General features: G+C 39.9%; 59 protein-coding genes and 2 pseudogenes (2 of these 61 cut by a window edge). 23 read left to right on the plus strand and 38 right to left on the minus strand.

Translation table 11 applies throughout. The features are described from left to right. Both ABLB96_RS13165 and ABLB96_RS13170 read right to left on the minus strand, forming a co-directional pair. Positions 1-351, minus strand: partial view of a chromate transporter gene (locus ABLB96_RS13165; protein ID WP_348897002.1) — the 5' portion only. The gene continues 171 nt to the left of window position 1, outside the view; only the first 351 of its 522 coding nucleotides appear in the window; the start codon lies at positions 349-351; its stop codon lies beyond the left edge, outside the window. Next, positions 351-911, minus strand: a complete 561-nt coding sequence (locus tag ABLB96_RS13170; protein WP_348897003.1) for a chromate transporter — start codon at positions 909-911, stop codon at positions 351-353. Before ABLB96_RS13170 ends, ABLB96_RS13165 begins: the two co-directional genes overlap by 1 nt. A 101-nt stretch (positions 912-1,012) precedes the next feature. Here ABLB96_RS13170 and ABLB96_RS13175 point away from each other — a divergent pair, with 101 nt between their 5' ends. Next, positions 1,013-1,915, plus strand: a complete 903-nt coding sequence (locus ABLB96_RS13175; RefSeq protein ID WP_348897004.1) for a LysR family transcriptional regulator — start codon at positions 1,013-1,015, stop codon at positions 1,913-1,915. 92 nt (positions 1,916-2,007) lie between these two features. Here the strand turns inward: ABLB96_RS13175 and arsB are convergent, their stop codons facing one another. Next, positions 2,008-3,042 (minus strand): ACR3 family arsenite efflux transporter, encoded by a 1,035-nt coding sequence (gene arsB / locus ABLB96_RS13180; RefSeq protein ID WP_348897005.1) that lies wholly within the window; start codon positions 3,040-3,042, stop codon positions 2,008-2,010. 104 nt (positions 3,043-3,146) lie between these two features. Continuing rightward, entirely contained in the window at positions 3,147-3,476 is a 330-nt protein-coding gene (locus ABLB96_RS13185; RefSeq protein ID WP_348897006.1) for a metalloregulator ArsR/SmtB family transcription factor, read from the minus strand. A gap of 84 nt (positions 3,477-3,560) precedes the next feature. On the opposite strand from ABLB96_RS13185, the gene arsC reads away from it, so the two are divergent. After that, the gene (arsC, locus tag ABLB96_RS13190) at positions 3,561-3,989 is read left to right on the plus strand and encodes an arsenate reductase (glutaredoxin) (protein WP_348897007.1); all 429 of its coding nucleotides are present in this window, start codon (positions 3,561-3,563) and stop codon (positions 3,987-3,989) included. A 69-nt stretch (positions 3,990-4,058) separates the two neighbouring features. Here the strand turns inward: arsC and ABLB96_RS13195 are convergent, their stop codons facing one another. The 3 genes from ABLB96_RS13195 to ABLB96_RS13205 all read right to left on the minus strand — a co-directional run bounded on the left by ABLB96_RS13195 (position 4,059) and on the right by ABLB96_RS13205 (position 7,168). After that, the gene (locus tag ABLB96_RS13195; RefSeq protein WP_000784879.1) at positions 4,059-4,220 is read right to left on the minus strand and encodes a DUF1427 family protein; all 162 of its coding nucleotides are present in this window, start codon (positions 4,218-4,220) and stop codon (positions 4,059-4,061) included. A gap of 57 nt (positions 4,221-4,277) precedes the next feature. Next, positions 4,278-6,152: an amidohydrolase gene (locus tag ABLB96_RS13200; RefSeq protein WP_348897008.1), complete on the minus strand. Its 1,875-nt coding sequence runs from the start codon at positions 6,150-6,152 to the stop codon at positions 4,278-4,280. Positions 6,153-6,481: 329 nt separating this feature from the next. Then, positions 6,482-7,168 carry a hydrolase gene (locus ABLB96_RS13205; protein ID WP_348897009.1) on the minus strand — a complete coding sequence of 229 codons (687 nt, stop codon included), beginning with the start codon at positions 7,166-7,168 and terminating at the stop codon, positions 6,482-6,484. Positions 7,169-7,366: 198 nt separating this feature from the next. Here ABLB96_RS13205 and ABLB96_RS13210 point away from each other — a divergent pair, with 198 nt between their 5' ends. Beyond that, complete coding sequence (locus ABLB96_RS13210) at positions 7,367-8,257, plus strand: LysR family transcriptional regulator (RefSeq protein ID WP_348897010.1); 891 nt, start codon at positions 7,367-7,369, stop codon at positions 8,255-8,257. A gap of 48 nt (positions 8,258-8,305) precedes the next feature. On the opposite strand, the gene ABLB96_RS13215 is transcribed toward ABLB96_RS13210, so the two are convergent. After that, entirely contained in the window at positions 8,306-9,031 is a 726-nt protein-coding gene (locus tag ABLB96_RS13215) for a GntR family transcriptional regulator (RefSeq protein ID WP_348897011.1), read from the minus strand. Positions 9,032-9,444: 413 nt separating this feature from the next. Here ABLB96_RS13215 and ABLB96_RS13220 point away from each other — a divergent pair. Together ABLB96_RS13220 and ABLB96_RS13225 are read left to right on the plus strand one after the other, a co-directional pair. Further along, positions 9,445-10,913, plus strand: a pseudogene (locus ABLB96_RS13220) (NCS1 family nucleobase:cation symporter-1). After that, complete coding sequence (locus tag ABLB96_RS13225) at positions 10,910-11,644, plus strand: aspartate/glutamate racemase family protein (protein ID WP_348897012.1); 735 nt, start codon at positions 10,910-10,912, stop codon at positions 11,642-11,644. Before ABLB96_RS13220 ends, ABLB96_RS13225 begins: the two are co-directional and overlap by 4 nt. A gap of 67 nt (positions 11,645-11,711) precedes the next feature. Here ABLB96_RS13225 and tauD read toward each other — a convergent pair whose 3' ends face one another. From tauD to tauA, 4 genes are read right to left on the minus strand one after another with little or no spacing between them, the layout of a single operon-like run. Then, on the minus strand, positions 11,712-12,593 hold the full coding sequence (gene tauD, locus ABLB96_RS13230; RefSeq protein WP_348897013.1) for a taurine dioxygenase: 882 nt from the start codon (positions 12,591-12,593) through the stop codon (positions 11,712-11,714). Between the two features lie 8 nt (positions 12,594-12,601). Further along, a complete protein-coding gene (tauC, locus tag ABLB96_RS13235; protein WP_348897014.1) occupies positions 12,602-13,471 on the minus strand; it encodes a taurine ABC transporter permease TauC in 870 nt (289 codons plus the stop codon). Beyond that, positions 13,468-14,262 (minus strand): ATP-binding cassette domain-containing protein, encoded by a 795-nt coding sequence (locus ABLB96_RS13240; protein ID WP_348897015.1) that lies wholly within the window; start codon positions 14,260-14,262, stop codon positions 13,468-13,470. The genes tauC and ABLB96_RS13240 overlap by 4 nt, the downstream gene beginning before the upstream one ends. Before the next feature lie 9 nt (positions 14,263-14,271). Then, on the minus strand, positions 14,272-15,312 hold the full coding sequence (tauA, locus tag ABLB96_RS13245) for a taurine ABC transporter substrate-binding protein (protein WP_348897016.1): 1,041 nt from the start codon (positions 15,310-15,312) through the stop codon (positions 14,272-14,274). A gap of 440 nt (positions 15,313-15,752) precedes the next feature. Here tauA and ABLB96_RS13250 point away from each other — a divergent pair, with 440 nt between their 5' ends. Then, complete coding sequence (locus ABLB96_RS13250) at positions 15,753-16,937, plus strand: hypothetical protein (protein ID WP_348897017.1); 1,185 nt, start codon at positions 15,753-15,755, stop codon at positions 16,935-16,937. 61 nt (positions 16,938-16,998) lie between these two features. Here ABLB96_RS13250 and ABLB96_RS13255 read toward each other — a convergent pair whose 3' ends face one another. From ABLB96_RS13255 to ABLB96_RS13270, 4 genes are all read right to left on the minus strand, one after another. Further along, positions 16,999-18,465, minus strand: a complete 1,467-nt coding sequence (locus tag ABLB96_RS13255) for an MFS transporter (RefSeq protein WP_348897018.1) — start codon at positions 18,463-18,465, stop codon at positions 16,999-17,001. A gap of 194 nt (positions 18,466-18,659) precedes the next feature. Beyond that, positions 18,660-20,051, minus strand: coding sequence for an LLM class flavin-dependent oxidoreductase (locus ABLB96_RS13260; protein ID WP_348897019.1), 1,392 nt, complete (start codon positions 20,049-20,051; stop codon positions 18,660-18,662). Between the two features lie 175 nt (positions 20,052-20,226). Further along, the gene (locus ABLB96_RS13265) at positions 20,227-21,522 is read right to left on the minus strand and encodes an acyl-CoA dehydrogenase family protein (protein WP_348897020.1); all 1,296 of its coding nucleotides are present in this window, start codon (positions 21,520-21,522) and stop codon (positions 20,227-20,229) included. Positions 21,523-21,639: 117 nt separating this feature from the next. Further along, positions 21,640-22,458, minus strand: a complete 819-nt coding sequence (locus ABLB96_RS13270) for a hypothetical protein (RefSeq protein WP_348897021.1) — start codon at positions 22,456-22,458, stop codon at positions 21,640-21,642. A 652-nt stretch (positions 22,459-23,110) separates the two neighbouring features. Between ABLB96_RS13270 and ABLB96_RS13275 the strand changes: the two genes are divergently transcribed. The 5 genes from ABLB96_RS13275 to ABLB96_RS13295 all read left to right on the plus strand — a co-directional run bounded on the left by ABLB96_RS13275 (position 23,111) and on the right by ABLB96_RS13295 (position 28,244). Then, entirely contained in the window at positions 23,111-24,556 is a 1,446-nt protein-coding gene (locus ABLB96_RS13275; protein WP_348897022.1) for a cytochrome ubiquinol oxidase subunit I, read from the plus strand. After that, complete coding sequence (cydB, locus tag ABLB96_RS13280; RefSeq protein WP_348897023.1) at positions 24,549-25,556, plus strand: cytochrome d ubiquinol oxidase subunit II; 1,008 nt, start codon at positions 24,549-24,551, stop codon at positions 25,554-25,556. The genes ABLB96_RS13275 and cydB overlap by 8 nt, the downstream gene beginning before the upstream one ends. Positions 25,557-25,570: 14 nt before the next feature. Beyond that, a complete protein-coding gene (locus ABLB96_RS13285; protein WP_348897024.1) occupies positions 25,571-25,705 on the plus strand; it encodes a DUF2474 domain-containing protein in 135 nt (44 codons plus the stop codon). A gap of 101 nt (positions 25,706-25,806) precedes the next feature. Then, on the plus strand, positions 25,807-27,225 hold the full coding sequence (locus ABLB96_RS13290; protein WP_348897025.1) for a PLP-dependent aminotransferase family protein: 1,419 nt from the start codon (positions 25,807-25,809) through the stop codon (positions 27,223-27,225). Positions 27,226-27,326: 101 nt separating this feature from the next. Then, positions 27,327-28,244, plus strand: coding sequence for a LysR family transcriptional regulator (locus tag ABLB96_RS13295; RefSeq protein ID WP_348897026.1), 918 nt, complete (start codon positions 27,327-27,329; stop codon positions 28,242-28,244). Positions 28,245-28,301: 57 nt separating this feature from the next. On the opposite strand, the gene madM is transcribed toward ABLB96_RS13295, so the two are convergent. From madM to mdcA, 9 genes are read right to left on the minus strand one after another with little or no spacing between them, the layout of a single operon-like run. Next, complete coding sequence (madM, locus tag ABLB96_RS13300) at positions 28,302-29,066, minus strand: malonate transporter subunit MadM (protein WP_348897027.1); 765 nt, start codon at positions 29,064-29,066, stop codon at positions 28,302-28,304. Beyond that, positions 29,059-29,475, minus strand: coding sequence for a malonate transporter subunit MadL (gene madL / locus ABLB96_RS13305; protein WP_348897028.1), 417 nt, complete (start codon positions 29,473-29,475; stop codon positions 29,059-29,061). The genes madM and madL overlap by 8 nt, the downstream gene beginning before the upstream one ends. A 56-nt stretch (positions 29,476-29,531) precedes the next feature. Beyond that, positions 29,532-30,461, minus strand: a complete 930-nt coding sequence (gene mdcH / locus ABLB96_RS13310; protein ID WP_348897029.1) for a malonate decarboxylase subunit epsilon — start codon at positions 30,459-30,461, stop codon at positions 29,532-29,534. A 12-nt stretch (positions 30,462-30,473) separates the two neighbouring features. Continuing rightward, complete coding sequence (locus tag ABLB96_RS13315; RefSeq protein ID WP_348897030.1) at positions 30,474-31,082, minus strand: malonate decarboxylase holo-ACP synthase; 609 nt, start codon at positions 31,080-31,082, stop codon at positions 30,474-30,476. Then, positions 31,073-31,900, minus strand: coding sequence for a biotin-independent malonate decarboxylase subunit gamma (gene mdcE / locus ABLB96_RS13320; protein WP_348897031.1), 828 nt, complete (start codon positions 31,898-31,900; stop codon positions 31,073-31,075). The genes ABLB96_RS13315 and mdcE overlap by 10 nt, the downstream gene beginning before the upstream one ends. After that, positions 31,897-32,748 (minus strand): biotin-independent malonate decarboxylase subunit beta, encoded by an 852-nt coding sequence (locus ABLB96_RS13325; RefSeq protein ID WP_348897032.1) that lies wholly within the window; start codon positions 32,746-32,748, stop codon positions 31,897-31,899. Before ABLB96_RS13325 ends, mdcE begins: the two co-directional genes overlap by 4 nt. Then, positions 32,741-33,040, minus strand: coding sequence for a malonate decarboxylase subunit delta (locus ABLB96_RS13330; protein ID WP_348897033.1), 300 nt, complete (start codon positions 33,038-33,040; stop codon positions 32,741-32,743). The genes ABLB96_RS13325 and ABLB96_RS13330 overlap by 8 nt, the downstream gene beginning before the upstream one ends. Positions 33,041-33,042: 2 nt before the next feature. Continuing rightward, positions 33,043-33,927 (minus strand): triphosphoribosyl-dephospho-CoA synthase, encoded by an 885-nt coding sequence (locus ABLB96_RS13335; protein ID WP_348897034.1) that lies wholly within the window; start codon positions 33,925-33,927, stop codon positions 33,043-33,045. Further along, positions 33,927-35,606, minus strand: coding sequence for a malonate decarboxylase subunit alpha (gene mdcA / locus ABLB96_RS13340; RefSeq protein ID WP_348897035.1), 1,680 nt, complete (start codon positions 35,604-35,606; stop codon positions 33,927-33,929). The genes ABLB96_RS13335 and mdcA overlap by 1 nt, the downstream gene beginning before the upstream one ends. Positions 35,607-36,009: 403 nt before the next feature. On the opposite strand from mdcA, the gene ABLB96_RS13345 reads away from it, so the two are divergent. Beyond that, positions 36,010-37,197 (plus strand): MFS transporter, encoded by a 1,188-nt coding sequence (locus ABLB96_RS13345; protein ID WP_348897037.1) that lies wholly within the window; start codon positions 36,010-36,012, stop codon positions 37,195-37,197. A gap of 7 nt (positions 37,198-37,204) precedes the next feature. On the opposite strand, the gene ABLB96_RS13350 is transcribed toward ABLB96_RS13345, so the two are convergent. Together ABLB96_RS13350 and ABLB96_RS13355 are read right to left on the minus strand one after the other, a co-directional pair. Further along, positions 37,205-37,798 carry a GNAT family protein gene (locus ABLB96_RS13350; RefSeq protein WP_348897038.1) on the minus strand — a complete coding sequence of 198 codons (594 nt, stop codon included), beginning with the start codon at positions 37,796-37,798 and terminating at the stop codon, positions 37,205-37,207. 42 nt (positions 37,799-37,840) lie between these two features. Further along, the gene (locus ABLB96_RS13355; protein WP_348897039.1) at positions 37,841-38,476 is read right to left on the minus strand and encodes an FMN-binding negative transcriptional regulator; all 636 of its coding nucleotides are present in this window, start codon (positions 38,474-38,476) and stop codon (positions 37,841-37,843) included. A 115-nt stretch (positions 38,477-38,591) separates the two neighbouring features. Between ABLB96_RS13355 and ABLB96_RS13360 the strand changes: the two genes are divergently transcribed. Beyond that, positions 38,592-40,085, plus strand: coding sequence for a PLP-dependent aminotransferase family protein (locus tag ABLB96_RS13360; protein WP_348897040.1), 1,494 nt, complete (start codon positions 38,592-38,594; stop codon positions 40,083-40,085). Positions 40,086-40,092: 7 nt separating this feature from the next. Here the strand turns inward: ABLB96_RS13360 and ABLB96_RS13365 are convergent, their stop codons facing one another. After that, positions 40,093-40,782, minus strand: coding sequence for an LrgB family protein (locus ABLB96_RS13365; RefSeq protein ID WP_174723440.1), 690 nt, complete (start codon positions 40,780-40,782; stop codon positions 40,093-40,095). A gap of 13 nt (positions 40,783-40,795) precedes the next feature. Then, complete coding sequence (locus ABLB96_RS13370) at positions 40,796-41,227, minus strand: CidA/LrgA family protein (protein WP_348897042.1); 432 nt, start codon at positions 41,225-41,227, stop codon at positions 40,796-40,798. 110 nt (positions 41,228-41,337) lie between these two features. Between ABLB96_RS13370 and ABLB96_RS13375 the strand changes: the two genes are divergently transcribed. From ABLB96_RS13375 to yghU, 3 genes are all read left to right on the plus strand, one after another. Further along, positions 41,338-42,243, plus strand: a complete 906-nt coding sequence (locus ABLB96_RS13375) for a LysR substrate-binding domain-containing protein (RefSeq protein ID WP_348897043.1) — start codon at positions 41,338-41,340, stop codon at positions 42,241-42,243. Positions 42,244-42,364: 121 nt separating this feature from the next. Continuing rightward, positions 42,365-42,991, plus strand: coding sequence for a glutathione transferase (gene yfcF, locus ABLB96_RS13380; protein ID WP_348897045.1), 627 nt, complete (start codon positions 42,365-42,367; stop codon positions 42,989-42,991). Between the two features lie 33 nt (positions 42,992-43,024). Beyond that, positions 43,025-43,873, plus strand: a complete 849-nt coding sequence (gene yghU / locus ABLB96_RS13385; RefSeq protein WP_348897046.1) for a glutathione-dependent disulfide-bond oxidoreductase — start codon at positions 43,025-43,027, stop codon at positions 43,871-43,873. Between the two features lie 67 nt (positions 43,874-43,940). On the opposite strand, the gene ABLB96_RS13390 is transcribed toward yghU, so the two are convergent. Beyond that, positions 43,941-44,348 carry a DUF2000 domain-containing protein gene (locus tag ABLB96_RS13390; RefSeq protein WP_348897047.1) on the minus strand — a complete coding sequence of 136 codons (408 nt, stop codon included), beginning with the start codon at positions 44,346-44,348 and terminating at the stop codon, positions 43,941-43,943. A 154-nt stretch (positions 44,349-44,502) separates the two neighbouring features. Here ABLB96_RS13390 and ABLB96_RS13395 point away from each other — a divergent pair, with 154 nt between their 5' ends. Then, positions 44,503-45,105: a LysE family translocator gene (locus ABLB96_RS13395; protein ID WP_348897049.1), complete on the plus strand. Its 603-nt coding sequence runs from the start codon at positions 44,503-44,505 to the stop codon at positions 45,103-45,105. Positions 45,106-45,154: 49 nt separating this feature from the next. Here ABLB96_RS13395 and ABLB96_RS13400 read toward each other — a convergent pair whose 3' ends face one another. Then, positions 45,155-45,973 carry an AraC family transcriptional regulator gene (locus tag ABLB96_RS13400; RefSeq protein ID WP_348897051.1) on the minus strand — a complete coding sequence of 273 codons (819 nt, stop codon included), beginning with the start codon at positions 45,971-45,973 and terminating at the stop codon, positions 45,155-45,157. A 60-nt stretch (positions 45,974-46,033) separates the two neighbouring features. Further along, entirely contained in the window at positions 46,034-46,936 is a 903-nt protein-coding gene (locus tag ABLB96_RS13405; RefSeq protein ID WP_348897053.1) for a LysR family transcriptional regulator, read from the minus strand. Positions 46,937-47,061: 125 nt separating this feature from the next. Here ABLB96_RS13405 and ABLB96_RS13410 point away from each other — a divergent pair, with 125 nt between their 5' ends. From ABLB96_RS13410 to ABLB96_RS13430, 5 genes are all read left to right on the plus strand, one after another. Then, entirely contained in the window at positions 47,062-47,799 is a 738-nt protein-coding gene (locus tag ABLB96_RS13410) for an SDR family oxidoreductase (RefSeq protein WP_348897054.1), read from the plus strand. Between the two features lie 237 nt (positions 47,800-48,036). Then, positions 48,037-48,546, plus strand: coding sequence for a rhodanese-like domain-containing protein (locus ABLB96_RS13415; RefSeq protein WP_348897055.1), 510 nt, complete (start codon positions 48,037-48,039; stop codon positions 48,544-48,546). Between the two features lie 18 nt (positions 48,547-48,564). Further along, positions 48,565-49,506, plus strand: a complete 942-nt coding sequence (gene epsC, locus ABLB96_RS13420) for a serine O-acetyltransferase EpsC (RefSeq protein ID WP_348897056.1) — start codon at positions 48,565-48,567, stop codon at positions 49,504-49,506. A gap of 236 nt (positions 49,507-49,742) precedes the next feature. After that, positions 49,743-50,675, plus strand: a complete 933-nt coding sequence (locus ABLB96_RS13425) for a family 2A encapsulin nanocompartment shell protein (protein ID WP_001107602.1) — start codon at positions 49,743-49,745, stop codon at positions 50,673-50,675. Further along, on the plus strand, positions 50,650-52,611 hold the full coding sequence (locus tag ABLB96_RS13430) for a family 2A encapsulin nanocompartment cargo protein cysteine desulfurase (RefSeq protein WP_348897057.1): 1,962 nt from the start codon (positions 50,650-50,652) through the stop codon (positions 52,609-52,611). Before ABLB96_RS13425 ends, ABLB96_RS13430 begins: the two co-directional genes overlap by 26 nt. A 392-nt stretch (positions 52,612-53,003) precedes the next feature. Here ABLB96_RS13430 and ABLB96_RS13435 read toward each other — a convergent pair. Both ABLB96_RS13435 and ABLB96_RS13440 read right to left on the minus strand, forming a co-directional pair. Beyond that, positions 53,004-53,124: pseudogene (locus ABLB96_RS13435) on the minus strand (hypothetical protein). Positions 53,125-53,246: 122 nt separating this feature from the next. Beyond that, positions 53,247-53,885: a LysE family translocator gene (locus ABLB96_RS13440; protein ID WP_348897058.1), complete on the minus strand. Its 639-nt coding sequence runs from the start codon at positions 53,883-53,885 to the stop codon at positions 53,247-53,249. A 90-nt stretch (positions 53,886-53,975) separates the two neighbouring features. Between ABLB96_RS13440 and ABLB96_RS13445 the strand changes: the two genes are divergently transcribed. Then, complete coding sequence (locus ABLB96_RS13445) at positions 53,976-54,905, plus strand: LysR family transcriptional regulator (protein ID WP_348897059.1); 930 nt, start codon at positions 53,976-53,978, stop codon at positions 54,903-54,905. A 61-nt stretch (positions 54,906-54,966) separates the two neighbouring features. Here the strand turns inward: ABLB96_RS13445 and ABLB96_RS13450 are convergent, their stop codons facing one another. The 4 genes from ABLB96_RS13450 to ABLB96_RS13465 form a co-directional block, all read right to left on the minus strand. After that, positions 54,967-55,833 carry a cysteine ABC transporter substrate-binding protein gene (locus tag ABLB96_RS13450; protein ID WP_000209985.1) on the minus strand — a complete coding sequence of 289 codons (867 nt, stop codon included), beginning with the start codon at positions 55,831-55,833 and terminating at the stop codon, positions 54,967-54,969. Positions 55,834-55,915: 82 nt separating this feature from the next. Then, on the minus strand, positions 55,916-56,776 hold the full coding sequence (locus ABLB96_RS13455) for a transporter substrate-binding domain-containing protein (RefSeq protein WP_348897061.1): 861 nt from the start codon (positions 56,774-56,776) through the stop codon (positions 55,916-55,918). Positions 56,777-56,806: 30 nt separating this feature from the next. Next, on the minus strand, positions 56,807-57,538 hold the full coding sequence (locus ABLB96_RS13460; protein ID WP_016685681.1) for an ATP-binding cassette domain-containing protein: 732 nt from the start codon (positions 57,536-57,538) through the stop codon (positions 56,807-56,809). A 2-nt stretch (positions 57,539-57,540) separates the two neighbouring features. After that, positions 57,541-57,671 carry the final stretch of an amino acid ABC transporter permease gene (locus tag ABLB96_RS13465; protein WP_000418067.1) on the minus strand. The gene runs 535 nt beyond the window's last position, so only the last 131 of its 666 coding nucleotides appear in the window; the start codon falls outside the window, past its right edge; it ends in the stop codon at positions 57,541-57,543.

The raw sequence follows: 57,671 nt of genomic DNA on the forward strand, positions 1-57,671 counted from the left end.
AGGTTGTAAAGCAAGCTGTAAAACACGGCGCCATTTTTTGTCTTTGAACTTAGACCACCCCTTCATGACAAACACAGTAATAAGTGACGAAGGTAAAAATTTAGCAGTAGAAGTTACCAGTAGACCTGATAAGCCTGCTACATGCCATCCAACCAATGGTACGATCATCATGTTCGGGCCAGGTGCTGCTTGAGCCATGGCAAACAAAGCACTAAATTCTTGTCCTGTCATCCAGTGATGAATATCAACTACTTGACGTTGCATTTCGGGCAAAATCGTATTCCCACCACCAAATGCAATAAGAGACAACTGAGTAAAAATGATAGCTAAAGTAAGTAGAACGGCACCCATTACACACGTCTCCAAATGATAGTTGAATAAAGTGCCAACAAAATCAGCATGGTTACAAGCAAGGGAATTTTTAGAAAAGCAATACTGACAATTGCTGCTACAACGACACACATCGCTATTGGGTTTCGCAATAAAGGCTTAAGCATTTTCAAACCTGTTGCAACCAGTAAACCTGCCGCTGCTGCTCCCAACCCTTCAAAAAGATGCTTCACCATGAGGTTGTCTTGGAACTGCTCATAGACATAATGTAAAAGTACAACAATGACGGTAGGCGCAAAGATTAGGCCAATTAAAGAACTTACTGCTCCACGAGCACCGCGGAACTCCATACCAATCGCAACGGATAAATTGATGATATTGCCGCCCGGTAAAAATTGACACAGACCAAGTAACTCAGTGAATTTTTCGGGACTTAGCCACTGCCTTTGCTCTACAATAACTTTACGGGCCAAAGGCAATACACCACCAAATCCAATTAAACCTAATGTTAAAAAACCTAAAAATAACTCAGTGCAGGTCGGTACGGTTTCCTTCTGCATAGCAATCTCAACATGGTTCATTTTCGTTACTTTTCACTTTATCTGACCAAGATAGAATGATACTTTTATGACATATCTACAAATGCTTTTATTTTCACTAACCATACCTTAAAGGTATTTCTATGCTAGATTTACATAAGCTTCATGCCTTTGTGGTGGTTGTCGAAGAAAGAAATATTACCCATGCGGCAAACCGATTATTTATTCAACAGCCACCTTTAACACGTTTACTCAAAAAACTTGAAGAAGAACTCGGCGCCCAATTACTGGTTCGTCAACCACGTGGAATTGAACCTACTGAGGCCGGATTAGCCTTATTTAAAGAGGCACAACTTTTATTAGAACACGCGAGACATATTTCCCAATTAGTCCAAGATGTTAGTCAAGGTAAAACTGGACAGCTCAATATTGGTTTTACAAGCTCAGCAGGCTTACATCCCCTGATTTCATTAGTATTACGTTCTTATCGGGAAATATATCCAGCTGTACAAACCAAACTTGAAGAAGCAGGCAGTCAAAAGCAACTGGATTGGCTCATTTCAGAGAAATTAGATATCGCTTTTCTAAGAGCACCGATTAGCCGTGATATTGGATTAAAACATCTTCATATATTAGATGAACCTATGGTTGTGGCATTACCTATAGACCATCCACTTACGCAAAAAGAGAAAATTAGTTTAAGCGACTTGTCAGAGGAAAATTTTGTTTTATACCGCCGTTCTTCTGGGCAAGGTTTATATGACAACATTTTATATAGCTGCTATCAGGCAGGTTTTAGTCCGCGTATTGTTCAGGAAGCACCTCGACCAACTGCAACATTAAATTTAGTTGCTGCTGGAATTGGTATCACTATTGTGCCAGCCTCAATGCATAACTTTTGGGAACATGGAATTGTGTATCGTGAGTTTGATGATTCCATAAAACTGAATGCGCCTATTTACTTGATTACACGAGAAAATGAAAACTCTGCCAAAGTTTCAAACTTTATTGAACTCATGCAAAAACTTTTGCCTACAATAACTTAATCAGAAAAAAACAGACCATAAAAAAGTGCCTCTATAACGGCACTTTTTATGGGCATTTTTAAAACATTATTTAAATAAACTTTTCTATATTTTTAAGAGTAATACTTTTTCTTTAACCACAGCGAAACCGAAACCAATGAAATAAGCACAGGTACTTCAACCAATGGGCCAATTACTGTGGTAAATGCAACGGGTGATGCCAAACCAAAAGTTGCGATGGCAACCGCTAGAGCTAACTCAAAGTTGTTTCCTGCTGCTGTAAAGGAAATGGCAGTTGTACGTGGGTAGTTATTCCCCATCCGTTTACTCATAAAGAAGCTAATAAAGAACATTACGATAAAGTAAATCGTCAGTGGAATCGCAATACGTAATACATCTAAAGGTAAGCTCACCACATCGCCACCTTTTAAGCTAAACATGGCGACAATGGTAAAGAGTAAGGCGATTAGACTTAATGGGCTAATTTTTGGCAAAAACTTGGCTTGATACCAATCCAACCCTTTTGATTTAACAAAAACTAAACGTGTTAAAAACCCCATTAAAAATGGTATGCCCAAGTAAACCAATACAGCATGGGTAATGGTCCAGAAATTGACATCAATCACTTGTCCTGCCACACCAAAATAAGGCGGCAAAAAGGTCAAGAAAACCCAAGCATAGGTGCTAAAGAATAAAATCTGGAAAATACTGTTAAAGGCAACTAAAGCTGCAACATATTGGTTATCCCCACACGCTAAGCCATTCCAGACCAAAACCATTGCAATACAACGTGCCAAGCCTATCAAAATAAGGCCCGTCATGTATTCTGGATAACTATGCAGAAAAATAATGGCAAGGATAAACATTAAAACTGGAGCAATAATCCAGTTTTGTAATAAAGACAAAGCGAGTGTTTTCTTATCTTTAAATATTTCTGGCAAAGCCGCATAGTCCACTTTTGCCAGCGGCGGATACATCATTAAAATTAAGCCAATTGCAATTGGAATATTAACGTTATCTACACTTAACTCATTTAAAGATACTGATGCTTGAGGAAAGAAAACTCCAATAGCTAAGCCTAAAGCCATTGCTATAAAAATCCATAGCGTCAGGTTCCGATCTAAAAAGGAAAGCCCTTGTTTGGTCATGTTCTACTCGTAGAAAGAATTGATTAATTTTGCTCAATACACACAGATGACTAATGTACTTATGCTAAGAAAATCCGAATTTTTAAGACAGAAATCTAGGAAAATTAATCACAGCACGTTGTAGTCGTGAACGGCTGATCTTGTTGTTTTTTTCTGGTGTCGCTTTCTTCATTTTCTATCGCCTTTAAAATATCTAAAGCCCATAGAGGCAAATCAGGGTTTAAGCTGTAATAGACCCACTGTCCTTTTCTTTCATCCAGTAATACGCCATGAGTTCTTAATAAGGCTAAATGTCTGGAAATTTTCGGTTGGCTCAACTCAAGCTGCTCGGTTAGCTCACAAACACAAATGTTTTGTTTGCTTAGAACTAACTTAAGAATGTTTAACCGAGTTTGGTCAGATAAACATTTAAAGAAATCGACTTGGTTGATCATATCTTCAACAGAATATATTCGTTATTGCAAATATACGGATATCCATATATAAATGCAATATCTTAATTTGATAATAAATTTATCATGACTGAGCTAGTGAAAATCTACCATAACCCTGCTTGCGGAACTTCACGCAATACATTGGCACTTATTCGTCATGTTGGACTTGAGCCTATGGTTATCGAATATTTAAAAACACCACCAAGCAAAGATGAGCTGACCCAACTTATTCAGGATTCAAAATTATCTGTACGTGAAGCAATCCGTAAAAATGTTGATCCATACAAAGATTTAGAATTAGAACAAGCCCATTGGACCGATGAACAGTTAATTGATTTTATGGTGCAATATCCAATTTTAATTAATCGCCCATTTGTGGTTACACCAAAAGGCACACGACTTTGCCGCCCTTCTGAGGTTGTGCTCGACATTTTAGATTCAAAAAACTTAGGCTATTTTGCAAAAGAAGATAGCGAAGTGATTATTGATGAGCAAGGCCGCCGTTTAAAGTAATTGAAGATACTTAATTAATATAAAAAGCTAAATGGCATGAGACCATTTAGCTTTTTTGAGTAAAACGGGTTAAAAATAGGACTTAATAAAAGGAAGAAGTTGCTCTCCTATTACCATGCCTAATAACCCGACTAATGCAACAAGAGGTGGAGCTGGTGACTTAACATTTAAAACATAATATAAGACACCAACAAGCAACCCTACAGCCAAAGATAACAAGTACATCTTCATCGTACATACCTTAGGGAATCAAACCATTTAAAGAAGCAAGTTCCCATACTGTTTTATTTAAAATGCAAAACACGAACACCCGAGTGCGCCCCAGAAAGACTTTTTATCCTTGTCATTTACAGGAACATCTAGCATCCAAGCGTGACTATGTCCATGCATGCCACAACTGCTGGTACAAGCGCACAATGCACTTTGTGACTGTAATGATTGATTAGATGGCGCGTTACGGTTTTCTGATAAACGCCATTGCCCACCAAAACGTTTTACGGGCGACCATGTTGGAGATGCTGGCGGTAACGGCGGATCGTCTTGCTTAAACTCTGCCCCTGCATAGACCACTTTACCGCCTAAAACAGTAAGTACAGACTCAATCCACTGGATATCTTCTGCTTCAACTTTAAAGTAGTCATCGGACAATACAACCAAGTCGGCAAGTTCGCCTGCTGTGAGTGAACCTTTGACATCTTTTTCACCCGAAAACCAAGCCGAACCTTTAGTCCAGAGTTTGAGTGCTGTTTGACGGTCTAATAGATTTTTTTCATCGTATAAAGGCAAACCACCAACTGTTTTACCAGTACTTAGCCAATATAAACAAACCCAAGGGTTGTATGATGCAACACGAGTCGCATCTGTTCCCGCACCAACAGGAACACCAAGCTCTAACATTTTCTTGACGGGTGGCGTTGCCTGAGCAGCCTCGGCACCATAACGTTTTACGAAAATCTCACCTTGATATGCCATACGGTGTTGAATAGCAATACCACCGCCTAACGCACCAATACGTTCGATATTACGCTCAGATACAGTTTCGGCATGGTCAATAATAAATCTAGTTGCAAATGGCTGTTTAGCATTGACGCGCTCAAACACATTGAGTAAGCGATTAATACTTTCATCATAGGTTGCATGAATACGAAATGGCCATTTCTTTTCCGCTAAGTGCTCGACAATGGCTTCGAGTTCGCCTTCCATTTTTTCTGGCAAATCTGGGCGTGGCTCGTAGAAATCTTCAAAGTCACCTGCCGACCACGTCAGGTTCTCACCTGCTCCATTCATTCTGAATAGCTCATCACCATCGCCCGGAAATGTCATTTCTGTCCAGCGGCGATAATCATCAAGCTCTTGACCAGCCTTTTGAGCAAATAGGTTATAAGCGATTCGCACTGTCATTTGATTTTGATCGTGTAATTGCTTAATCACATCATAATCTTCAGGATAGTTTTGACCGCCACCGCCCGCGTCGATTGCAGAAGTAATGCCTAGTCGGTTCAATTCACGCATGAAATGACGAGTTGAATTAACTTGATCTTCAACGGGTAATTTCGGTGCTTTACCTAAAGTCGAATATAAAATCATAGCGGATGGCGTTGCGAGCAACAGACCTGTTGGCTTACCCTTTTCATCCCGTACAATTTTGCCTCCGGGCGGGTCAGGTGTGTCTTTGTTAAAGCCCAATACATCAAGTGCAGCTCGGTTGAGCATGGCACTAGCATATAAATGTAAAACGAATACAGGAGTATCTGGCGCAGCTTTATTAATTTCTTCTAAGGTTGGTAAACGCTTTTCGGCAAACTGGAATTCAGTCCAACCACCGACTACACGCACCCATTGTGGCACGGGAGTATTATCAGCTTGCTCTTTAAGTAAGCGTAGCGCATCTGCTACAGAAGGCACTCCTTCCCAGCGCAGCTCCATATTATAATTTAGGCCGCCACGAATAATATGTAGATGACTGTCATTTAAACCCGGTATAACACGTCGACCATTTAAATCTACAACTTTGGTCTTTGGTGTTGCGAGCTTCATGATCTCATCATTTGTGCCTGTGCGTACGACTTTACCTTCTGCTATGGCAATTGCTTGTACTTCTGGATGCTCGGGATCTAGTGTAGTGATTTTACCGTTTTTAAGTATGAGGGTTATTTCGGTCATTCTGAACTCCATTCTTGTGAATTATCGTTCTAAAAAATAAAGGTATAGCAACATATATATTTCATTATTCTTTTTGATTTTACACGACGGAGTTTGACCGTTTTACATCCAATAAGAGTAGTTAATTCTGTTACTTTTCTTTCGGGAAAAGTAACCAAAACCTGAGCTGCCATTAAGGCAGCGCAAGATCTGCAAAACTCGCTCAATTACAATCTTTTCAGATTTTGTCCTGCCTCGAACAGTTGCAGATGGCTTTTCCACTTATCAAATATAGTCAAAAATCGAATAAATCAACTTAAATATCGAAATACCCTTAACTCAACTATTTCTTATTTTGCAGGAAGTGGTGCAAGTACTTCGTGTTTTGATGTTGTACGCTCAGGTGCCTTATGTACCATCGTATAAGCATAGTCCACACCCATGCCATAAGCACCAGAATGCTCACGTACAATTGCCATGACTGCATCATACGTATCACGGTTTGCCCAATCACGTTGCCATTCAAGTAATACTTGTTGCCAAGTTACAGGAATAACCCCTGCTTGGATCATACGCTGCATAGAGTAATCATGTGCTTCTTTTGAGGTACCACCTGAGGCATCTGCAACCATATAAATTTCATAATCACCTTCAAGCATGGCACCAAAAGCAAAGGTGTTATTGCACACTTCCGTCCATAAACCTGAAACAATCACTTTTTTACGATTATTTTTTGCAAGCGAATCACGTACTTTTTGGTCATCCCATGAATTCATCGAGGTACGTTCTAATAGTGGCGTATCTGGAAATACATCTAAAAGTTCTGGATAGGTATGACCAGAAAAGCTTTCTGTCTCAACTGTCGTAATCGTGACAGGAATATTGAATGTTTTAGCAGCTTTCGCCAAACCCACAGTATTATTTTTTAATACCTGACGATCGATTGACTGTACCCCAAAAGCCATTTGTGGCTGATGATCAATAAAAATAACCTGACAATTCGTTGGTGATAGTTGTTCTAAAAGTGATTTATTCATGGGGGAACTCCATTATTCCTTTATAAATAGGCTAATTAAAATTGCCTTGTGGTTATTATCAAAACAGATAAAAATGTAAAAACATAGACAACAAATTAACGCGAATCTGTATTCTAGATAGATACAATAAAAACAATGATTGCTTTTTAATTTTTATAGTTTAATCATGAATATATATTTTTTAAGTTTCTTTTATACATGGACCGATTAGATTGTATTTCAACGTTTGTAAGTGTCGTAGAACATGGCAATTTTAGTAGTGCTGCCCGTGCGCTTGATATTTCTCGTGATTTAGTAGCAAAACGAGTGTGTTATCTTGAAAATGATTTAAAAACAACATTATTAAATAGAACAACCAGACAAATGAATCTTACAACGTGTGGTGAAAAATTTTATCAGCATTGCAAGGTTATATTGAGTGAGTTTGAATGGGCAACCTATGAGATTAGTTATAATCAGCAATACCCAGAAGGTGAACTCAAATTAAATACGCCTATGTCATTTAGTAATATTTTTCTTCAAAATATTATTTCTGATTTTATTGGGAAATATCCAAATATTAAAATTGATTTGTTTATGACAGATCAATTATTAGATATGAATCAACACAAGTTTGATCTGACCATACGTTTAGATGGGTCTGCACCTAGCTTAGCAAATAGTAAAATTTTAAATACCTATCAACGTTACTTATATGCGACACCCAAATATTTCCAAAAAGAAGGTTTTCCAACTACTTTAGATGAACTCAAAGATCATAAATTTTTAGTGTATTACCAAGATAACCGACACAAGAAATTGATTTTTCAGAAAGATCAAAAAGAAGTGTCTTTTAACTGTTTCCCTGTAATGACCTGTAATAATGGCGAATTATTATTAGATATGTGCCTAAAAGATCACGGTATTGTCTTTCTTCCCGAGTTTATTGCAGAACCTTATTTCAAAGAAGGTAAATTACAGAAATGTTTAGAGGACTATACGAGTCAGCCCCTCTATTTATATATAACATGGCCAAATCGTAAAATTCTCTCAAAGAAGGTCAAACTATTTGTTGAATTTTTGGCTAAACACATAGCATCGATTGCATAACTTTATAGGCTGATCTCAAAAGAGTTCAGCCTATTTTTTTCAATTATCTCAAGCCGAGATATTTTTATTCTGAAATAGACTTAATAAATTCTGCTCTGGACCATTCGTACTTCGCTCTTCGATTAATGTCGTAGCATAGTGTTCTAAGTGTGCTTCCATAAGTGAAGTTGCAAGTTCTTCATTGCCCTGCTCAATCGCATTTAAAATGGCACGATGCTCATTTGCAGAGCAATTATTATGTTTCGGGATTTCATATAGCCCAATTAATAATGAAGTTCTCGCAATAAGTGTCTGCAAATAACTGTTCATAATACTGTTCTGATTTGCCGCGATAAGCTTTAAATGAAACTCTCCAGAGAGTTTAATCCAGTCGGCCCAATTTCCCGCTAAACGCTCATGAGACTCTTGATCTACTAAGGTTCGAAGCTCACTAAAATTTAGACTTTGAGATTTCTGTGCGAGTTTTTTTACAGTGGCGATTTCAAGCATGCTGCGAGCTTCAAAAATTTCTTTAGTCTCTTCCACACTATGTTTATAAACAAAAGCACCTTTGTTGGGTTGAATTTCAATCACTTTATCATGTGCAAGTTTCACAAAGACTCTGCGAAGCACTCCTCGAGTAACTCCAAATGCCTGACATAAGGGAGCTTCAATCAAACGGGTTCCCGGTGTGAGCTGTCGATTTAAAATAGCATCCACAATTGCATTATAAATATGCGTATCAATTTCATCATTGCTCAATTCTAGGGCTTTTTGTGGTACACCCGATGTCATTAATTTCTCCGTTATTCTTTCAATTAAGTAAATATCTCGTATTGATATGCATGAACAATTAGACTTTTACAAGCAGGTTTTCAAAAAATTTAGCTGTTATTGCTAGATAACTTCACTATTTATCTTGCAGAAATTTTCTAGTTACAAGCAGACTAAACTCATCAATTTACTCTATTTATATTTATCTTGTTTAGTTCGTATTGTTCATACTTTCACGTATTAATTCATTTATATATTTCTTCATTCTAAAACACATCATCTTACTCCTCATCATAACTGGCATAACTTTTGCTCAATAATATTGTGCACAATTTAAATAACAGATTGTACACAATCTTAATTTCATTCTTTTAGCCAGAATTTTAAAACTGCTAAAGAACTTACCCCGCCTAACATAGGGAAGAGTGTTCAAGATGAATAATACAGAAGCAATAATTAAACCTTCTTATGATGCAAAACTAACAAATCAGGACTTAGCTCCCTTAAAAAAACAAAAATGGGGTGCCTACAATATTTTTGCTTTCTGGATGTCTGATGTTCATAGCGTGGGTGGTTATGTCATGGCCGGAAGCCTTTTTGCACTAGGGCTAAATAGCTGGCAGGTACTTCTATCTTTACTCATCGGCATTGCAATTGTTCAGTTTTTACAAACCTCATTGCCAAATCTAGTCAACAAACTGGCACCCCTTACCCTGTTATTTGCCGCGCAACCTTCGGTGTACTTGGAGCAAATATTCCTGCCGTTATTCGTGGGCTTATTGCTGTCGCTTGGTATGGCATTCAAACCTATTTAGCATCAAGCGCATTCTTATTGGTTATTTTAAAGTTCTTTCCAGAATGGTCAATTTACGCCAATGTTTCAAGCCACGGGTTTCTTGGACTTTCTTACTTAGGATGGGTTGGTTTTATGCTGCTTTGGTTATTACAAGCCATTGTTTTTTGGTCAGGCATGGACAGCATTCGTAAGTTTATTGACTGGGCAGGTCCGGCGGTCTACGTTGTGATGTTTGCCATGGCTGTATGGCTGATCTGGAAAGCTGGATGGCAGAATATTGATTTAAACCTAAGTGGTGTTCAATACGACGGTTTTGCGGTCGTACCCGTCATGATTGGTGCTATTGCGCTTGTTGTTTCATATTTTTCAGGGCCTATGCTGAACTTTGGTGACTTCGCTCGTTATGGCAAAAGCTTTAATGCCATTAAAATGGGCAACTTTCTTGGTTTACCGATTAACTTCTTAGGTTTTTCTTTACTTACTGTAGTTTGTATTGCGGCAACCTTGCCAGTATACGGCAAGCTCATTACCGACCCTGTCGAAATGGTTGGCAAACTTGATAATACCTTTGTGGTGATTTTAGGCAGCTTGACCTTAATGATTGCGACTATTGGGATTAATATTGTCGCCAACTTTGTGTCACCTGCCTTTGATTTTTCCAACGTTTCACCGAGCAAAATTAGCTGGCGCATGGGTGGAATGATTGCAGCAGTGGGTTCAATTTTCATTACCCCATGGAATTTGTTTAATAACCCTCAAGTGATCCATTACACCATTGATATTTTAGGTGCATTTATTGGCCCACTTTTTGGCGTATTACTAGCCGATTTTTACCTCGTTAAAAAACAAAAAATTGTGGTAGATGACTTATATACCTTAGATACCAAAGGTTCATATTGGTACAAAAATGGTTATAACCACTCTGCCTTTTATGCCTTAATTCCAGCTTCATTAATTCCTATTCTATGTGTGCTTTTACCACAATTATCTGCCTTTGCTAATTTCACATGGTTTATCGGAATGGGATTTGGTTTTGTCATTTATCGATTTCTTAACCAACCACTTGTCCATACTAAATCGGCAATGACGAAGGTAAAAGTACAATGAAAATTAAAATTATTAATCCTAATACCACTCAAAGTATGACAGACAAAATTGCGGCATCAGCAAAGATAGTCACAAATTCTGATACTCAAATTATAGCAGTGAGTCCTCAAATGGGCCCTGCAACAATTGAAAGTTATTATGATGAAGCCCTAAGTGCAGTAGGTGTGCTGGAGGAAATTCGCCAAGGTGAACTTGTAGGTGTAGATGCTTATGTTATTGCCTGTTTTGGTGACCCTGCACTTTATGCTGCCCGTGAAATAACTTTGGCACCTGTGATTGGGATTGCTGAAGCAGCAATGCGAACTGCAAGTTATGTTAGTACTGGTTTTAGTGTAGTCACAACCTTAGAGCGTACAGTGAATATGAGCTGGCATCTGGCTCATCGCTATGGGGCTACGCCATTTTGCAAAAATATTCGAGCTTGTGATATCGCAGTTGAAGAGCTAGAGCTTCCTGACTCAGACGCCTATCGAACCATACGAGATGAGTGCAAAAAAGCACTCACAGAAGATAAAAGCGATGCAATTGTTTTGGGCTGTGCAGGTATGAGTGACTTATGTTTAAAGCTACAAAATGAGTTGGGAGTGATTGTTATTGACGGCGTTGCAGCAGCAGTTAAACAAGCTGAAATGTTAGTTCAGTTAAATTTAAAAACCAGCAAAGTTGGTGATTGGGCCTCACCTCCTGTAAAGAACTACACAGGCATATTGTCAGGTTTTGGAATGCGCTAAAAAGTTATTGTTTCAATTCCAACACAAAACCCTGTGCTGGAATTGAAACAAAGAATAATTAAAAGAATTAAGTCTCTGCTAACTCTGGCTGTTGTTCGTTTTTATAAAATGGCACATCACCATTAATGGTTGCACGGTGCATGATGCGATGGGCATCGCCATAATCAAATAATGCTTTATGTTGCGTACAACGGTTATCCCAAATCGCGACATCACCATCTTGCCATTTCCAGCGTAAATGAAACTTCTCTTGAGTTGCATGTTCAAACAAGAAATTAAGTAACTGTTCGCTTTCTTGTTCAGCTAACTCATTAATTCGAGTGGTAAAGCCTTCACTTACAAACAACAAAGGCTCACCTGTAACCGGATGGGTACGCACCACGGGGTGAACCACTGGCGGGTTACGCTTAAATGTTTGCAAAAGCTTTTCTCGCTCTTCTTCGTTATGAGCAAAACGTTCAAGTGGAAAAGACTTACGAATATCGTGGGTTGCAGTTAAGCCACGTAATTTTTGCTGTAGCTCAAGCGAAAGCCCTTTAAAAGCTGCGGTATTACTCGACCACAACGTGTCACCGCCTACGGGTGGAATTTTAATGGCTTGTAAAACACAGCCCAAAGGTGGAGTTTTACTAAATGTCACGTCTGTGTGCCAAAGTTCATTATCACGTAAATCTTGTTTCCAACTGTCGAGCACCATCACTTCAGGCACCTCTTCAATAGAAGGATAAATCGGGTGCACATGTAAAGTGCCGAAACTACGTGCCAAGTCGGCTTGTGCTTGAGGTGCCAATTTTTGCTTTCGGAAAAAGATGACTTGATGATCAAGCAAAGCCTGCTGGATTTGTTGCGTCGTGTGTTCATTTAACGCATTCAAATCGACATCATGAATAATTGCGCCAATGGTAGGCTTGATCACTTCAATATTTAAATTTGCTACGACTGTATTCATCTTCTTTACTACAACTGCTGACCATACCAAGGAGAAAACTGTTTTTGTAACCAACGTAAAAACAGCTCAAAACTAACTGCGACAATCGCAATCACAATAATGCCCAGAATCACCGTATCGGTAATTAAGAACTGCGCTGCCGATTGCACCATAAAACCAATACCACGATCTGCTGCAACTAACTCTGCTGCAACTAATGTTGACCAACCTACCCCGAGACCAATACGAATACCGGTAATAATATGAGGTAAAGCGGTTGGTAAAATTACATGCCAAAAGACTTGTGATTGACTTGCTCCTAGCGACAGTGCAGCACGCTCACGATTAAGCTGATGGCTTAACACACCATGCGCACTACTAATAATGACAGGCGCCAAAATCGAGAAGAAAATCAAAAGTACTTTTGTGGTTTCTCCAATACCAAACCAAATCACCAGTAATGGCAAATAAGCTAACGGTGGAATTGGACGTAATAATTCAACCAAAGGATCTAGAACAGCGCGAACCCATTTGTTCAAACCCATCCATAAACCCAGTGGCACACCAATCACTACAGCAGCAATCAAGGCTAAAAATACTCGAGAGATACTGGCTGCTAAGTGTTGCCACAAAGTTGCTTTCATAAAGCCTTCTTGGCTGACCGATATAAATTTCTGCCATACGGCCTGTGGACTCGGTAAAAATAGCTCAGGTACGATATGCAAAGCAGTAATGAGAAACCAAAGCGCAACCACACTTCCCACACTGATTATGCTAACCGCCAAAGTTCGATGCTTCTCAAAAAATGACAATAAAAATGAAGCTTTTTCGGATTGCGCATCTGGCTTAAGTTTTAGCTCTGTTTTGTCATATTCATAGACGTTATCTTTAGTGTTCATATAGGTAACGCCTCCTTACCGCTTTGTTTTTGTGCCCTTAAACTTTCAAATAGCTGTTCTCTGAGCTGAATAAATTGAGGGTCCGATTTAATCGAGCGAATAGACTCACCCTGACGATATCGTTCAGCAAAATCGAGATGTAGAGTTTCTACAATTTTGCCCGGATGTGCTGTCATCAGAACTAACTGATTACTCAGCAACAATGCTTCTTCAATGTCATGCGTAATTAAAAAGAAGCTTTTATTTTGTTGAATCCATAAATCGAGCACTAACTGCTGCATGTTTTCACGTGTAAAAGCATCTAATGCAGCAAAAGGTTCATCTAATAAAATAAACGGCGCGTGGCTGATCAAAGCTCTGGCAATACCAACACGTTGTTTCATACCACCGGAAAGTTCCCAGATATTGGCTTTTTCAACGTGACTTAAACCTACAATTTTTAAAATTGCGTTCACTTGTGCTTCAATCTCTGCACGCTTTAAACCTTTTAACTGCAAAGCGAAGCCAACATTATCTGCAACATTCAACCAAGGAAGTAGAGCATGATCCTGAAACACCACAGCACGGGTTACATCCGGTCCATTTACCACTTCATGATTTACAAGCACATCACCTGAACTCGGCTTTTGAAAACCTGCCAAGATATTAAGCAAAGTCGTTTTGCCACAACCTGACTCACCTAAAATGACGGTTAAAGAGCCTTCTTCAATGGTTAGGTTAATGTCTTGTAAAACTGGCTTTTGCTGTTTAGGAAAAGTCAGATGAATATGTTTGGCTTCTAGTACACTCATGACAACTCCTTAAGGCTGCAAAAATGAAGAATTCACATTGCCTTTATAATCGGCTTTAAGTTGATCGACCTTGCCCTGACCTTTTAAGAACTTCGCTGTATCAAAAATATTTTGCGCAAATTCACCATCTAACGTTTGTTTTTGCTGAGCACGATCTAGGTAAATATTTCCACCTAATAAAAGCGGGATATCTTTTGCATCAGAACCTGTGAGCTGCGCAATTTTTTGCACGTTATCGCCATCTCTCACATAAGCTGCTGGGTCTTGATTATATTTTTCAAGTTGCTCAAGTGTGGTTTTAACAAAAGCTTTTAAGAAGTCAGGATTTTTCTCGGCAAAGTCTTTACGTACCACCCATAAATCATAAGTTGGAGCGCCCCATTCACCGACTTGTTTTGAATCAGTTAAAACCGTACCAGATGCTTTAGCTTTACTTAAAGCAGGTTCCCACACATAGGCAGCATCAATATCACCACGTTCCCAAGCAGCTGAAATTTCAGGTGGACGCAAGTTAATAATTTTTACTTTGTCTTCTGGAATGTTCCAATGTTTAAGTGCAGATAAAAGGCTGTAATGCGTGGTTGAAACAAACGGTACTGCAATGGTTTTGCCAATTAAATCTTTAGGGCTTTTGATGCCTGATTTATTACTTACCACCAATGCTTCAGACCCACCAAGTTTTGATGTAATTAAGAATACTTCAATAGGTAAATCACGGCTGGCCGCAGCAGCAAGTGGGCTCGAACCAATATTACCGAGCACGACATCGCCTGATGCAAGTGCATTGACAACGTCTGAACCAGCATCAAATTTTTTCCACTGGATGGTTCGTTGACTTTGTTTTTCGTAGTCGCCATTGGCCTGTGCAACTTTACTTGGGTCAACCCCTGTTTGATAAGCAATCACAACAGGTTTGCTATCACGAACTGACGCACTTGTATTATTGTCTTTCTTATTTTGCCATACGATAAAAGCAACAATTGCGACTATAACAATTGCCGTGATAATCAACGGTTTGGTCTTAGTGCTCATAATTTCATGATCTTTCAATAATATAAGCTCATGGTATGCAGCTGACCTTATAATGAAAAATAAAAAAATGTGCGTTGCTTATCTAATTTTTATAAATAACTTTTCCTTATAAGTTTTTATCTTTTGGTAAAAAGCAAATATTAAACAACTTTACAGCTTAGCGGTAAAATTAAAATACTTATATATCAATAATTAAAAACGTTATTCAAAAAATAGGTGATGAGAAAAACCTGACATATAACCTCTAATTATTTTATCCTACTCATATTTCAGCATTTTATTTTTGTCTCTTACATCCAGAGCTTTGTGTCTAATTACTTTTTTGATTTTTTATAACGGTCAGATTTTATTATCTTTTTATCTTAAATCTTCTGCAAATATTAAGATTTGAGCAAATCTTTTTCTGATTTATACATGACTTAAATTCAATTTTTATTTTTAAGAGGAGAAAAATTCTTTTGTTTAAACATCCCCCAATTTTCAAAAAAACATTCATCGCGACGACTTTAATTACATTTAGCCTTTCAAGTCAGGCAGCCCTGACCTTTGGTAATGCTGAAGAAGGTCAACTTAAAGTAAGTGGTACTGTACGGGCCAAATATGTTTATGATTTTGACTCTGAACCCTCTACCAGTAAATTTTCCTTTAATGATGCAGTATTATGGCTGGACTACAACTCTCCAAAATGGATTGGCCGCCTAGATTATCGGGTTTATGAATATTATGGGCGTTTAGGTGATGCCAATTGGCTGACCGATGCATGGCTGGGTTATAAAATTAATGAAAATAGTAAAATTATTGCTGGCTTAAACCCTGTTCCTTTTGGCTTGGGTCGCTTTTGGGGAAATACTTATTATTTAGGTATTGCCAATAGTGCAGGTTGGGAAGATGTACATAACCTTGGCGTAAAATATGATTTCAATGATGGAATCAATGAAGCACAACTCGCCTTTTATCCTACCGATGGTGGCACCTATAGAGGTAAAAGCAAAGACTCGAGTCGATTTAGTATCAACCCTGTCAACGCGGATGACTCTGTACCACAAGGCACCAATACTAAAGAAAAGAACTCCATTGTTATTCGCGGTGCTCATACCTTTAAAAATGTCTTAGGCCAAGAAAATTTCTCTACCCAACTGGGTGCCTCTCTTTGGTATTCCACTATTGAAAATAAACGTTCAGGGCAAGATGGCGATCGCCAAGTCTATTCAGTTTTTAGCAATACCAATTATAACCAATGGAATTTACAGCTTTTGGCTGGTTATCAAGACATTGATAATGCCGATGCTCAATATAAAGACCACCTGACTTTGGGCGGTTTCGATTATTCATTTAACTCTGCAACTAAAGGTCAGATTTACTCAGCCGAACTGAGCTATTTATTTCCTCAGCAGTTTGGCCCAATTACCTCTGTTCGTCCGTATTTAAACTATAGTTCTTATCGAAAAGATCAAGATGGCTTTAAAGACTCCACCCGTTTTATTCCCGGCATTGCCTTTAACTATCAAAAATTGACGGTACAAGCCGAGTTGCTGATGGGTAAACACGATCCATATCTAGGAGATAGTGAAGGCCTTGCGGCTGGTGGAACCAATGATAAATGGAATAAAAAAGCATTTGTGATTTTTGCTTATTACTTCTAACTCCAAAAATAAAGGCTAATAGCTGTTAGCCTTTATTTTTATTTGGATATTTATTTTCACTCTAGTCGATTACTGGTGAATTATTGAGAGGAAGTTCTGGACCAGATTCATCGATAACATCAACATCTTGAGCGGTAGGCTCAAACTTAATGAGTAGTCCAATTACAATTAAAGGAATAAACGCAAAGATAGAAATAATCAGGTAAACATCGGTTTTATATCCCGCCATCCAGATCGGTAAAACAAACAAAGCAATTGCTTGAGCAACGCCCGTTACTGCACGGTTAAAGCCGACACCAACACCACGAATCGAAGCTGGATAAGCCATAGTTGGATACACCATCATTTGTGCCCCAGGCCCAAAGCCTTCGGCAAAAAGCCATAAACCGAGCATGCCAATTGCGGTATAGAGTAAAAAGCTATTACCGGGTTCACCAATGAATGCCAAGGCAATGAGCGCTATAAACTGGAGTAAAAAGCCTGTAAGCAACACATGACGAGATTTAAATCTACTGGCAACAAATACGCCTAACAGCCCACCCGTAAATGCAAACAGTAAATTAAGCCCAAGTGTGGTGATAATGGTCGTCAAGACATCGGTATGAAAGAAACGTGTTAAAATAGAAGGTAAAAAGAAGGCAATGGTCGTGTACTGAAATGCCACCGAAATGTGAATCACAATGGCCACAATAGTTCTTGGTAAATAGGTTTTATTAAATAAAACTGCAAAACCCTCGCGCTTTTTCTTATCACTAGTTCTTTCTACTTTTTCAACTGTAGCAACTGCATGAATTGCATAGGACTCTTGTAGAACTTTAGCTGCACCTTTTAAATCGCCTTGGTTTGCAAGCCAAATGGGTGATTCAGTTAAATATTTACCGCGAATAAAAATAATGAGTAATGCTGGCACTGCTCCAAAAATTAAAGATGCTCGCCATAACCAGTTGCTATGCTCAGGAGGTAAAAGAAAGTAAAGCGCCAGAACTAGACCAAAACAGACCGAAGAAGCGGCATACCACATTGGGCACCATGCAGCTAAACGCGCTGCCTTGTTGCTACTACCGTTAAATTTAGAAAACTCAGATAAGTATGACATTGCCACAGGCAGATCAATACCAACACTAATTCCCATAATAAAACGGGCTAAAATCAAAACCCATACATTCGGTGCAAAACCAGCGACAATTGCCGCAATAACAAACAGCACCATGTCTGCCATAAAGACCCGATAACGGCCAATTTTATCTGTCAGCCAACCACCAATCAGGTTACCCACAATGGTTCCGCAGACAATTGCTGAAGCCACCACACCCGTCATGACAGGGCTTAAAGAAAACTCTGAGATGACTTGCTCAATACCAAAGGACAGCGTTGTTAAATCATAGGCATCAATAAACACCCCAATCAGTGCCAACCAAATAACTTTATTCGATTTACCCTTCCCTGCAAATTTGGAAATTAACTGTGAAACATCATCGGGAGATTTAATTTCATAACGATGGTTATGATCGAGTTCTTGTGTGCTCACTTAATAATTCCTGTATTTTAATCACAGAAACAAAATAATGATTATTCACATCATACAAAAACAAATTAATCTGATTTTTTAATCTTAATTATAGAATTATTTTTTCATTATTAACTCAGCAGTAAAATCGATATAAAAAGGCAAAATAAAAGCTGGTATTTAACCAGCTATTTATTTAAAGGCTTTTCAAAATATTAACTCGCCTCAGCAAGTTTTAACTCTTTTAGATTACGATATTTTGCACCGCGGTGATTTCCAGGCAAATATGGCCCAGCACCAAATAGTTTTTCTCTTAATGTTCCTTGTGTATATGAGGTTTGATATACCCCTCGTTTTTGCAACTCTGGCACAATAAACTCCACTACATCGGCAAAGGTTTGATGCGCCAAAATGTAGGCAAGGTTAAAGCCATCGACATCGGTATCTTCAACCCATTGCTGTAGAGCATCTGAAACTGTTTCTGCTGAACCCACCAGTACTGGTCCATTACCACCTAAGCTGTTCCAATTTGCAATTTCTTCAATAGTCCAAACACGCTCTGGATCTGCATTTACATAAGAGTCTAGTAAAGATTGAATCGCGTTAGTTTGAATATATTCAACTTTGTCCGTTGGTTGATATTGTGAAAAATCAACACCAGACCAACCAGACAGCAATGTTAACGCTCCATCGTAGCTTCCATAGCTTTGATATTCTTTAAACTTAGCCTGTGCTTTTACATCGGTTTCATCAGTGACAATCGACAAAAGTACATAAATTTTGACAGAGTACGGGTCGCGACCTTCTTGAGCCAATTTTTGCCGAATACCCTGTACCACTTTTTTAGTCGCAATTTTAGACGGCGCTGCAATAAATACACACTCTGCATTTTGACTGGCAAACTTCTGCCCACGTGAGGATGCGCCTGCTTGGTAGAGTACTGGCGTTCGCTGCGGTGATGGTTCACAAATATGGATGCCGGGTACAGTAAAGTATTTACCTTCGTGCTGAATCGGATGCACTTTTTTATGGTCAGCAAAGATACCACTTTCACGATCACGAAGTACCGAACCTTCTTCCCAAGAACCTTCCCAAAGTTTATAAAGGACTTCTAAGTATTCATCGGCAATATCATAGCGATTGTCATGATTAATCTGCGTTTTTAGGCCCAAGTTTTTCGAACCACTTTCCAAATAAGACGTCACGATATTCCAACCAACTCGCCCTTTGGTTAAATGGTCTAGCGTGCTAATACGCCTAGCAAATGGATAAGGATGTTCAAAGGAAATCGAAGTCGTGACACCAAAACCCAAGTGCTTTGTGACTGCTGCCATCGCTGGCACAATCTGTAGCGGATCATTGACTGGAACTTGCACTGCCCCTGTTAAGGCATGTTCGGCACTTTGATGATAAACGTCATAAATACCAAGCACATCTGCAATAAAAATACCGTCAAAAAAACCACGCTCAAGAATTTGTGCTAAATCTGTCCAATATTCTATATCTTTATATTCAACAGATCGATCTTGAGGATGTCGCCATAATCCAGGAGATTGGTGGGCAATACAATTCATTTCAAAAGCATTAAAACTAATTTTCTTAGTCATAAAATATTCGCCAGCATTTTATTTATTTTTATACTAAAGCAATTTTTAGGTTTTCTTTATAATATAAACCCCAAACAAAATATGATTTTATTCTAATAGATTTTTATATTTTATTTTAAAAAATATAAATAATATTAAGCCACTAAAATAGCAGCTTAATATCTAAAAATATAATTTATTGTTTAGCAACATTCCCTATTCGCCATTGATACGGTGGTAATGTGCCGTTTACACTAAAATCACCGACAATTCGATTTTTAAATACTCTCGGGTTGTGTGAAGATAAAGTTCTTACATTACGCCAGTATCGATCTAGGCCTAAATCTTTGTCTGTTGCAGAAGCGCCTAAAGCGTCAAATAAAATCGTAGACGCATTTAAAATTAGATCGGTAATCACCGTTTGAGACTGTGCACTTTCAAGCTCGGCAAGTGCATTTTGCTCCTCCTCAAGCTGCTCATTATTTTGAAAAGCAGCCAAGTAAGCACGTTGTAAGCTTTGCGCGACTTTTTCAACAATCGCCCCTGCACTGTAAGCCGCGCCACGGATTTGGCCTACTATTTGTAAAATCTGCGGGTCCTGTTTTACAAATTGAGCATTTGCATGTGTGTAGTTTCGAGTACGTTTAGCAACAGCTTGAGAAACATCATAGGTTGCAGCACGTCCTAGACCCGTAATAATTGCCAGTTGCACCAGTTGATAGTAAGCCGCTGAATATTTAAAGCGATCATCGTCGGGTAAGATTTCAGTCTCATCGACCAATACGTCATGGAAATATGCTGTACCGCTTGCGGTGAGTTGCTGACCAAAGCCATTCCAGTCATCAACAATTTCAACACCTTCATCTTCACGGTGAACAACGACCGAGCCAGATTCACCCTTTAAGTCTGTGACACCAACATCCACCCAGTCTGCATATAGACTGCCTGTGGTGTAATATTTTTTACCTTTAACACGAATTTTACCGTCAGCGTCTCGATATAAGTGAGTTTCAAACTGATCAATTGACTCTTTCCCACCTTCAGACCATGCACTACCGACTGTTTCCCCATTTGCAATTCTGCTAAGCCAACGCTCCCGAAACGCTTTATCTTTACTTACCAAGACATCTTCAGTGAAACCGAAATGCACACGCAAAGCTTGCGGTAAATTTGAGTCAGCTTCTGCAAGTTCAATGAGCAATGCAAATAGCTCTGGAATGGTTGCATCAAAGCCGCCATGGGCTTTTGGAAGTCTTAGCCGTGTAAAACCAATATCTTTAAGCCATTGAAGTTGTTCATAGGGCAAAATATGCTGTTGCTCACGTATTAAAGCCCCTTCTTTAATACGAGCAAAAGTCGGTCTGAAATTTTTTGCCAATTCATCATATCGTGATGACGGCCCTTCGCCCCACACCCGAGAAATAATTGAGGCTTGACTTAATGCAGCGTGGGTTAATGAACCGAGATGATGCTCAAAATTTAAATTTGTCATGTAAGTAAAACCAATATTGCTTTGCTTTTACCATAAAATATTTATTTCACATGAAAACGATTATTTTTTTATAACTGTATTCATTCTTTATATAAAGTCATAAAAAGCCTGCAACCACTAAGCTAGTGCTTTATTGGATAGACTATGCTGACTTTGCAATAAGGTTTGCATATATTCTGAATAGACAGATAATTTTTCAAAAATATGCTCTGAATAAAACATATCATCAATTAAATGCGTCATTTGAGGTGGGGTGAAAGTATCACATAGTCCCACAAGTTCGGCATTCATCAATGCAAACTGTGCGCATAATTTCACATAAGTTTCATCTTTATTTTTGAATAATAATTTCCGCATATCTAACTGATCTAAGCCTTTTAGATCTTCATCTTTTAGTGTTTTGATCCAATGAATTTTTATTTTTAAGAACTGTTCAAGTTGCTTTAAAACTTCTAAATCAAGCTCCAAATGCGTTATTAAAAAAATTGTAGAGAGATCACTTCGGCATAGCGCTTTAACGAAACTTAAATAAATAAATTCAACCTCGCTCAGCACGGCTAACTCTAAATCCAGATATATTTTTAAGCTCTCTAAAACCTCATCTACCTTAAACAGCACTTTTTTATCGGCTTGATAATATTTACTGAGAATATAAAGGACAGGTTCAGTCGCAGGTGTCGTATAAATAGCAGCCTTGTTTAGGTTTGCAAAAATAAAAGGTGAAAATAGATAAGCCAAACTGCTTTGCTGCGGTTCAATATGAGATTGAATTAAATATACAGTTTGAGATTTAGAAAAATCTCTGAGCACCTTGGCTCTGAGTAAAGTTGCTTCAAAATTTACATAAATTTTTTCTAGTTGGTTCACGATAGATGTTGGAATAGGCTGATCTTTAATAAGTTTATTTAGGATATTGAGTTGAGAAGTAATAAACATTTTTTAACATCCAAGCTATTTGAGAAGAGCTACACTTAAACCAAGGTCTTTAATAATCTACGCAACAACCAGACCTCATACAGAACAACAAGGGAATAGAAAAGAAGAAATTTATTCTGCGCTTATAGGTAATTCCAAAGTCACATTCACATTGTTTTGAAGGTTGATTTTGGTCATCCATAAATCTTGTTCATTTTTATTTTGAACGTTAGATAGTTGGATATATAGCTACAGATAATTGAAAAAAAACTATAGCACCCATTGTCATTGCTTCAAGCTGTTATAGTTTTATAAAAAATTTCTGTATCTACATATACAAAAATAGTGAGTGCATGATTAAGAAAACTTCTTAAGGTAGGTAGTTTTCATGAAACGTACTTATGTTTGCCAAAAGATATTTCATCAATGTTTCAGTGCAACATGCTTTTTTACAAATGCAACATCAAGCCTAAACTTTGTTAACAGATTAAAAACAATTAACCATTCTATTCTCTTGAAATATCAATCAATTACATTGATTTCAACATTTGGCATTTTACTTGCTAAGACTACTCATCACATCGGCAAGTTTAATGATCAAAATGTTTTTTTACCTGAATTTAAGCATTTAACACAATCCATCATCATCAGCTAGTTCACAGGGGGAAAGTTTATGAGCCTCGGTCTAACCGCTCTAGAATTAGCGCGAATACAATTTGCTTTTACAGTTTCTTTTCACATTATTTTTCCAGCCACTTCCATCGGTCTTGCCTGCTTTTTAGCAGTTTTAGAGTGGAAGTGGTTAAGAACAGAAAACCCGATTTATAAAGATCTATTTAAATACTGGATCAAGATCTTTGCAGTTGCCTTTGGTATGGGCGTTGTTTCGGGCGTAGTCATGAGTTATCAGTTCGGTACCAACTGGAGTGAATTTTCTCGTATTGCCGGCAGTATTACTGGTCCCTTACTGACCTATGAAGTCTTGAGTGCCTTTTTCTTAGAAGCAGGTTTCTTAGGCATTATGCTGTTTGGTTGGGGACGTGTCGGCCCCAAAGCCCATTTCTTTGCCACACTCATGGTTGCAATTGGTACCTGTATTTCCATGTTCTGGATTTTATCTTCCAATAGCTGGATGCAGACACCCCAAGGCTTTGCCATCGAAAACGGTATTATTGTGCCAAAAGACTGGTTGGCTATTGTTTTTAACCCTTCCTTTCCTTATCGCTTTGCCCATATGGGTGCAGCAGCCTTCTTGGTTTCATCATTATTGGTCGTAGGAACATCTGCGTGGCATTTAGTAAAAGGCCGTCGTGATGAATTGGTAAAAAAATCGTTCTCGATGGGCCTTTGGATGGTACTTGTGACCTCATGTCTACAAGTGGTGATTGGCGATAATCATGGTTTAAATACTCGTGAACATCAGCCTGCCAAGCTTGCAGCAATGGAAGGTCACTGGGAAACCAATCATAACGAGCCTATGCCACTGTTACTATTTGCAATTCCAGATATGAAAGAAGAGCGAAACCATTTTGAGGTGGGTGTGCCCCACTTAGGCAGCTTAATTTTAACTCACAGTTTAAATGGTCAAGTCACAGGTTTAAAAGATTTCGTACCAGAAGATCGTCCTAACTCAACCATTATTTTCTGGAGCTTCCGTGTAATGGTGGGTCTTGGTGTACTCATGGTCACCTTGTCACTCATTGCCCTTTGGCTACGTAAACGCGGCAAACTTTATGATACTTCATGGTTCCATAAATTTGCCTTATTAATGGGTCCAGCAGGTTATGTAGCAATGCTTGCAGGCTGGATTACCACAGAAGTAGGCCGTCAACCTTGGGTGGTATATGGCATTCTGCGTACTAAAGATGGGTTATCTCATACTGTATCGGCAGATCAAGTCGGCCTCAGCCTCTTTATTTTTGTAGTGGTATACACCATCGTTTTTGGTAGCGGTATTTACTACACCTTAAAACTCATTAATAAAGGCCCAGCATTCATCGATACGCCAAATATCGAGTCTGGTGGTGTTGGTCACTTTAAAACACCAATGCGTCCACTTAGTGCCGTCGATGAAAACATTGACAGTAAACAAAACTCTGGGGAGAACCGTCATGATTGATCTTTCTTTAATATGGGTCGGTATTATCGGTTTAGGTGTCATGATTTATGTGGTCATGGATGGTTTTGACTTAGGAATTGGAATCATGTTCCCTTTCATTAAGAACAGCCAAGAACGTGACGTGATGATGAATACCGTCGCCCCTGTCTGGGATGGTAATGAAACTTGGATGGTACTCGGTGGTGCTGGTCTATATGCAGCCTTTCCACTGGTTTATTCAACAGTTTTATCTGCACTTTACCTGCCTATTATTTTCATGGTGATTGCCCTGATTTTCCGTGGTGTAGCATTTGAATTCCGCTTTAAAGCTCATCGTACCAAACATCTTTGGGACTTAGCTTTTATTTGGGGTTCTGTTTTAACCAGTTTCTTGCAAGGGATTATTTTAGGTGCCTATATTCAAGGGATTAAAACCGAAAATGGTATTTTTGCTGGTGGTTCGCTTGATTGGTTATCTCCATTTACGATCTTCACAGGTATTGGCGTAGTAGCTATGTATGCCACTTTAGGATGTGGATGGCTCATTTTAAAAACTGAAAAGAACTTGCAGCAACGTATGTATGAGCTTATGCCAAAGCTGATTATTGCACTGCTCGTTATTTTTGGTGCTGTGAGTTTATATACGCCTTTGACTCATCCAGAAATTGCAGATCGCTGGTTCTCTTTACCAAATCTGTTCTATTTTAGTCCTGTGCCTATCTTGGTCTTATTATTTGTTGGCCTCATTTTATCAGCATGTAAAAAGCAGAATCATGACCTTAAGCCATTTGCATATACCTTAGCCCTCGTTTTCCTTGCATTTACTGGTTTTGTGATTAGTTTATGGCCATATATTATTCCACCATCAGTCACCATCTGGCAGGCCGCAGCACCTCATTCAAGCCAGATGTTTGCCTTGGTTGGCGCACTTATTCTGATTCCAATTATTATTGCTTACACCATTGTGTCTTACTGGGTATTTAGAGACAAAGTTCGTGTAGGTGATGAAGGCTATCATTAAGTATGGAGGGTTTCATGAAAAAGTCATCCGTTAAACTTAATCAAACCCAATGGTTTATTCTGTTATGGCTTGGTGGTTTTTTTGCCTTAGCTGTAATAGCGGGTTTGTTTAAAGTGATATTGATGTATGCAGCCCCTTACTTAAAGTAAAACCATTATCTTGATATACAAATGCCGTTTGTAGATTCTGCAAACGGCATTTATTATTGATTCAGTGCATCTTTTATTTTTTTATTTCGCGCAGCTCCTACATGTATAAATCAGAACAACTCGCCCATAGCATTCGCCAACTCATTGAAAGCGGCACTTTAAATGCACATGAAAAATTACCTTCGTTAAGAGATCAGGTACAACGCTCTGGTTTTAGTTTAATGACCGTGATGAATGCTTATCAAGAGCTTGAATCACAAGGTCTGATCTATTCAAAAGAAAAATCAGGATATTTCGTTGCGGAGCAAATTGCGCTTAAACCATTAGAACAATATTCAGCCGTTTCACTGAACTCTAAAATTGAAATTAATTCATTAGTTTTTAAATATCTTAAATCGATTCAACATGAATCTATTGTACCTTTTGGTTCAGCTTTTCCAGATAGTCAGCTTTTAACTGCGCCTAAACTTATTCAAATTATGGGACAACTTGCACGGCAAAGACAAAGCTATAACCAAACAGCAAGCTTACCTCCCGGTAATTTATCCTTAAGAAAACTGATCGCTCAGCGCTACTGTATGCAAGGCATACAGACCGACCCAGATGACATTGTCATTACATCAGGCGGGCTAGATGCACTAAACCTTTCCCTGCAGGCGGTTGCTCAGCCCGGCGATTATATTTTATTACAGCAAACTGTGTTTTATGGTGCTTGGCAAGCCGCTGAACGGTTAGGCCTTAAAGTGATTACCATTCCTGAACATCCTCAACATGGTTTTGACTTAGACGCTTTTGAACAGGTGATTAATACTTACCCCATCAAAGTATGTTGGCTCATGCTAAACGCGCATAACCCGATTGGCTTTACAGTAAGCGATGACATTAAATATAAAATTGCCAAGTTGCTTCACGAACACCAAATTTATTTGATTGAAGACGATGTATATGAAGAGCTTTTTTATGGCGGCCAAAAACCACTTTCAATGAAGTATTTTGACCAACAAAATCTGGTGCTTCACTGCTCTTCTTTTTCTAAAACATTAGGTGCAGGTTTTCGAGTCGGTTGGGTCTATGCAGGTAAATTTTCAGACCATATTCAGCACTTACAGCTTATGAGTACGATTTCCGTCAATGCACTCATTCAAAATGCACTCGTTGAATTTTTATCGCATCATCATTATGAAAAACACTTACGTACCCTTAGACTTTCACTTGAACGTTATAAAAAGCAGTTTTATCGTTATTTGAAACAGCATCTGCCAGCATCTTGTGAAGTGTATTACTACCCAAGTGGTTACTTTCTTTGGGTTAAATTGCCAAATAGTTTAGATAGTATGCAAATCCATGAAGAGCTCATCCAACAAGACATTGGTGTTGCCCCAAGTCCACTATTTAGTGTTTTACCCACACAGCAGCATTATTTGAGAATTAATTGTTCTTTTGAATGGAACACTAAAATTCAAAGTGCATTAGATCAAGTGATTAAAACCATTAAACAAAGGGTTAAATCAAATCCTTAAAAGAGCTACTTCGACCTAAGCACAATTTTATAATGGTTGTTTTATGCTAACTTTATAGTTCAAATCTATAGTATTAAGGGAAATAGGTTCAAAGGATTAATATGGAAATTGATGAAGAACTCACCCTTAAAAAAATACAGATTTTTTTGGCTTTCATGCGCTGTGGAAATTTGTCTAAAACAGCTACAGAAATGCAGCTGAGTAATGTCAGTGTTCATAAGGCACTGCATTCTTTGGAAAGTGCCCTACGTTGTCCGCTATTTAAAAATGAAGGCCGTAACCTGATTCCTTTAAAAAGTGCTTATGTGTTTGAAGAACGGGCGCAAAAAATCGTACAAGACATTTTTATCACCGTAAATAAAACCAGAGAAGCCGCAGGTTTCGCAGCCAAGGTTTTACATTTGGGGTCTCTTTATTCTTTGACGGTAAATACAATTCCAAATGTGATTAGCGGTCTTAAACTCAGACGTAGTGAGCTTGATATTCAATTATTACTCAGTTCAAATCAGGACTTGGTGAAAAAGCTTAAAGCAACAGAGCTTGATGCCATTATCGTGGCTTTAAACGAAACCACTCAAGATGATGATTTTGAAATTTTGCCGATGTTTTCAGATGACATTTTTCTGGCAGTCAATAAAGATTCAAAATATGCTGACTTTAAAGACATTGATTTAAGCCTTTTAAAAGAAGAAACTTTTTTAACTTTAACTAAGGGTTTTGCAACTCATAACGACAGTGACATCATTTTTAAAAAAGCGGGTTTTTCACCTAAAGTTGCTTTGCAGGTCAATGATATTTTTACCCTCATTAGTATGGTCAGCTCTGGCGTCGGTTTCGCACTATTACCCGGTCGTATTTCTGCGGTTTATGAAAGTTCAGTTAAACTTATTCCGCTTAAACAGCAATACCACATGCAACAAGAAATCGGTCTGGTCTTTTTAAAAAGTAAAGAGCGCGACCCGAATTTACTTGCTCTGATTGCTGAATGTCGAATGTTTGCCTCTAATTTTAAGAAATAAAAATAAGGGCCGTTGTTTTGCTAACAACAGCCCTTTTGTTTAAGCACTATATGCCTATTAACCCACCAAAGCTTTAACCGCGAAGAACAAAACAGTCGGTCCCATTAAGCAACCAAGACCTGTATGGAACGTTGCTGTAAGTGCACCGTAAGGCACTAAACGGCGATCTGTCGCTGCTAAACCAGCCGATACACCACTTACAGTTCCTGCTAAACCACCAAAAATCATGGCAGAACGTGGATTGTCTAATCCCATAAATTTTGCGGTGAGCGGCGTTGACACCATTACACAAATTGCTTTCACTAAGCCCGTTGCAATTGAGAGCGCCATAACTTCAGAACTCGCACCAATTGCAGCCCCCGTCACTGGCCCCACAATGTAGGTCACAGCACCCGCACCAATTGTGGTAATACTTACCGCATCACGGTAGCCAAAAATCCATGCAAACATACAACCGACAATAAATGGCAAAATGGTCCCGAGAAATAAAGAGAAGGCGCCAATAAATCCGGCTTTTTTCGCCTCAGTTGCTTGTACTTCAAATGCTGTTGCTACAATGGTAAAGTCACGAAGCATTGCACCGCCCATAAGCCCTACACCTGTAAAGAGTGCAAGGTCGGTCAAGCCTTTTTCACCGCCAGTCATTTTTCCGCCACACCATGCCAAAATCAAACCAATCACAATCGCAATTGCTGAAGCATGCACACGTCCATTGGTTAAATATTTAGATAGCTTAGTCGACAGCCACATAATTAGGGCAATTAAGGCGAAAGCTGTAATTAAACCTAAATGGGTTAAGTCTTTTAATAATAATTCAACCATGAACTTTACCTCCAATGCGGTTTAATGTGGTGTCCTCTTCTTTAGGTAAAGGGCTGGCTTTGTTATAACGACTTAAACCGGCAATAGTGAGTGTACAAACTGCAACTGATACTACAGCAGCAAACAGTGCCATATGACCACTAGATAAAGCGGCAACTACATTTTGTTGTGCTGCCATGGCAACAACAACCGGAATATACATGGTGCCCCAGAATGAAACGCCTTTTTCGGTTTCAACTGTCATGACACCGCGTTTTTCCATCCATAACCGTATGCAAATGAGTAAAATCATGGCGATACCCACGCCACCAACGTTGGACTTTACACCCAATAAAACGCCCAACAAATCGCCGACAATAACACCCACCAAGGTGCAAAGTGCGAGTAAACCAACTCCATATATAATCATGACAATCCCTCATATCCTTGGATCATTTATGCTTTTGTAAATCAGATTCAAAAAGATCAATAATTCTGATGTTCTTTTTGCATCGCAATCTGAATGCTGTCTATACGTGTCCCTTGAAATGACAACACGGTTCCTTCTTTAAATGTTCGGCGTGCAAGTGTAGTTAGTACCGTTCCTGGTAAAGCTTCTATCTGTAACCTTACACCTCGCTCCCATGCAGCTTGGATGGTACTTTCCCAATCTACAGTTCGACTCATATTAAAAGCCAAGTCATCACCAATCTGTTCTGGCCTTCCAAGCGCACGAGCCGTTGTACCACTTAAATAACGTATTTTAGGCTGCTTTAAAGTCACTCCCTCCATAGACGCTGCAAGTTGCGTTGCTTGCTGACTTAATAACTCACAGTGCGATGGCACCGATACATCTAATTTTTTTGCCACCACGCCTTGTTGTTTTGCTAAAACCGCAACTTGGTTCATGGCTTCAAAACTTCCTGAAATAACGATCTGGTTATGTGCATTAATATTTGCGACAAAAACCTGTGGCGTTATTTCATTAATTTGTTTCACCCATCCTTCGACAGTTGCACGGTCTGCACCAATTAGGGCCGTCATGCCATAGCCAGTGGGGTAAGCGTTTTGCATGAGTTCACCCCGATAGGCAACTAAACGAATAGCATCTTCATAGTTTAAAACGCCTGCTACAACCGCAGCCGACCATGCACCAATCGATAAACCCGCTACATAATCAGGTGTTAAGTTTTCAGCCGTTAATAGGGCTGAACTCACCACACCTGAAATCAGTAAACAAAGCTGTACTGCACGTGTCGATTGCAATGCAGCCGAACTGTCCAGCATCAAGACATCTTCTTTGAGTGCATCCGATGCACGCTCAAGGTATTCTTTCACCAGAGCGGTTTGTGGCAAGTCGTGCAACATATTGCTTCGTTGCACACCTTGTCCCGGATATACCCAAATTGAAGCCATACTATCTATTCCCTAATTCCATGGGTTTTCTACTAAAACAGCACCGTCCGGACGTTTCAATAGAACTTTTCCACTATTTCTGGCCCATTCTTTTAACGCCAACCCACCTTGTGGAAGTTGTAGTTGTATATCCACATTCAGCCCTGCTTGCTGAAAATTTTCGAGTAACTCAATCGCCTGCTTTTTGGCAAAAGGCTGTTCGGCTCGAATCAACAAATCTATGTCACTTTGCTGAGTGACTGCTTTAACGCCCGTTGCCAGTTCAAACCCGAAACTTCCTGTATATCCCCAACATCCTGAAAAGTTTTTCATAATGCTGGAAATGGTCTGTAAACGTTCTGCCAAGTGTGCAAACTGCTGTGTATCTACATGGGTCAGCGCTTCGGGTTTAAGCTGTTTGCTAATCGCAGATCGTGGCATTTGCGCTGCATATCGTTGATAGCGAAATTGCCCTCTTATACCCACAGCCACCTGATCTACAGGAGTAATTGCCCGTCGAACCACAACAGGATCACCTCGTAGCAGAACCTCTTTCACCCAAAGCGGAGCATCATTGGCCAAGCAATCGACCGTCATGCCCCACAGTAAATCATGGGCTTCAAGCTCAAGTTTCATGACCATTGCTCACGCAATAATTCACGGACCTTTTTAGACATCTGACGGTTTTGGCCGTGAAGTCTTTGTTCCAATCCTTTCGATTGCTCAGCATGAATCTCTTTAAATGCTTGTATAATTGCCTGCTTAACTAACGAAAGATCATGGTTTGTCGGTTGTTCAGGGTTTTCAACAGATAACAGTTCAGATAACAAACCCAGCGTGGCATAACTTTCAATGTCATAAGCCATTGGAGGAATGCTTGATGCCAATTGCTCTAACTCATCAACCGAGCGCAAGGTAACGCGTGCAGCAGATTCTTTACCCATCGCATGCACCATAACACCTGAATCTTTTAAGGCAATAATACGATTGGCTTGGTATCCATGCGCCAAGAAAGCACCCGACATCGACTTACCAACCAATAAACTGAGAATAGGATGACCTGCCAGTCTGGCTCTGGCATAGCTATCTACTGCACCCGCTAAAGCCTGATGGATACCTAATAATTCTTCACGGCGCCCATAGGCCTGACTTGGAACATCAACCAAACATAAAATAGCGCGTTTAATTTCAGCCTGTGCATCGGCTTGAATCACGTCATCAACTGCTTTTGCTAAACTCCAACCTTCCAAGAGTCCAACTTCACCTTGTCTCGCCCGAGGGAACAAATTATTACTGTCTTGGACAACTGCAATCACACGTACCGCTTGCTGATCGACTTGACCATCAGCCACCCAAACAGAAGCTGGAAAACCTTCAACTGTCTTAAAGCCTTGCGTGAGTGATTTAAACCAATGTGCACCACGTGTAGATGCTTTTAATGTATCAACGGCGATATTCATGCTTGCTCTCCTTGATACAAAGCGTGAACCTGTGCTGGGGTAATCTGCTCGGCAGTATCGACTTGTTGTAGCTTTTCTAAATAGAATGAGTAATTTGAACTACGATGCTGATGAGGTACGCCTTGGACTAAATAATCGATGACTTGCTGACGAATTTTCTGGCGATCATCGTCTACATAAGCATCTGCCAAGCCACTAGTGAAGCGCTGATTACCACCAGTAATACTCCATATAAATGGGCGATCTTTGGCGTTATATTCTTGTACACCGGCTTCTTGTTCGATCACTTGCGGGCCATTTAGGCCTAAACGTCCTTCTTGTGTCATTACAATATAGCTACATAGTCCAGCTGCAATTGACATTCCACCGAAGCACCCTACGCTGCCTGCAACAACAGCAATCACAGGCTGATACTGACGTAAGTTCACAATTGCAGCCTGAATTTCAGCAATGGCTGCCAAGCCCAGATTTGCTTCTTGTAAGCGAACACCACCCGTTTCCAACAATAAAATTGCCGCTGTTGGAATACCTTTTAGATTGTCTTCAACTGCAAGTTCTAAGGCACCCGCAATTTTGGCACCGCCCACCTCGCCTAAACTTCCGCCTTGAAATAAGCCTTCAATAGAAATTAGAACTACTGAGCGTTCTTGAATAGTTCCCTTTGCAATCACCACACCATCATCGGCTTGCGGCACAATATTCTGCTTAACGAGCCAAGGCGACATAACACGCGCAAATGGGTCGAGTAACTCTCGAAACGTCCCTTCATCTAATAACGCTTTGGCACGCTCTCTTGCACTGAACTCAATAAAATCTTGTTTATTTAACAAGCTCTCGATATCAGTCATGAGCAATCTCCTCTAATGCTTGTTCCAGACGTAAGCGAACAACGCCAGGAGTTGCACCAAAGTCATGAATATCAATATTGACCGCTGGTGGTATTTGAGCAGTAAAAATCCGTTCAAAAAGATTGTGCCAACGTGCTGCACTGCCATCTACGGAGGTGACGACATGAATAGAAGTTTTTCCCTTTTCACCGGGTTCCATCAGAATTTCTAAATCACCCGAACCCACACACCCCACCAACGCTTTTTTTACAGGTGGTTCTGTGCCCACAAATTCAAAATGAAGTGTTTCCATAATCAAAATCCCTCTTTATTTTTTAAAGATGACTGCTGAGCACGATCTATAAACAATGTTGCTGCCAACAAATCTGCGGCACCACCAGCGGAGGCTTTCATCCGAAGTAGATCAATCTCTAAAAGATGCAAAGCGCGACGACCTTCTAAGCTTGAGCTACCGCCCAAATCCAGTACTTGCTGAGCACCTTGTTGCATACGCTTTAAACCAGATGTTCCAGAGCGATAAAGCACACAGGTATCGGTCAGATCAGTCATTATTGCAAGCAAGGCATCTAAGCGAGCGAACTCTTCTTTCATGGGTTTACTACGACTTTGGTAAAGCTGTTTTAAGCCAAAATTTACGATGGTTGGAAAGCCCAGTTGCGCCTGTTCTTTGGCACCTAAGATGCCTAATTTCTTTTGTACTTGCTGACCATGACTTAAAGCCTGCACAGGCACAAAGCGGTCTTCAAGCTGAGCAATCTGGCCTGCTAACTGGCATAGCTCAACAGCTGATAAATATTGTTGATTGCTACGTGCCAATGCCGCCGCCGTCACCATTAAACCTAATGCCCAAATTGCACCGCGATGTGTATTGACGCCATCTGTCGCCAACATCATGACTTTTTCACCTTGGCGACCAATTTCACCAATGTCTTCGCGTAAGGCCAAACAAACTTCACCATGGTGTATGGCTGCTTGAGCCATTTCTTCAAACATCGGGCGTAAACTTTTTGCAGAGCGCTCCATTAACTCCAAAGTCAGGTCATCATGTGCACCATTACCACGGCGATCTACCAAGGCTGGTTTGGGTGTCAGATTAACTTCATCAATTAAAGCCTCAACCGCCATATCTGCCAAAAGATGACTATCACTAAGTGTTTGATATTGAACTTGTGCCATCATTACCAACTCCTAAATTTTGCAGGAGGTTGATATAGCCCATCGGACCATGTCACTAAGTCGGCAATATTTTTTGCAGCTAAAAGCTCACGTGTCGCATCAGTGCGGCGAATACCTAAATCTTCAGGGAATACCACTAGGCCTTCGCTTCTTAAACGTGCTGTGGTTTTAGGGTCCTGAGTTAAACCAATACTGGTCACGCCTGCCACCGCAGCAATCATGGCTTGGCGCTCTTCTTGGCTGCTTGCTTTATATAGATAAGCAATGCCTTCTTCGGTAAGTAAATGGGTTACATCATCGCCATAAATCATGATCGGTGCTAAAGGCAAACCTGCTGTTTTAGCAACATCAATCGCATCAAGGCGTTCTACAAAAGTTGGTTTGCCACCCTCTTGGAAAGTTTCCACCATTTGAACAACCAGCTTTTTACCACGTGCCAAATAAGTTTCTGTTTCATTAGCACCTTGCAAACGCATATCAAGCCATGCTGGCGTATCGTGACGACGGCCACGCGGATCATGCCCCATGTTTGGTGCACCACCAAAGCCCGCTAAACGCCCTTTGGTAACAGTTGAAGAATGCCCCATACCATCAATTTGCAAAGTCGCACCAATAAATAGATCAACGGCGTATTGACCTGCGAGCTGACACATCATGCGGTTGGAACGTAAAGCGCCATCACGACCTGTAAAGAAAACATCAGGCCGAGCTGCAACATATTTTTCCATACCGAGTTCGGTACCAAAGCAATGCACGCTTTCAACCCAACCTGTTTCAATCGCTGGGATTAAGGTTGGATGCGGATTTAGTGTCCAGTTTCGGCAGATTTTTCCTTTTAACCCCAAAGACTCACCATAGGTCGGTAAAATCAGTTCAATTGCTGCCGTGTTAAAACCAATGCCATGATTTAAAGATTGCACATTATGCTTTTCATAAATTCCGCGAATTGCCATCATGGCCATAAGTACATGTACTGGCTTGATGTGTTTCGGGTCACGCGTAAATAACGGTTCGATATAAAAAGGCTGATCTGCAACTACCACATAATCCACCCACGAAGCAGGAATATCAACACGTGGTAAATCGGTTACGTCATCGACCAGTTCATTGACTTGAACAATCACAATACCATCACTAAAAGCGGCAGGTTCAATAAGTGCTGGAGAATCTTCGGTACTTGGACCTGTATAAATATTGCCTTGACGATCTGCCATAAAGCCCGCCGAAAGCACCACATTTGGAATGAGGTCAACCACCAAACGCGAATACAATTCAATATAGGTATGAATCGCACCAATCTCTAATCGTCCATCTTCAATTAACTGGCTAATACGTAAACTTTGTGGGCCAGCAAAAGAAAAATCGAGCTTACGCGCAATGCCTTTTTCAAACAGATCAAGATGTTCCGAACGTCCAACGCTTGGCATGATCATATGTAAATCATGCAAAACATCTGGATTGGTTTGTGCCAAAGAGCGCGATAAGAAATCGGCCTGCTTTTGGTTATTTCCTTCGAGTACAACTCTGTCACCCGGAGTAATCAGGGTTTCTAAAACTTTAATAATGTCTTGAGTTGGAATGACCACACCATCGGTATATTGGTTTGCCATCTCTAGTTTTAGTTGTTTGGCATGACGCCGCTTTGTCCATAACCGTTCTTTATTCTGAACTGAACCTTCCATGTGTTTACCTATAGATCGCAGTTTTGTTCTGAATCTATAAAAACGCTTTATTGACTTTCGATCAATCAACCTACATCAGCAGTCATTAACTTCAGGTTAATGATTTATTTTAAGGTGGCTAAAAAGCATGTGGGAGACTAGATACATTCAATATTCTGTATAAAGAAGCTTATTTATAAAAACCAGTTTCAATTGTTTTGTATCAAACTATCAGATGATAGAATATTAAGTCTGATTAATCAGATACAATTACTTGATAAGAAATAGTTTATGCCAAAGAAATATTGTTATATCTGCCATCAAGAACATCTCAACCTCTCCAAACTGCACTGTTGATACTTTCTTCCTATATAAAAATTCAACATCCAGACTCATCAATTAACACATAAAGTTAAAGGCTCTTATGCTTCAAAATACTATGCATCGCCAAGTGCTCATTTTGGCGAGCTCCCAATCACTTTTTCAAACCGTGTCAGTTATAGTGATGACTATTGGCGGTTTGGCTGGGGGCAATATTGCAAATACCCCAACACTTGCAACCTTACCTATTGCATCTATGTTTTTGGGTACCGCTTTAATGATGTTTCCAGCTTCCATGCTTATGGCACATGTAGGGCGGCGTAAGGGTTTTTTATTCGGTGCTTTTTTAGGTGTAATCGGTGGTATTATTGCAGCAATTGGTATTTTTTATAGCTCACTCCTATTTCTTGCCTTGGGAACACTATGCGTTGGCGCATATCAATCCTTTGCTCAGTTCTATCGTTTTGCCGCCAGTGAAGTAGCAAGTGATGCGTTCCGTTCACGTGCTATTTCTTGGGTTATGGCAGGTGGAATTGTTGCAGCACTGATTGGCCCGACTTTGGCTCGCTTTGGTCGGCCGTTATTCCAGCATTTAGAATATATCGGTTCATTTTTAATTATTAGCATCATCTCACTTGTCGCAATGGGCATCTTATCTAGCCTACATATTGCCGATACAGTTGAGCAAAAAACTGATTTTAGTGCTGGTCGCCCATGGCACCAGATTGTCTTTCAACCGACCTATTTAGTTGCTCTGTTTGGTGCAGTCACAGGCTACGGCATTATGATTTTAGGTATGACCGCAACTCCTATTGCCATGCGACATTCACAGCATGAACTTGGATCTATTACAACTGTCATTCAGCTTCATGTGCTTGGGATGTTCCTCCCTTCATTCTTTACTGGAAATTTGATTGCCCGATTCGGTGTACTTAAAATCATGTTTACGGGGCTTTTATTATTTGCCTGCTATATTGGATTTGCCCTGTCAGGTATCGAATTTGCCTCTTTTGCCATCTCTCTGATTTTATTAGGTGTGGGTTGGAACTTTTTATTTATTGGTAGCACGTCTTTACTTACCAGAACGTATACAGTTGCTGAAAAAGCCAAGGCGCAAGCTATTAATGATATGACTGTTTTTGTTGTCGGCTTAATCTGTTCGTTTAGTGCAGGTGCTTTACTCAACCTATTTGGCTGGAAAGTAATGAATATGGCGTTAATCCCATGGTTAGTCATTGCCGCAGCTTCTCTTTTCTGGCTAAGCCAAAAAAGAGAAAAACAACTGGTTTAAATATTTTTTAACGCGGTTTATTCAACATCCATTCCAGATTTTGGCGTACCGCAGGCCACTCATGTTTTAAAATGCTGTAAACATGGGTGTCCCGCAAAATATCATCTTTCACAATTTGATGGCTTCTGAGTACACCATCAAGCTTTGCACCTAAACGTACAATTGCAGCTTGGCTTTGAACATTTAAAGAAGATGTACGCAACTCAATTGCAATACAGTTTAAAGTCTCAAATGCATGAGCCAACAATAGCTTTTTACATTCAGTATTAACGGGGGTTCTCTGTGCAGACTTGCGATACCAAGTTGAGCCAATTTCTACACGGCGATGAGCTTCTTCAATATGCATGAGAGTCGTCATGCCCAACGCCCGCCCCGTTTTTCGGTCTTCAATATAAAATGGCAACATAGAACCAGCATGTTGCAAACCAAGACGTCTTTCAATTTCCGCAGTCATCTGTTCAGGTCTTGGGACACGGGTATACCAAAGATTATAAAGTTCCCCATCACAAACAGCCTCTTTGAGCGCTTCAGCTTGAGTTAAACTTAGTGGCTTTAAAATAACGTGTTCGCCAACCAACTCAACTGGTGTAGTCAAAGACATCTTTATCTCCTCAATAAGTACTAAAGTTTTATATTTTCAAAATTATTTATTTAACTCAGCCACACTATACATAGCATCTGCTATGGTTTGATGACCAGATTTCGATAGGCCATCTGCTGCGCCTAAAATGTCACGACGTTCTTTGTTTTGCCCAAGTTTTGATTTGCCTTGCAGCTTGGTAATTTCAATTTCGATACCCACAATGGCTTTTAACATCGGTTCAAGATAGTCTTTTGGAGCATCTGACATTTTCCATGGTTCTGGTTGAGATGCCTCGTGGGTACGAGTTAAACGAGCCACCACACCACGGACGTAACGTTCATCATCTCGAATGGTTACTCTGCCATAAGCATGCACAACCCTATAGTTCCATGTCGGCACTTGTCTGTGCTGTTCATGTTTGGATGGGTACCAATTTGGTGAAATATAAGCATCGCCTGCTTGAAATACGACCAACACCTCATCTCCATTTTTAATGTCCTGCCAAACAGGGTTAATTCTAGACACATGTGCATGTAATACGCCGAACTCCCCTTCATTTGCCTGCAACTCAAATGGAAGATGGTTTGCATCTAAACCATTGCTTCCATGAGTAAAAAGCACAGCAAACGGATACTCTTGAATAAGAGCATGTAATTCCTCTAATCGGTTTTCTGCAAAATCGTCGGGGATATACATGGCTAAAAACCTCACTGTAAATATCAGGGTTATTTATATTTTGTGTTGTAAATTTTCTGGTTTATGTGGATTATTAAAAAGAACCACTTTGTGTTTTTTTAAGTAGACCAGAATTATGGCAAGAATGGCAAAAGTTGTTGAACTTCCGTCTATTGCAAAGATTGATAAAAGCCAAGGAAAGATTAGTGCTCAATTGACTCAAGCCTTACGCGAAGCCGTACAAAATGGCGATTTGCAGTCAGGAGATCCCTTGCCATCTTCTCGAGAACTGGCCCAAACACTTGGAGTTGCACGCGGAACCATTATTGACGCTTATGATCAGCTTTTGGCCGAAGGTGTTTTTGACTCTCAAGCACGGACTGGAACTTATGTATCTCATGCTTTAGTTAAACCGAGTCCTAAACAAAGCACCAAAAAAGATTCTGACATTCCTCCCGCTATATCTTTGACCAAATCTGCACGTTCTTATGCCAAAGTGCTCGAAGAATTTAAACCGCTTCCTCATGTTCCATTTGCCGTATCTGTACCCGTTGGGCGAGCCAAACCAAGTGATGTGTGGCGTAAGTTTGGCAATAAATTTAGATCTCGAGGAGCCGGTTCTCCTTCAGGCTATGGAGAACCTCAAGGTGTGTTGTCACTGAGAGTTGCTATAGCAGACTATGTACGCCGATCACGCTCTGTACACTGTGAACCTGATCAAATTGTGATTACCCCCGGAATTCAACAAGCACTTTATATTTGCAGCCAGATTTTATTTGAAGCAAAAGATGAAGTCTGGATTGAAGATCCGGCTTATCGAGGGACCACAGCGATTTTTGAACATGCTGTACAAAACATTCGTATGGTTCGTGTTCCTGTCGATGAAGAAGGTATTGAGGTTGAAGCTGGTATTAAACTTTCTAAACATGCCCGTGCGGCTTTTGTAACACCATCCCACCAATATCCACTCGGCATGCCGATGAGTCTAGCAAGACGCACAAGTTTATTGGCTTGGGCAAAACAGCAAAATGCATGGATCATTGAAGATGATTATGACAGTGAACTTCGTTATAACGGCCAGCCCTTCCCATCTTTACAAGGTATGGCACCGGATCAAGTGATTTATCTCGGTACGTTTAGCAAAGTCTTATTCCCGTCACTAAGACTGGGTTATGCCGTATTGCCTAAAGAACTCGTAGCACCGTTTTGTGGGCTTAGAGTCTTAATTGATCGGCACCCACCCGCTGCCGATCAGCACGTTTTGGCTGCTTTTATTCAAGAGGGTTATTTAGAACGACATATTCGACGTATTCGAAATGTTTACGCCGAAGTCCGAGAACACATTATTGATTTAATTGAAAAATACATCCCTCAAGAGCTGGCTTGGTTACAGCCGGGTGATCAAGGCATGCACATGGTATTATGGCTTGCGCCTCAGATAAATGACATTGAAGTTGCAAGCACTGCAATCAATGCAGGTATTGCAATTAAAGCCATTTCACCTACATTTTCAAAAGAACGACAACGTTCGGGTTTAATTGTTGGGTTAAGCGATTTTGAACCCGAACTTCTGCAACAAGCTATAAAAAAGCTATCAATAATTATTCAACAACACGCCAAGTCAATATAGGCAAAACTTACAACAGCAACCATAAATGAATGGCAAATGGTCCAACAAGAACCATTAAAATACCGGCAATAACCATGGTTAAACTGGCAATCACACCTTCTTCGCTATTGCGTTGTTGGGCTCTGACTGTACCAAAACCATGGGCTGCATTGCCAAAGGCTGCCCCATTTGCCACATTAGAACGGATTTTAGTAATCGCTAAAATCGCATCGCCACAAATCATACCGACCAAACCCGTAATGACAGTAAATAGAGAAACCAATGCTGCCGACCCGTGAATATCTTCAGCTAAAATCATGGCAAACGGCGTGGAAATAGAACGAGCCATTAAACTATTGGTGACTTCAGGACTAAAATGGAACCACTGCGCCATTTCATAGGCAGACATCACGCCCACACTCATACCCACAATAATCGCAATCGAAAGAACCCCGAGATTTTTACGAATCGTTTCCCGATAGCGATAAATTGGTACAGCGAAAGCAACCGTTGCAGGACCTAACAAATTCACAATCCACTGGGTATCTTCTGCATAGGTTTGGTATGAAATTCCAAAAATCGTCATCAAAATAATGGTGAGTACCGGCACACTAATCGCAGGTGATAGCCAAAGTTTTGGATTTTTCTGATAGATCCGCTTTGCCACAACATAAGCTGCCAAAGTCCAGATGAGACAAAGGATTGACCAAATATTCATGTCGTTTTGCTCTTTAGATATGCTTATGTTGAAGGCGTTTTCGAGCCTCTAAATAAGCTTTCAAACGATTGTAATAGTGAATGGTCAGACACGTACTGAGCATGACCGAAATGGTCCCTACTGCAATGCTCAAAACAATTTGCCAGCCTTCGGTCATGAACAAGGTTTTATACTGAACTACAGCAACTACAACAGGCACGAAAAACAGCAACAGCTCACCTAAAACTACAGTTGCTCCCATTGCCACCTGATCCATTTTGATAATTTTAAAAAACAGGCATAAAAGCAATAAAAACATACCTAAAATACCTGCCGAGACAGGCACGCCGAGTTTTTGATGTAAGAGATATCCGACCCACCAAAATCCAGCCAAAATCAAAATTTGTTTAACTAACACGAATAGTGAAGGTTGTGTGGGTGTTCCAGAAGCAGATTCAGTACTCATTTTGCGAAATTAAATGGTTAACTACACCATTATGCTAGCTTGGTTAAAGCTGCTAAATATGAATTATTCATGTTAATATTATTCCAAAATGGAATAATTTATTCTTTATTATGCTTTCACTAAAATCATTACAGTGCTTCGTTACATTGGTAAAAACTAAAAGTTTTACCCGTACTGCTGAAGAGTTGTATCTGACTCAACCCACTATTAGTAAAATATTACAGCAGCTTGAAGAGCAGCTTCAGGTACAGCTTTTGGTTAAACCCGATCACGGCCGTAAAAGACAAATTGAATTAACTGAAATTGGAGAGCGCATTTATCAACATGCGATCGAGCTTCTTCAGGCAGAACAGAACATCTTTCTTGAAATTGAAAATTATCAACAATTAAAAACAGGAACTTTAAAACTTGGCGTTCCGCCTTTAGGCTCGCAGCTCTTAACGACTGCTCTATTTGATTATCATCAGCAATTACCAGATATTGAATTGGCTTTTATGGAGGTTGGTTCACGCGGTATTGAGCAAGCTTTGCTTAACAATGAGTTGGACGTTGGCGTGTTATTGCAGCCTTTTGATGAGCAAATCTTTAATAGCATTGAGCTATGTAACTACCCTTTAATGGTTCTTTTACATCGTGATGCCACTTGGGCAACCCGTAAAAAAATAAATCTAGAAGAGCTACAACACCAATCATTTTTGATGTTTCCAGAAAATTTCTCTTTAAACAGTATTATTCTCGATGCCTGTAAGCAGCATGGTTTCTACCCAACCATTGCTTGCCGAACCAGCCAATGGCACCTCTTGGCAGATATGGTGTTACAACGCATGGGAATTGCTCTCTTGCCACAATATTATACTGACATGCTTGACCCTAGTTTATTTGCAGCAGTACCGCTTGAAAAACCAAATATTCAATGGCACTTAGTCATGGCTTGGAAAAAGAATCTTCCTGTCTCACCAGCAGTGCAGGCGTGGCTTAGTATTGTTCGTCAGCATTTTCAGCACATTAAGCCCTAACGTTGAACACTGAAATGGCTTAATTCAAAAACCGATAAAGCTTTTCCACAAAAAAGCTACCCAATCTTGGATCAGCTCACTTAGACTAGATCCGAATTGTTTTATGACATGGACAATAACAATGAATAATGAACATTTTAAGCTGTACACAGATTCACAATTTCTAAGCCCCTACGCGTTTACAGTTTTTGTAGGGCTACATGAAAAACAAATTCCATTTGAAATAGCGACCATCAACTTAGGCCAGCAAGGCCAGTTAGAAAAATCTTATGTAGCAAAGTCATTAACTGCCAAAGTGCCTGTACTTGAGCATAACGATTTTGCCTTATCAGAATCTTCTGCCATTTTGGAATATTTAGAAGAGCTTTATCCAAACACATCTATTTATCCAAAAGATATTCAAGCACGCGCAAGAGCAAGACAAATTCAGGCATGGCTCCGATCGGACTTAGTAGCACTAAGAACTGAACGTCCAACCGATGTTGTTTTTATTCAGCCCACGTCCACTCCACTTTCAGAAGAAGGCAAAAAAGCAGCCGAGAAACTTTTCTTTGTTGCAGAAAAACTTCTCGCGCCTGATGCCGAATTTCTTTTTGGTTCATGGAGCATTGTGGATGCTGAACTTGCCCTAATGTTGCAACGCCTTATTCAAAATGGTGATGCTGTACCAGAGCGCCTAAAAAATTATGCATTACAGCAATGGCAACGACCGACCGTACAAAAATGGCTTGCCTTACGACATAAATAAATCCTTATATTTACACCAAACACGAGATAAAAAATGAGTGATTCAAACTATATTCCTCCACAAGTTTGGCAATGGACTGGAGAGAAAACCGATTTAAACCAACCTACTTCTGGTGCGCGTTACGAGCATACACTTCCAGTAGGGAAACATCCGCTCCAGCTCTACTCTTTAGCAACGCCTAATGGTCAAAAAGTCACTATTTTGCTAGAAGAGCTTTTAGCATTAGGACATCAAGATGCTGAATATGATGCTTGGTTGATTAAAATCGGTGAAGGACAGCAATTTGGTAGTGGCTTTGTCGAAGTTAATCCAAACTCTAAAATTCCAGCATTGGTTGACCATAGCCAAAACCCACCATTAAGAGTGTTTGAATCTGGCTCAATTTTGCTTTACTTGGCTGAAAAATTTAAAGCTTTCATTCCAACTGATATTGCAGCACGTACTGAATGCCTCAATTGGTTATTCTGGCAAATGGGCAGCGCGCCTTACCTAGGTGGTGGTTTTGGGCATTTTTATGCTTATGCACCCGTTAAAATTGAATATGCGGTTAACCGCTTTGCCTTGGAAACAAAACGTTTACTTGATGTGTTAGATAAGCATCTAGCAAAGCATGAATATTTGGCTGGTTCTGAATATAGCATCGCTGATATTGCAGCATTCCCTTGGTATGGTGGTCTTGTTAAAAACTGGGTGTATAACGGCGCGGAGTTTTTAGGCGTCGATCAGTATAAAAATGTTCAACGTTGGGCAGATGCGATTTTAGCGCGCCCTGCGGTACAACGCGGGCGTATGGTCAACCGCACCTTTGGCGATTTAGCCACACAGTTGCATGAACGCCATGATGCAAGTGATTTTGAGACGAAGACTCAAGATAAAGTTTAATCGTCATTGTTAAAATAAAACCCACTTTTGATCAGACAGTGGGTTTTATAATCTTCCAATAAAAACCTTATTGATGCAAAGAAAGCCCTTTAATTGCCTTATCAACTGCTTTTTTAGGCCCTCTTAACGCCACTCCAACTAAATTTAATTGATTCGCATCTTCAGCCAAAAAGACAGCTCGATTATCCTCATCATTTCCTGTAGAAAACATGGCATGTACATAGGGAACTATCGTTAAATCTTGCTCAATTCCTTTGCGGTGCGCTTTTTGTAGACCAGCTAACTCCCCCTCAAAAACTAAGATTGGCTGCCCTAGCATATTGCCATACTCATAACCATTGGCATCGATATAAGGCTTACCCAACATTTCAGGTACAGCAGAGGCAATCCCCGTTGCCAAAAAAGCTACCACATTTAATCTCTGCCACGTCGCTAGATCATTACGGACAATCAACGCAATTTTTGTGTCAAACATAACCCTCTATCCTGAGTCATAACTTTAAGTCACTCATCATGACTCATTCAGGTTTTTCTCGTCTTGTACGTTTGTGCGGAAGTCATCACAAACGTACAAGACCATAAATTTACGAGTCACTATGCTGAGTTGTTTTTATTTCAGTAGATACGTTATGGAAATCTTTTTTTATACCTTGAGTGTGATGTATAGCCCCGGTCCAGTAAATTTTATGGGGCTAAACGCTGGGCTAACAGGACAATTCAAAAAAACGATTTATTTTTTTATAGGTGTCGGTTGTGCAATGCTGATGCTATTCATGATTTTTGGATATATCGGCGCCGCGATCATTCCACAAAATGCCTTGCACTATATTGCCTTGTTCGGTGCACTTTATACGTTTTATCTTTCATATCAAATGCTAAAGTCAGATATCGATATTAGGGATGAAGCTACTGAAGTTCAGGCACTTTCGTTCTGGAATGGTTTTTGGATACAAGCTTTAAATCCGAAAGGAATTTTAGTGATTTTGCCTGTTACAACCATTATGTACCCCACAACACATATTACTGGCATTCAAATCTTTTTAGTGTCATTGCTCATTTCGATAGGTGCCGCAGGCGCACCCTGCCTTTACTCTTGGGCAGGTGCAGTGTTAGGTAAAAAAATTAAAAATAAAATCTGGTTTAATCGTATAAACAAAGCCATGGGAACAATGCTGATCATTTCTGGCATATTTATGCTTTATGATTTTTTGAAAGGTATGCATCTAATTTAAGATAAAGTCTATGTCAGCCTAAAAACAAATTGACTTTTGAATAGCTTGCTTAAGAAGATAGCTTATTGATCATCCGCCATCTGGCTGGCGTTAAACCGAACGCTTTTAGAAAATGACGTGTCATATGGCTTTGATCAAAAAAACCTGCAATTAAAGAAGCTTGAGTCAAAGACTCTCCATACATTAAACAAGACTTTACTACTTCCAATCTACGCATAGTCATATATCGATGTGGACTTGTACCAAATAGCAATCGGAAGTCCCGTGAAAGACTCCAGCGGTCTCGTCCAACATTTTTTTCAATATCATCTAAAGAGATATTTTCATATAAAGAGGCATGTATAAATTCTCTAGCACGCTCCGCTGCGACATAGTCATAAGTATGTGAGGTACGCTGATTATTACCAGAAATATCGTAAAGCGTGGTTGCCAAATCATAGAGAGCATCTTGATTCTCTAAAAGGTCAATATGTTGATCCATTCCTTGCAATAAAACATCAGTTGCCTTAAATAACCGAGGGTCCTGACTCAACCCATTCTCAAAAAATGGTAAAGGTTTACCCTTCATAATTTCCTGTAGCATTGCAGGTTTTATATATACCATCCGGTATCTAAAACCGTCTCGCGTACCTGACTCTCCATCATGTTTTTCATCAGGATGTATAACCATGGTCATGCCCGGCTGGCTATGTTTCATCTCTCCGCGGTAATGAAAGCTTTGCACACCCGTTAATGTTCGACCAATTGCAAAAGTATCATGACGATGCGACTCGTAAGCATGATCGGTAAAAAATGCTTCTATTCTTTCCAGACTATCTGGGTCAGAGTCCCTGACAATCCAATCACTTGCATTGGGTAGTTCAATCACATATTCACCAAAATTTTATATGTGCTAGAGAGCATTCTACCTATACGTTATACGCTATCGTTATTTTGAAAAATAGCCTGTATATAACTCACTCAGCCAAGCGACAAAAACTCGTACGCGTGGCGAGAGCTGCCTGTGCTGCGGATATAAAGCAGAAACTGACATCTTCGGGATTTGCCATTCAGATAAAACCTCAACCAGTTGCCCGTCTTTTAACTCATTCGCTACATGATAGCGCGGGACCTGAATTAAACCTGCCCCACGTAAAGCAGATAATACATAGTTTTCAGCATCATTTACCGCGATCCAGCTTTTCAAAAAATAATCTTGTTTTTTGCCATTCACCATCAATTCAAATGGATAATTCCGCCCGCCAGATGTCGAAAAGAAATTAACACAATAATGTGATAACAAATCCTCTGGTTGCTGAGGTGTTCCATGTTTATTTAAATAGTCAGGACTTGCACAAATGACTTGTGGCATATCAACCAAATGTCTAGCAATTAAAGTGGAATCATCCAAACGTCCCGCTCTCACCACACAGTCTATCCCTTCCCTAATCAGATCAACCAAGCGATCACCCGTACTAATTACAAGTTCAATGTCGGGATATAACTCGTGAAATTGGTCGATATTCGGTAAAACAATTTTAGTCGCATGTGCACCTGATAAATCGATACGTAGTAAACCACGGGGCTGAGCAATTACATTACGTAAGGACGATTCGGCATCATCGAGTTCCGATAATATTTGTGTACAACGCTCATAAAATGCCTGTCCATCTAGTGATGGCCTTACATGCCGAGTCGTCCGCTCTAGCAAACGACACTGTAAATTATTCTCTAACTCTTTAATGGCATTACTTGCTGTAGCGCGTGGGATATTTAGCTGATCGGCTGCCTGACTAAAACTACCCAGCTCTACGATGCGGGTAAAAAGTTGCAAGGTATCAAATTTATCCATGGTGCTCGCTTTTAACCCTGTCCATTATTAATAAATATGGAATTATCTTATCCAATTATGAAGATTTATCCCATATTTCTATATTATTAAAATAAGCCATACCTACTTAAACAGGCAATCTAAAAATGAATATTTCAAAAAAAACAGCTCTTGTTACTGGTGCTTCACGCGGTATTGGTCGTGCTATTGCAGAACGTTTAGCTCAAGATGGTTTTTATGTGATTGTTAACTATGCTGGCAATGCAACTCATGCCCAAGCAGCTGTAGATCACATTATTGAGCAAGGTGGCCAAGCCTCTACTATTCAAGCCGATGTTGCAAATGAACATGATGTCAGCCGTTTATTTCAAGAAGCAAAAGCCATTAACGGTCAATTAGATGTCGTGGTTCATAGTGCGGGGATTATGCCTATGGCAAAAATTACACCTGAAGCTCTGCCTGATTTCGATAAAGTAATTCATACCAATTTACGTGGTGCATTTTTAATATTGGCGCATGCAGCCGAAACAGTGCCAGATGGTGGTCGAATTATTACGCTTTCAACGAGTGTAATTGCTAAATCTTTTCCGGCATATGGCCCCTACATTGCTTCAAAAGCAGGTGTAGAAGGCTTGGTACATGTGTTAGCAAATGAGTTACGCGGACGCAATATCACTGTAAATGCAGTTGCGCCCGGTCCAACAGGTACTGACCTTTTTTACAATGGAAAAACTGACGAGCAGGTTTCGGCTATTGCAAAACTTGCCCCACTGGAAAGAATTGGAACACCTGAAGAAATTGCCAGTGTAGTTGCCATGCTAGCTGGTCCAGATGGACGTTGGGTAAATTCACAAGTCATTCGAGTAAATGGTGGATTTGCTTAATTTTTAAAACCGTGTGGATTATTTTAATTCACATGGTTTTATTAACTATTAATATTATTAATCCATCAATTTTAATTAAAGAAGGATATAAGCTTAATGAATACTTTTTTATAAAAATATCCCACATTCTTATTTATCAAAATAATATATATAAATAGATATTCCTTATTTTTGCTTATATTTAAAAACGCGTAAATTGAACAATAACAATCTGAATCGAAGATAAGGATATATTCAATGAATGCAAAATTAAATACAGAAGCTCCACAAAGCTTTATCTCAAATGATTCAAATACATCCTTTTCATCTGAAGAAATTCTTTCTCAAGCACAGCAATACGCACAAGACCATGAGCTGAATTTTAGTGGCAGTTTATCACCTCATGATGCATGGCAACTCGTACAACAAGGCGAAGCTGTTTTAGTTGATGTGCGTACCAATGAAGAACGTAAATTTGTGGGTTATGTTCCTGAAAGTGTTCATGTCGCGTGGGCAACAGGCACATCCTTTAACCGCAATCCACGCTTTTTAAAAGAACTCGAATCAAAGGTCGGCAAAGATAAAACCATTCTTTTGTTATGCCGTAGTGGCAACCGTTCAGCACAGGCAGCAGAGGCCGCATTTAATGCTGGATTTGCGCACATTTATAACGTTCTTGAAGGCTTCGAAGGCGATCTAAATGATCAGCAACAACGTAATCAGAAAAATGGCTGGCGCATCCATCAACTTCCTTGGCAACAAGACTAATACTTTAATCAATTTTCAGTGAATCAAGGAAAGCTTGTGACTCAATGGAACATTAATGCGGTTGTACAAGGTTTACAACAGGCAAGGCATGACTGGCGTCAGCAACAACACAGGACCAAAGAATTTGGGGGCCGTGAACTTCCATCTAAAGAAGCTTTAAAAGCCATTTTAGATGACCTGTGCGGAATTTTATTTCCAATGCGTTTAGGCCCTGCCGACTTACGCCAAGAAACTGAAGATTCTTATATTGCCTATACTTTAAATCGTGTACTCACAGCCTTACATGCGCAAGTACAACTGGCTTTAAATTATGAAGCAAAACGTCATTTGAGTCATTCGAATACAGTCCAACAACCCGAGGAACTTGCTCAAACTATTGTGCAGGATTTTGCCAACACCTTGCCCTCTATACGACGTCTTTTAGACGGCGATGTGCGTGCTGCTTATGAAGGTGATCCGGCGGCGCATAGTGTGGATGAAGTATTACTTTGCTATCCGGGCATATTTGCGATTATTCATCATCGAATTGCGCATCAGCTCTATACCCAAGTGCCTTTATTGTCTCGCATTATTTCCGAGTTGGCGCATTCTGCAACAGGTATTGATATTCATCCGGGTGCGCAAATCGGTAAAGGATTTTTTATTGATCATGGCACAGGTGTGGTGATTGGTGAAACCAGTGTTATTGGGGAACGTGTCCGTATTTATCAGGCCGTAACCCTTGGGGCTAAACGATTTGAAACGAATGATGATGGTGGTTTGAAAAAAGACTATACACGCCATCCAATTGTTGAAGATGACGTGGTGATCTATGCAGGTGCCACTATTTTAGGTCGTATTACGATTGGGCGAGGGTCCATTATTGGGGGGAATGTCTGGCTTACGCATAGTGTGTCCGCAGGTAGCCAGATTTTACAGTCACCGAATGAGTCTTATCAGAAAAATCATATTGCCGGTTAAAACTATAAATGTGAAATAAATAGATAAGGAGATGAATAAACAAAATTATGTATTAATTAAATGCTTATTTCTAGTTTAAATATATTTTTATTTAAAAAATAGATAACTCATTAATAAGCCCTCAATTTAAAAAATATACAACGCTATTTTTATTTTAAAACCAGAACTAATTCTAGTTTATATGCATCCTAGAATTTTTATTTTCAAAAAGCCAATGTAATAAGGAAAAATGATTCATGGCGAAAAATACTGACAAAGCCCAACTTGCTCTTGGGGACCACGCAGCGCGTCAACTGGCCAATGCAACCAAGACTGCTCCCCAACTTTCTACAATTACTCCCCGATGGCTGACTCACTTACTTCAATGGCTCCCTGTTGAAGCAGGTATTTATCGCTTAAACCGTGTCAATAATACCGATGATATTCAGGTGGCTTGTACACAACGTGATGAAGCAACTTTACCTCAAACTTTTGTTGATTATGACCCAGAACCACGCGAATACTTTTTAAATGGCGTATCTACTGTTTTAGATGTACATACTCGTGTTGCAGACCTTTACAGCAGCCCGCATGACCAAATTAAAGAACAGCTCCGCTTAACCATTGAAACCATTAAAGAACGTCAAGAAAGTGAGCTCATCAATAATCCTGAATATGGTTTATTGGCGAGTGTGACAGATGACCAACGTATTTCGACTTTAAATGGCCCACCTACTCCAGATGATCTTGATGATTTGTTACGTAAGGTTTGGAAAGAACCAGGGTTTTTCCTAGCGCATCCTGATGCAATTGCAGCATTTGGCCGTGAATGTACACGCCGTGGTGTACCGCCTCCAACGGTTAGTCTGTTCGGTTCGCAATTCATTACATGGCGCGGTATTCCACTTATTCCATCAAATAAAATTCCTGTAGAAGATGGCAAAACTAAAATCTTGCTGCTTCGTGTTGGTGAAAAGCGTCAAGGGATCGTTGGTTTGTTCCAACCAGGTCTTGCGGGTGAACAGTCACCGGGGCTTTCAGTACGCTTTATGGGCATCAACCGTAACGCAATTGCGTCGTATCTAATCTCGTTATATTGCTCACTTGCAGTACTCACTGATGATGCGTTGGCAGTATTAGATGATGTGGAGGTGGACAAATATCATGACTACCCAGTTAACTACAAGTAATCTGCAAGGTAGTCCAACAGGGCCTGAAGTGACTGGTGTTAATCCACCAGCCAACTTCCCTGATGAGTCCACCATTGCTCGTCTTGCTAATGAGTTTTTTTCAGCATTACCAAGCTCAAGCAGTTCAGCTTCTCCATCGGGCCTTAATTTGGACTTACCTGTCGGAGCACCACCTCACCCACCGCAACCGAGTGAACCATTTTCTGCACTCAGTGGTCGTGCGCCCAATATCGCCTTTCAGAAAAGTCTCAATCCGGAATATCCTGAACATATTCCAAATTTGCCAGACTACCCTGAACGTCGAATTGTAGCGTCTGCGCCTGTGGTTGGTGGAGCTAATTTGCCACGCCCACCATTTGAGCCACATTTGCCACAAGCTACTCATAGTGAACCAAATGTGCCACGCATTGAACCCAGCTTACCCACTGGTGCTGGTGAATCACCTTATTATTTTTTAAATGATTTTTCTGCTCCCAATGCAGCAGAACCGTCTGTTAAAGGTGTTGAAGATAATTATTCGGTTGCGCAGTCTTTTCAATTGCCACATGGTGACCAGCTGAAATCATTGCTGACAGAAGATCGTTTTGCAACGAATACGCCTCCCCAAAGTTCAGCAAGCTCTGCATTTTATTTTTTAGACTTGCCTCAAAGTGGACAAAGTTATAGTCACTATCAACCATCGCAACCCACTTTTGTAGCAAGTAGTGCTCAACCACTCGATGTACATGCTATACGTCGCGATTTCCCAATTTTACAGGAACGCGTCAATGGCCGCCCTCTAGTTTGGTTGGATAATGCTGCGACCACACAAAAACCGCAGCGCGTGATTGATCGGATTGCTTATTTTTATCAGCATGAAAACTCAAATATTCACCGTGCTGCCCATGAGTTAGCAGCTCGTGCAACCGATGCCTATGAGCATGCAAGAAATGTAGTTGCCCGTTTTATTGGTGCACCCTCTTCTAAAGAAATTATCTTTGTTCGAGGAACAACCGAAGGCATTAACCTGATTGCAAAAACATGGGGTGAGCAAAATATTGGTGAAGGTGATGAAATTATCGTTTCTCACTTAGAACACCATGCCAATATTGTGCCTTGGTATCAACTCACTAAAAAAACTGGAGCGAAATTAAGAGTCATTCCTGTGGATGACACGGGCCAGATTATTTTAGAAGAGTTGCCAAAACTGATTAATGAACGCACTAAACTGCTGTCAATTACTCAAGTTTCGAATGCTTTGGGAACAGTTACACCTGTTGCTGAAGTCATTAAAATTGCGCATGCAAAAGGTGTACGTGTTTTAGTTGATGGTGCTCAATCCGTTTCTCACATCCCTACCGATGTACAAGCTCTCGATGCAGACTTTTTTGTGTTTTCTGGACATAAAGTGTTTGGGCCGACGGGCATTGGCGCGGTATATGCAAAACCAGAGTTGCTAGAAAGCATGCCTGTTTGGGAAGGCGGCGGTAACATGATTCAGGATGTGACCTTCGAACAAGTAGTTTACCAACCTGCACCAAACAAGTTTGAAGCTGGAACTGGAAACATTGCCGATGCTGTCGGATTAGGCGCTGCGCTTGAATATGTCGAGAGTCTAGGCATTCATAACATTGCTCGCTATGAACATGATCTACTCGAATATGGTCAAAATGCACTGAGCAGTGTGTCTGGTTTACGTTTGATCGGAACAGCGCATCACAAAGCCAGTGTTATGTCCTTTACCTTACAAGGCTATTCAACGGAACAAGTGGGCAAAGCTTTAAATCAACATGGTATTGCGGTACGTTCTGGCCACCACTGTGCACAGCCAATTTTACGTCGTTTTGGTGTAGAACAGACCGTGCGTCCGTCTTTAGCTTTTTATAATACGACTGAAGAAATTGATTTATTGGTTTCGGTGTTACATCAACTGACGCGTAATAGGCGTAGCAATTAAATCTATTTTTAGACTAGAAAAGACTGCTTTTGAGCGGTCTTTTTTATAAATTATTTACTGAACCTTCTTGATCGCAACTTCATATATAGGAACAAGTCAAAGTAGCTATCACAGAGGAGTCTTATTATTTAAAATTCGATTTCTAGGTTAGCCTTCGGCTCGACTTACTTTGGTTTCGCCCAAAGTAAGCAAAAGCATTTTCATCTGCAAAACCTGTCCTCTTCTTATATCTAATCGATATATCGCAGAAACATAGATTGTTTAATACCACGCAGGTTGCAGATGATTTTAGCTCGAATTAAGAGTCATCAATAGTTCGGACAACTCAAAGTGGTTATTACAATGGAGTCTTATTATCTGAAATTAGATTTCTAGGTAGCCTTCGGCTCGAGCTAAGAGTCATCTACAGCCTGCCCATAATTTTTAAAAATAATGTTTTTGCAATATTTTCTGATAGATGAAAACTGTTAACAGGTTCTGTAGATGAGAAAGTTTTTTGGTTACTTTTTTCAAAAAAAGTAACAGAATTAGCTACTTTCTATTGGTATATAAACGATAGGACTCCGCCTTGCTAATCTAAAAAACTTGCAGATAATTTTTAGGACCAGCAAATACTCAAAACATATCCAGCTTATTTAAACAAACAATCCCCAAATCAACCTTAACGCAATCCCAATCAACAACACTCCCATCACCCGCTCAAAATAAACCCCAAATTCCAAAAATCTTTTACGTACAATAGGCTGTGCAAACAGGACACTTACCACCATAAACCAAATAGCATTGACCATACACATCCATATCCCATAAAAAACCTGAACTTTCATCGGTGTGGTCGTACTCACAATCGTCGTAAAAATTGCCAGAAAAAAGATGGTGGCTTTTGGGTTCAATGCATTGGTTAAGAAACCCATCGTAAAAGATTTAAACAAACTTGGAGCATCACTATCAGTTTGGCTATTAATCTCAATATTGATATTCGGCTGGCTACGTAAACACTGCCATCCTAAATAAATCAAATAAGCTGCGCCCGCTGTTCTGATCAGTGACATCAGCCATTCACTTTGTTGAATCAAAAAGCCAATACCAACCAGTGTATAAAACACATGTACTGAAATCCCAACACCAATACCAATTGCGGTCAGACATCCAATGAAGTAGCCATAACGTACACTTTGTCTTACCGTAATCACAAAATCTGGTCCCGGTAAAATCACCGCCATAAAGTGAATAAGAGCTAGCGTTAAAAACTCATGTCCATACAACTGCCACATAACAATTTAGTTCCTAAAAATCACCTAAAAGATTGTATTGCGATTTTTTAGACGCGATAATCCAATTAAAATCCAAATAACTTTTGCCTCATGAGCACAAATCAAAGTCTGGTTCTGTTAAATGAAATGGCGACTTTCGTTAAGGTTGTCGAGTCGGAAAGTTTTTCTGAAACTGCAAGGCAACTTGGTACCACACCTTCTGCTGTTAGTCGTGCAATTGCTCGTTTAGAACGAGCTTTAGGTACCCGCTTACTCTATCGGACTACCCGAAAACTTCGTTTAAGTGAAAGTGGACAACAGGTCTATCAACGTTGTTTAGATATGGTCAATGCGGCACAAGCAGTGATGGAAAGTTCGGGGCAATTTCATGTCGAACCTGAAGGTATTATTCGCATGAGTGTTCCCAAAGCTGTCGGGCATTTTATGATTCATCCGCATTTACCCGAGTTTTTAGATCGCTACCCGAAAATTGATATACAAATGCTATTAGAAGATCGTTATGTAGACCTGATTGATGATGGAGTCGATTTAGCACTTCGAATTACAGAGCAACCACCGGGTGGCCTTATGGGTCGAAAGCTCATTGATATTGATCATTTGGTTTGTGCTACGCCTGAATATTTGGCCAAGCATGGTACACCGAAGCATCCTCATGATTTAAAGCAGCATGAATGTATTTACTTGGGTGAGCAAGCCAGTGACTCAAAATGGAAATTTCAACAGGGAAATAAATCGATAAGTGTGGCTGTGCGTGGTCGTTATGCAGCAAACCATACCGGTGTGCGTTTGAGTGCTGCATTACAGCATTTAGGTATTGCGAGCTTGCCATACTTCGTTGCACGCCATGCACTACAACAAGGTAGCTTAGTTCAGGTTTTACCAGATTGGTATTTTAAGACCTATTATAGTGGTGGGCTGTGGTTACTTTACCCACCGACACGACATGTTCCGCCTAAATTGAGTGTGTTGATTCAATATTTGGCAGATAAATTAGCAGCAGAGCCGACTTTAAAAATTTAGACGGCTCTTAGCTCAAGCAAATACTATCTAGAATCCTAGTCATTAAGGGCTATGAGTAAAACTACTCAACCAATAGATCTTTTGGATTAATCGTATCGCCATAGACTGGTTTTAACGTTTTTTCATAAGCCTGATGAATCACGCCTTCCTTAGCCAGTTTCTCTAAATCTTGGTTTAACCAATCCAGCAACTCTTTATCACCCTTTTTCACTGCTGGCGCAATTAAGTCCTGCTCACCTAAATTGGTAATGCCAACGGTGTAATTTGGATTTTCTTTAGCCCAAGCTAAAACCAGCAAGTTATCATGTGCAAGCGCAGCACCACGACCATCTTTTAAAGCATCAAAAGTTTCAGTGTTTTGTTCATACTTTTGTAATTTAATTTCAGGATGAGTCTTGGTGAAGAATGAATCAGCTGTCGTCCCTTTGTTTACCAACAAAGTTTTATCTTTAAGTTGAGCAACATCGGTAATCGGATGACTTTTAGGAGAAACCACACCTAGTGCCACTTTTAGGTAAGGCTTAGCAAAATCGACAACTTCTTTACGTTCTGGCGTAACGGTAAAGTTGGCAAAAATAATATCCACTTTATTGGCTTTTAAGTATTCGACACGGTTAGCCGCTTCAGTTAAAACAAACTCAACTTTATTTTCATCACCCAGCAAATCTTTAGCGACATGCTTAGCAATCTCTACATCAAAACCTTGATTTTTACCTTGAGCATCTAAATATCCAAACGGCGGTTTATCACTAAATACACCAATTCGTACCACGCCGTTCTTTTTGATCTGTTCAATACTCGACACAGTTTGTGTGGTATCTGCCGTTTTTTCAGTAGACTGAGTTCCTTTGTCACATGCAACTAAACCTAAACTCAGTAAAGACGCAGCTAAAATATGCTTCACGTTTTGAAATGTTAATGTTGTCATTATTTCACCCTATCATTCTTGTAAAAGTCTTATTTAAAATCGCAGCGCCTACTGCTAGACACTGTTTTAGCGATATCGAAAATTATTGGCCTACATCTAAAAATACATTCGGATTGACCGAGTCACCGTAAATTGGTTTCAAGGTTTCATCATAAATTTTATTAATTTCACCACTTGTTCTGAGCTGCTTAATTTCAGTATTAAGCCAATTCAATAATTGGGTATTGCCCTTTTTAACTGCTGGCGCAATAAACTCTTGATCACCAATAGACTGAATGCCTGCTACATAGCTTGGGTTCTTCGCGGCCCATGCCAAAGCATAAGTACTATCTTGTGAAATCGCGTCACCACGACCATCAGTTAATGCTTTGAAGGCATCCGAGTTTCTTTCAAACTTAAGTAAATTTACTTTTGGATAATGCTTGGTAAAGTAGGTATCTGAACTTGTGCCTTTGTTTACAATTAAGGTTTTACCTTCTAATTGAGCAATGTCAGTAATCGGCTTAGCTTTAGGCGAGACAATACCAAAAGCACCTTTTAAATAAGACTCGGCAAAATCGACAACCTCTTTACGTTCTGGCGTTACCGTAAATGTCGCGAATACAACATCGGCGCGATTCGATTTTAAAAACTCCACCCGATTTGAAGCTTCAGTCACAATAAACTCAACTTTCTTTTCATCACCGAGCAAATCTTTAGTCACCCGTTTTGCTAAAGCCACATCAAAGCCTTGATTATTACCTGCACTATCAACGTAACCAAACGGCGGATCATCGGCAAAAACGGCAACGCGTAGAACTCCATTTTTTTTGACTTGCTCTAAAGAATGGTCTGCTTGAGCATTACTTGCCTGTTCAGTTGATGGCGTTTTACTACATGCAGTTAACAACACCCCAGCAACAGCAAGACTGCTTAATATTTTTATCGAATTACGTTTAAACATTCACTTCCTCATGATTCAAATAATAAAAATTTAGTACGACAAAATATTTAGAAAGGCTTTCGCTCGTTCTGTTTTTGGCTGTTCAAAAAATTCTTCTGGTGAAGCCTGTTCAATAATCTTGCCCTTATCCATAAAAATAATGCGGTCAGCAACCTTACGTGCAAAGGACATCTCATGTGTCACAATCAACATGGTCATTCCTTCATTCGCTAACTTGAGTACTACATCGAGCACTTCCCTCACCATTTCCGGGTCAAGCGCAGCGGTAATTTCATCAAGTAAAATCACTTGAGGTTGCATGACCAGTGAACGGACAATGGCTATACGCTGTTTTTGTCCACCAGAAAGTTGTCGTGGATAATCAAGTTTTCGCTCATATAGCCCGACTCGCTTTAGCAATTCATCTGCGACTTGTTCAGCTTCATCACGGTGGCGTTTTTGTACTTTGAGTGGTCCAAGCAAAATATTGTCAATGACGTTCATATGCCCAAATAGCTCATAGTTTTGAAAAACCATGCCAATTTTTTGACGAGCATTAGTCCAGTCCACATCTTTACCAAGCACACCTGAGCCAGTTAAACGGATTTCACCACCCTGAATCGGTTCCAAGCCATTAATACAGCGCAATAAAGTACTTTTTCCGCAGCCCGATGGACCTAAAATAACAACCACTTCTCCTTGTTCTACATCCAGATCAATGCCCTGTAAAATATGACTTTGTGCAAATGATTTCTGTAATTGTTGTATCGATAACAAAAGCATAATTACTCCCAGACCTTTTCTAAATGTGCCGCCAAACGCGATAAGGGATAGCAAATTAGAAAATACAAAATAAAAATAAAGCCATAAATCCAAAGAGAAGCACTCGGCACGGTTAACAGCGAATTTTCAATAA

Origin of the sequence: Acinetobacter sp. XH1741, assembly GCF_041021895.1 — a bacterium.
GTDB lineage: Bacteria > Pseudomonadota > Gammaproteobacteria > Pseudomonadales > Moraxellaceae > Acinetobacter.

Coding starts and splice junctions, on each gene's coding strand:
- ABLB96_RS13170 (WP_348897003.1), bottom strand. CDS start 911: ATGAACCATGTTGAGATTGCTATGCAGAAGGAAACCGTACCGACCTGC.
- ABLB96_RS13175 (WP_348897004.1), top strand. CDS start 1,013: ATGCTAGATTTACATAAGCTTCATGCCTTTGTGGTGGTTGTCGAAGAA.
- arsB (WP_348897005.1), bottom strand. CDS start 3,042: ATGACCAAACAAGGGCTTTCCTTTTTAGATCGGAACCTGACGCTATGG.
- ABLB96_RS13185 (WP_348897006.1), bottom strand. CDS start 3,476: ATGATCAACCAAGTCGATTTCTTTAAATGTTTATCTGACCAAACTCGG.
- arsC (WP_348897007.1), top strand. CDS start 3,561: ATGACTGAGCTAGTGAAAATCTACCATAACCCTGCTTGCGGAACTTCA.
- ABLB96_RS13195 (WP_000784879.1), bottom strand. CDS start 4,220: ATGAAGATGTACTTGTTATCTTTGGCTGTAGGGTTGCTTGTTGGTGTC.
- ABLB96_RS13200 (WP_348897008.1), bottom strand. CDS start 6,152: ATGACCGAAATAACCCTCATACTTAAAAACGGTAAAATCACTACACTA.
- ABLB96_RS13205 (WP_348897009.1), bottom strand. CDS start 7,168: ATGAATAAATCACTTTTAGAACAACTATCACCAACGAATTGTCAGGTT.
- ABLB96_RS13210 (WP_348897010.1), top strand. CDS start 7,367: ATGGACCGATTAGATTGTATTTCAACGTTTGTAAGTGTCGTAGAACAT.
- ABLB96_RS13215 (WP_348897011.1), bottom strand. CDS start 9,031: ATGACATCGGGTGTACCACAAAAAGCCCTAGAATTGAGCAATGATGAA.
- ABLB96_RS13225 (WP_348897012.1), top strand. CDS start 10,910: ATGAAAATTAAAATTATTAATCCTAATACCACTCAAAGTATGACAGAC.
- tauD (WP_348897013.1), bottom strand. CDS start 12,593: ATGAATACAGTCGTAGCAAATTTAAATATTGAAGTGATCAAGCCTACC.
- tauC (WP_348897014.1), bottom strand. CDS start 13,471: ATGAACACTAAAGATAACGTCTATGAATATGACAAAACAGAGCTAAAA.
- ABLB96_RS13240 (WP_348897015.1), bottom strand. CDS start 14,262: ATGAGTGTACTAGAAGCCAAACATATTCATCTGACTTTTCCTAAACAG.
- ABLB96_RS13260 (WP_348897019.1), bottom strand. CDS start 20,051: ATGACTAAGAAAATTAGTTTTAATGCTTTTGAAATGAATTGTATTGCC.
- ABLB96_RS13265 (WP_348897020.1), bottom strand. CDS start 21,522: ATGACAAATTTAAATTTTGAGCATCATCTCGGTTCATTAACCCACGCT.
- ABLB96_RS13270 (WP_348897021.1), bottom strand. CDS start 22,458: ATGTTTATTACTTCTCAACTCAATATCCTAAATAAACTTATTAAAGAT.
- ABLB96_RS13275 (WP_348897022.1), top strand. CDS start 23,111: ATGAGCCTCGGTCTAACCGCTCTAGAATTAGCGCGAATACAATTTGCT.
- cydB (WP_348897023.1), top strand. CDS start 24,549: ATGATTGATCTTTCTTTAATATGGGTCGGTATTATCGGTTTAGGTGTC.
- ABLB96_RS13285 (WP_348897024.1), top strand. CDS start 25,571: ATGAAAAAGTCATCCGTTAAACTTAATCAAACCCAATGGTTTATTCTG.
- ABLB96_RS13290 (WP_348897025.1), top strand. CDS start 25,807: ATGTATAAATCAGAACAACTCGCCCATAGCATTCGCCAACTCATTGAA.
- ABLB96_RS13295 (WP_348897026.1), top strand. CDS start 27,327: ATGGAAATTGATGAAGAACTCACCCTTAAAAAAATACAGATTTTTTTG.
- madM (WP_348897027.1), bottom strand. CDS start 29,066: ATGGTTGAATTATTATTAAAAGACTTAACCCATTTAGGTTTAATTACA.
- madL (WP_348897028.1), bottom strand. CDS start 29,475: ATGATTATATATGGAGTTGGTTTACTCGCACTTTGCACCTTGGTGGGT.
- mdcH (WP_348897029.1), bottom strand. CDS start 30,461: ATGGCTTCAATTTGGGTATATCCGGGACAAGGTGTGCAACGAAGCAAT.
- ABLB96_RS13315 (WP_348897030.1), bottom strand. CDS start 31,082: ATGGTCATGAAACTTGAGCTTGAAGCCCATGATTTACTGTGGGGCATG.
- mdcE (WP_348897031.1), bottom strand. CDS start 31,900: ATGAATATCGCCGTTGATACATTAAAAGCATCTACACGTGGTGCACAT.
- ABLB96_RS13325 (WP_348897032.1), bottom strand. CDS start 32,748: ATGACTGATATCGAGAGCTTGTTAAATAAACAAGATTTTATTGAGTTC.
- ABLB96_RS13330 (WP_348897033.1), bottom strand. CDS start 33,040: ATGGAAACACTTCATTTTGAATTTGTGGGCACAGAACCACCTGTAAAA.
- ABLB96_RS13335 (WP_348897034.1), bottom strand. CDS start 33,927: ATGATGGCACAAGTTCAATATCAAACACTTAGTGATAGTCATCTTTTG.
- mdcA (WP_348897035.1), bottom strand. CDS start 35,606: ATGGAAGGTTCAGTTCAGAATAAAGAACGGTTATGGACAAAGCGGCGT.
- ABLB96_RS13345 (WP_348897037.1), top strand. CDS start 36,010: ATGCTTCAAAATACTATGCATCGCCAAGTGCTCATTTTGGCGAGCTCC.
- ABLB96_RS13350 (WP_348897038.1), bottom strand. CDS start 37,798: ATGTCTTTGACTACACCAGTTGAGTTGGTTGGCGAACACGTTATTTTA.
- ABLB96_RS13355 (WP_348897039.1), bottom strand. CDS start 38,476: ATGTATATCCCCGACGATTTTGCAGAAAACCGATTAGAGGAATTACAT.
- ABLB96_RS13360 (WP_348897040.1), top strand. CDS start 38,592: ATGGCAAGAATGGCAAAAGTTGTTGAACTTCCGTCTATTGCAAAGATT.
- ABLB96_RS13365 (WP_174723440.1), bottom strand. CDS start 40,782: ATGAATATTTGGTCAATCCTTTGTCTCATCTGGACTTTGGCAGCTTAT.
- ABLB96_RS13370 (WP_348897042.1), bottom strand. CDS start 41,227: ATGAGTACTGAATCTGCTTCTGGAACACCCACACAACCTTCACTATTC.
- ABLB96_RS13375 (WP_348897043.1), top strand. CDS start 41,338: ATGCTTTCACTAAAATCATTACAGTGCTTCGTTACATTGGTAAAAACT.
- yfcF (WP_348897045.1), top strand. CDS start 42,365: ATGAATAATGAACATTTTAAGCTGTACACAGATTCACAATTTCTAAGC.
- yghU (WP_348897046.1), top strand. CDS start 43,025: ATGAGTGATTCAAACTATATTCCTCCACAAGTTTGGCAATGGACTGGA.
- ABLB96_RS13390 (WP_348897047.1), bottom strand. CDS start 44,348: ATGTTTGACACAAAAATTGCGTTGATTGTCCGTAATGATCTAGCGACG.
- ABLB96_RS13395 (WP_348897049.1), top strand. CDS start 44,503: ATGGAAATCTTTTTTTATACCTTGAGTGTGATGTATAGCCCCGGTCCA.
- ABLB96_RS13405 (WP_348897053.1), bottom strand. CDS start 46,936: ATGGATAAATTTGATACCTTGCAACTTTTTACCCGCATCGTAGAGCTG.
- ABLB96_RS13410 (WP_348897054.1), top strand. CDS start 47,062: ATGAATATTTCAAAAAAAACAGCTCTTGTTACTGGTGCTTCACGCGGT.
- ABLB96_RS13415 (WP_348897055.1), top strand. CDS start 48,037: ATGAATGCAAAATTAAATACAGAAGCTCCACAAAGCTTTATCTCAAAT.
- ABLB96_RS13425 (WP_001107602.1), top strand. CDS start 49,743: ATGGCGAAAAATACTGACAAAGCCCAACTTGCTCTTGGGGACCACGCA.
- ABLB96_RS13430 (WP_348897057.1), top strand. CDS start 50,650: ATGACTACCCAGTTAACTACAAGTAATCTGCAAGGTAGTCCAACAGGG.
- ABLB96_RS13440 (WP_348897058.1), bottom strand. CDS start 53,885: ATGTGGCAGTTGTATGGACATGAGTTTTTAACGCTAGCTCTTATTCAC.
- ABLB96_RS13445 (WP_348897059.1), top strand. CDS start 53,976: ATGAGCACAAATCAAAGTCTGGTTCTGTTAAATGAAATGGCGACTTTC.
- ABLB96_RS13450 (WP_000209985.1), bottom strand. CDS start 55,833: ATGACAACATTAACATTTCAAAACGTGAAGCATATTTTAGCTGCGTCT.
- ABLB96_RS13455 (WP_348897061.1), bottom strand. CDS start 56,776: ATGTTTAAACGTAATTCGATAAAAATATTAAGCAGTCTTGCTGTTGCT.
- ABLB96_RS13460 (WP_016685681.1), bottom strand. CDS start 57,538: ATGCTTTTGTTATCGATACAACAATTACAGAAATCATTTGCACAAAGT.